The sequence below is a fragment of the Shewanella sp. 10N.286.54.B9 genome (assembly GCF_041468565.1).
In the GTDB taxonomy this organism is placed as follows: Bacteria; Pseudomonadota; Gammaproteobacteria; order Enterobacterales; family Shewanellaceae; genus Shewanella.
On record NZ_JBFRIY010000070.1, the window covers coordinates 31,606 to 82,017 of the forward strand.

Below are 50,412 nucleotides of genomic sequence, written 5' to 3' on the forward strand. Positions count from 1 at the left end.
AGAAGTAGAAGTAGAAGTAGTTTAGTTATTCAAGGGAGTGAATTTATGTTAAGAATGAAAACAGAGTGCGAGTGCTGCAAAACCAAGCTAGCGAGAAAAGAGGTCGCTTATATCTGCTCTTTCGAGTGCACCTATTGCAAAAGCTGCAGTGAAAAAATGCATTTCACCTGTAACAACTGCCAAGGTGCGTTAGTACTTAGGCCGCCTAGATTAATCGAGCCATTTAAGATCCCAGCAGCGGAGCTAAAGAATACCCTCTTTAGTTAATTTAAACGGTCAAATTAATGAAAGGTCAGCAAATGCTGGCCTTTATTGTGTTTAAGAGGATTTAATCAGCATGGGAGTTATCGGCTAAAACATATTTACTTGCGACTTTTACTGAGGTTCTAGAGTCATCTTCTTTAGCCTTCTTACCAATTCAAATATCCCCCAACTTCCCAAGCCAAGTAGGCTAATCTGTATTGCGTTAATAGCACTGAAACTAAAATCCTCTGAGTACGCAGCCAAACCGATAAGGTAGCCTGCCTGAAAAATCCCCACTGTGGCAAGAGTGATGTAAATTACCAATAAAAAGGGCTTCGATAATCTAGAACGATAAAACATAAAGACTCCTGTCTAAATTCTGTTTAGCTTGAAAGTTACTCGCAAGAGAGGGCTATAGGCACAATAAAGCACAGAAATATTTAGCCTTCAAAAGACTTAGCAAGCTTGGCTCGCCACATGCTATACCCAAATAAAATGCCGGCGATTGGAAAAATGATCAATGAGGATATAAGCCCATCAAAAAACGACATGTCTCCCATAATCATCTGAATTAACTGCACGATCACTGCGGTGGAAACTCCCCAACCGAGCACGCCAACCAGCAACACAAATCGAAGCATATCGTATTTTCCTGCACTCAAACTCATCATTCCTCCTTGATGATTGCTCACAAAAAGGGAGCAACTAACTAAAAATAACACCATTCAACGCTTACACTATAGTTATTCTTTCCCCAGTTCAGTTTGCATCTCTTCACTGGTTAACACCCCACCGCCTAATGCACGGTACAGAGTAATCATTGACAACAGTCGGTCACGTTTTACTAGGCTTAATGTCAGTTCAGCACTAAACAAACTACGCTGAGCATCCATCAAATCTAATGAACTAGAGACACCATTGCGGTATCGCAACATCGCTAAGCGAGTATATTCTGTTGATGCCTCAACCAACTCTTGCTGTGCTTCAATGGCTAACTCTGAACGCCTGAAACTATTCATCGCATCATTAACTTCAAAATAAGCGGCAAGCACAGTCCCCCTATAATTGAGCATCGCCTGCTTAGCCTCTTCTTGCGCAATATCGTACTGTGCTGAAATCTTACCAGAGTTAAATATTGGCGCGGTAATACCTCCAAGTAACGACCAAGTCACCCCTTCACTATCAAAGATATCACTCAAACTTTCAGACTCAGTTCCATAACTACCACTGATGGTAAATTTTGGGAAAAAAGCGGTTTTAGCGACTCCAACATTGGCATTGGCTGCAATAAGCGCTTGCTCTGCCGTTTTTACATCAGGACGTTGCGACAACATCTGTGAGGGAATGCCAACCGCAAAAGTATCTGGAAACAACGCGCCCTCCGCTTTTAACTGCGCTTCAGATTTAGGCGTTAACGGATACTTGAACTCCCCCAATAAAATCCGTAACTGGTTGGCCTTTTCACTGCGCTCATAGTCAAGATCAGGCAAAGTGACTTTGGCACTTTGATATTCCACCTCAGCTTGCCTGACTTGTAAGCCAGATATCACTCCATTTTGCTTACGTAGCCTTGCAAGATCGCGCTCCTTTTTACGCAGCTCAGCGGTATTAAGCGAAATCTGGTAACGTTGCTCGATATCAAGCCATTCATAATAACGACTAGCAACATCACTGATTAGGCTGATAGTGGCGAGGTTGAGTGCTTCCTGCGAGGAGATAAAATTAGCAAATTCAGCTTCGCTGCGGCGACGGTTAGCGCCCCATAAATCAAGCTCCCATGAAACCGTGCCTGCCACATAAAAAGTATCTTCTTCAACAGGATCGGTACTGGTTAATGCACTATCGAGTGCGCGCTCTGCGCTGGCATTTAGTCCAACCACAGGATATAGCTGAGCATCCGTGACCGTGACGTTTGCTCTTGCAGCTAACAATCGTGAGCGAACACCTTCTAAATCAAGGTTTTGATCGAGAGCGTGTTCTATCAGAACCTGTAATTCAGGATCGAGGTAAAACTCACGCCAATGCTTAAGTCCGACATTTTGCCCCTCAGATTGTTGCAATTCATCAAGGTATTGCTGCGGAACATCAAGTTCAGGCCTTTGATAATCAGGCCCCATGGCACAACCAGTAACGAGTATCAGGCCAAAAGCCACGCTAACAGACAGCGTTTTAGCAGCAAATGTTTTCTTAGGTATGCTCTTAAGCATGAGTCGATACCTCCGTTTTATCGCTGATTTTACTGCGAACCCAACCTGCGGTCGTCACGAAAAACAGCGGCACTAGCACGATGCCAATGGTGGTGGCGAAGATCATCCCGCATAAAATTGGAATCGAGATACTTTGCCTACTTACAGCGCCGGGGCCAACAGAAAGCACCAACGGCAATACACCTAAAATAAATGCCAGCGAGGTCATTAGAATTGGCCTAAAGCGCATATTGGCAGCTTCCAGCGCAGAGTCTAAGCGGCTTTTACCCTCTTGATGCAACTGGTTGGCAAACTCTACAATCAAAATTGAGTTCTTAGCCGCCATACCAATAAGTGCAATAAAGGCAACCTGAAAAAAGAGGTTACTTTCCATACCGCTGATAAGTGTACCTAATGAGGCACCTAGCATCGCTATAGGTGCTATGAGGAGGACTGCTATTGGCAACGTCCAACTCTCGTATAATGCGGCCAAAAATAGAAACACAAACAGCATAGCCAGTGTCACAGCAATACTCGTCTGGTTAGCAGATTGCACCTCTTGGTAGGTGATCCCCGTCCACTCGTAGCTAAACTCAGCAGGAAGCATAGGCTTAGCGACTCGCTCGATAGCTTTGATAACATCCCCTGAAGCATAACCTTTTGCTGGCGATGCATTAATCGATGCACTAGTGAACATATTATAATGAGTGACTGCAGCAGGCCCGACGGAATAGTCATACTTAGCTAACACACCGATAGGCACCATAGCTCCGGATGCAGAGCGAACATGGTAGTCCTCAATCTGATCAGGGTATTGGCGGAACTGCTCCTCCGCTTGTACTTTAACCCGGTAGACTCGACCGAAGAGGTTAAAATCGTTCACCGTCGATGAATCAGTAAACGTTTTAATCGTGCCATAAATATCAGACACCTTTACTCCAATGGCCATCGCTTTAGCTTCATCAACACTCAAATGCAGTTGTGGAATAGCCGTTTGCAAAGACAGTCCTGCAGTCGCAATTTCTGGCTGTAACTTAAGCGTCTCCACCAGCTCATCAGCGGTTTCAATCAAGCCTTTAAAATTACTACCAGAGGTATCTTGTAGCTCCATCTCGACCCCAGAACCGTTACCTAAACCCGGTACCGCCGAAGGTAGGTATATCTTAAATTCTGCCTCAAGCACATCGTGCAACTCGTGCTTAATCTCATCCATCACATTTTGTACTGTCGCGTCACTTTCAGAGCGCACAGACCAAGGTTTGAGGATCACCTCAAATTGTCCATTAGCTTGGTTAGAACCTGAACGTCTATTTTCACCAGCCAAAGTAAAGGAGTATGCAATCGCGGGGTGGGCCAGCACTATCGCCTCGGCTTTTTTGAGTACATCTTGCGAGCGGTTAACCGTCGCACCATTTGGCAATGACATATCGATAAAGAATCGACCTTGGTCTTCATCAGGCATAAAACTTGATGGTAACGAGCTCATAATCAAATAAACTCCTCCCACCATTAATGCAAACAGCAAGTAACTGCGTTTGGCATGTTTGTTGGTCAGCATCACTAAACCGACATACTTAGTAGTCGCGGTATCTAAATGGTCATTCATCCATTTGAAAAAACCTGAAGTCGCTTTGTCGCCTGGCTTAAGCAATAAGGCGCACAGTGCAGGCGAAAGCGTCAGTGCCACTACTGTCGAAATCAATACCGCAACGGTAATGGCTACCGCAAACTCACGATACATAATACCGGTGATACCAGATAGGAAAGACACCGGTACAAATACCGCGGCAAGTACTAAACTGGTTGCAACAAGCGCTCCAGACAGCTCCTTCATCGCCACTTTAGTCGCCTCTGCTGGGCTTAATCCTTTTTCATGCATTAGCCGCTCTACATTTTCTACCACCACAATCGCGTCATCGACAACGATACCAATGGCTAACACCAATGCTAATAAACTCACCGTATTAATGGTAAAACCAAAAGCGAGCATAGCCGCTAACGTTCCAATTAATGAAACAGGTACAGCAATGGCAGGAATAAGCGTTGCACGAAGGTTTTGTAGAAACAGAAAAACCACCAGAATCACTAGTATCAGTGCTTCGACGAGTGTTTTAACCACCTCTTCAATAGAATTTTCGATAAATACAGAAGCATCAAAGAAGACTTCCCAATTCATCCCTTGCGGAAATTTCTGCGACAGTTTAGCCATCTCTGCTTTGACTTTTTTGGTCACTTCAAGCGCGTTGGCACCTGGCAGTAGGTACACCTGCAAAATAGTGGCATTATTACCATTGAGCTGAGATTGCAGCGTATAAGACGATGATCCTAACTCGATATTGGCGATATCTCGCAGGCGTATAATCGAGCCATCTGAATTTGCCCGCACAATAATTTCATTAAACTGTGGCACACTGCTCATACGTCCTGCTGCAGTGATTGGCAGTGTCATACTTATGGTTTCAGCATTGGGCTGAGAGCCAATACTGCCTGCCGGAGACTCTTTGTTTTGCGCTTTAATGGCATCTATAACATCTGAGGTCGTTAACCCATAGCCCGTCATCGTGTCGGGATTAAGCCATACTCGCATGGAGTAGCTGCGCGCCCCCGTATTACGGACGCGGCCAACACCAGGTATACGCTTTAGTGCTGACTCAATGTTAATGGTGGCGTAGTTACTCAGATAGATCTCATCATAACGTTCATCTTCAGAAGTTAGTGCCAGTTTAAGTAGTTCTACCGATGCCTCTTTTGAGACTGAAACTCCCTCTGTTTGCACATCGATCGGTAAGCTGCCCGTTGCCTGCTGAGTAGAGTTTTGTGCATCCACTGCGGCAAGATCAGGATTGGTGCCGACATCAAAGGTAATGGTGACATTGGAACTACCAGAGTTGGTACTTTTGGAGCTCATGTAGATCATATTTGGCAGGCCATTAAGCTCTTGCTCTAATGGCGTAGCAACCGACTCCGCGGCAGTCGTAGAGGTAGCGCCTGGATACGATGCAGATATTTTCACCTGCGGCGGGGTAATATAGGGATATTGATCTATCGGCAACTGAAACATCGCAATCAACCCCAACAGCACAATGACTATCGAGATGACACTGGCAAAAACCGGGCGGTTAACAAAGTACTGTGCCATTAGTTACCCTCCTGTTCCTGCTCAAGCTCTTGCTGTTTTAATGCTTGCTCTTTCTGTTTGGTATCCTCTTTTTTATAGTACTGCTCAGGCGTGAGTGGTTCGGCAAGTTGACCGTGACGCACTCGGTGCATGCCCTCTACAATCACCTGCTCTCCGGCTTTTAAGCCGCTTTGCACCACAAGCCCCATCTCTATTTGATGCTTAACCACAATGAAGCGACGCTCGACTTTATTATTTGGCAGCACCACCATCACATAAACGCCGCCCTGCTCAACTTGAGTGGCCTTGTTTGGAATGACTATCGCGTCATCTACTTCACTGAGCTTTATGCGGACATTAGTATATTGCCCTGGCAGCAGCTCTTTATCAGGGTTAGGCAACTCTGCTCTAACTTGAAAAGTCCCGGTTTCAGGGTTCACTGAAGGGTCAGTGAAAGCAACATCACCTAAGTAACGATATTCACTATTATCAGGCAAAGTAATAGTGACAAAACCTTCAACTGCTTTACCCTCTGAGTCCGCTGCTTTTTGCTCTTTATAACTGGTCATGCGGCGACGGGCATTAAGGTAATCTAACGCCGACATATTGAAAGTGACATAGATAGGGTCAACTTGCTTAACGCGAGTTAATAGTGACTGACCACTACTGCCAACCAGCGCGCCGATATCCACTTCTGAGCGACTCACTAAGCCACTAATCGGCGATTTAATCTCGGTATAGCTAAGCTCTAGCTTTGCCTCTTCAAGCTCAGCTTTACTGGCTGCTACACTCGATTTGGCTTGAGAGAGTATCGACAATGCATTATCAAAATCTAACTGACTGGCAGCGTCTTGCTCGTACAACGGCTTTAACCGCTCCACATCTCGCTGGGCTTTTTCGAGCGCCGATTGCTGCGACTCAACATTAGCGCTTAAGCGATTAACGACAGCGACGTAAGGACGATTATCGATACGATATAGTGGCGCCCCCGCTTTAACAGCACTGCCCTCAATAAAGCTTTTATTTTCAACAAAACCATCAACCCGTGCTCTGACCTCAACATCCAGTGAGGCTTTAGTTACCCCAACATAGTTGCCATATAAAGGCACCGTCGCGGTGGAAACCTTCTCAACAACAACTAACTTTGGCGTGATTTTTACCGCTTCTTTCTCGCACGCAGTGATCAGTGCCAACGATGAAAATATCAGTGCGAATTTAAATGCAGTGCAATTAAGATAATTTGGCATAGGTTCGTCCCGGAATCAGCTAATCATGCTGTAAAAGCACGCTGTAAAATCAAGTAAATCTAATTGAATTTGAAACAGTTATTGTTTTAAATTTGTAGCCTCAGTTTAGGTTCTTTAAGTGGGCCACGGCAATAGCAAAGGTGATTTAAATCACCTTTAAGGGCAAAAAAGCCTGTTCGCTATTGGTGTAGTATTAATAAGCGGTACTAACGCTAGCAGCTCGTTAGCTCTAATTGGTCACCCAGAAAGTTTCATTTAGCGCTGAAGTCGCTACTTAGGTAACCACAATCTGACACATAACCCTTTATCATCGCGGTTTTGTAAACTGATGTGCCCATCATGTGCCTCTACAATCTCACGACATAGCGGCAAACCAAGCCCTGTTCCCGATTGTTTAGTTGAGTAAAACGGCAACAACGCTTGTCGGAGGACTTCAGTAGGCATGCCTGAACCTTGATCGTTAACTTCAATGTAAACGCCCTCTGTACCATCCGACAAACTGGCGTCGACAATCGATAAGCTAATAGTCTCTGGTGCTGCACCAGATTCATGTGCATTTTTCAGAAGGTTAAGTAACACCTGTTCCATCTGGATCAAGTCAAATTCTACCGTGGAGTTTGGCAACTCATTTTCAAGGAGGAACCGATAGTGTTGCTGCAGTTGCTCAGTTAATTTATGCCAATCTACCTGGCTCTTTTTGGGCACTGGCAGTTTAGCGAACCGCGCGTAATCGAAGATAAACTGACTAAGGTGACTGGTTCTATCTTCAATAGTATCGAAGATAAGCTTTAGCTTAGGGTTATCAAGATCTTTGGTGATCATTCGCCCAGAGTTGACCATAGAAGCGATTGGCGCGACTGAATTGTTCAGTTCGTGGCTAATAATGCGGATCACCTTCTTCCACACTGCCACCTCTTGACGATTGAGCTCTCGCGTCATCTGCTTGAGTAAAATAAGGTGGTGGAATTGACCGTTTAACAGAAATTGTCCCCGAGATAGATGCCACGTTTCGGGCTCTCCATCGCCTTTTGATTCACTGTCTTTAGCACTCAACGAGAACAAGCCATCTTTAGGGTTTTCCAGTGCAGTTCTCAGTTCATCGGCAACCTGCTCAATGAGTACGTTAAGCTCAATTCCCTCTATTCTTAGCCCTTGGTTAAACAGGTGTCTTGCTGCATCATTAGCGTAAATAACCCGTTGCTCATCATCTAGCAACAACATCACATTGGGTGAGCTTTGAATCACCTTATCGAGTAGTAGCTCACGTTGATAAATATATTGACGCTCTTGCCTCAATGCTTCGGCTGATTCATTGAACAAAACAGCTAATGCTTGTAGTTGCTTATCTCCGCCTACGGGCAAACTGACACTAAAATCATTATCTTTAAAATTGAGCAAGCCCACTTCAAGTGCCATTAAGCTAGTTGCTAGATTGCGGGTTAATAGGTAACTCACCGTAATAGCGAAACTGATAGACAACCCAAAAATGATCAACAGCAGCAAACTAAATTGCCTAACAACCGTTTGTGAAACAGCGGGCTCTGCAAACCATAGCAATAAGCTCAACGACAACATTAGCCCTACAGCCGTTGCCAGAGCGCTACCAATAATCAATTTTGCACGTAGAGAAACCCCGCTCATACGGCTACTGGGTTTATTTTTCGATGCCATATTTTTCCATACGTCGATAGAGTGCTTGTCGGCTTAACCCCAGTGATTTTGCAACTCTTGAAATCACCCCTTTATGTTCGTCTAGCGCAGTTTGAATATTAGCTTTCTCATCAATTAACGAGTTAACAGTTTGATAGCTTGTCTCAACCTGCGTGGCTTGGGACTTGCTCAGCACGTTAACGGAACGAGTCTGTTGAACCGTTTGTGAGCTAGCAGTAACATCTAGGTCAATCAGGCCAAAATCATCAGCGCTCAAGGTACTACTCTGGGCTAGAATCACCGCACGTTTACAGGCGTTTTCAAGCTCACGTACATTACCCGGCCAATGATGTGCCTCTAGTGTTTGCTGTGTATGTTTACTCAATGAGAATTCAGCGCCGACAAAGTAATTGACCAGGGGGATAACATCATCTTTTCGCTCACTAAGCGCAGGCAACGCCAGTTCAATAACATTAAGCCGATAAAACAGATCCTCTCGAAAGCGGCCAGCTTGAATGTCGTTAATCAGCTCGGCATTCGTTGCGCTTATTACCCTAACCTTTACCTTACGAGTTTGATGACTACCAAGACGCTCAAACTCACCGGTTTGCAACACCCGCAGTAGTTTTACTTGTCCTGATAATGGCAGATTACCAATTTCATCTAAAAACAAGGTGCCGCCATCTGCGGCCTCAAAGCGACCAATACGTGTTTTAGTTGCGCCGGTAAACGCCCCCGCTTCTGCACCAAATAACTCTGCTTCTAATAACTCCATCGGCAATGCGCCAATATTGACCTTAATAAAGGGTTTATGTTTTAGATTAGAGTTAACGTGAATAATATCTGCTAACTTATCTTTGCCAGCACCATTAGGACCCGTCACCAACACTGATACATCACTGCGGGCAATTTGCAACGCTAAATCCACACAACGCTGCATGGCGCCACTGTTAAATACAATGCCGCAAAGATCAGCATCTTTTATCGCCGCCATGCGCTGGTTATCGACTCGTGCAAGTTTTGCATTGGCTTTGGTTAAGGTGTGTAGTGAGATTAAATTACCGATACTGGTTAGTAGCTTAGCATCATCCCAAGGCTTGCCCATGTAATCGGCTGCGCCCTCTTTAACCAATTCTACCGCCACCTCAAGTTGAGTCCATGCGGTGAGTAATACTATCGGTAGTTGTGGCTGTAGCGCTCTTAACGCATAAAACAGTGATACGCCTTCTTCACCGGAAGTCGTATCCTTTGTGAAATTCATATCTTGAACAACAAGAGCAATATCATGCAGTTGCACTAGCTCTAATGCCACTTCAGGTGACAAGCAGGTGAGCGTTTGATAGCCATGCAACTCCAGCATCAGCGATAAAGCGTTGCATACAGCTTGGTTATCATCAACGATGAGAATCGTATCCATAGTCTCTTTTTATAATATGTGGGTTATTTGAGGCTTGCCTAAAACTAACCCAAAGCGAAACAGAGATAAAGCGATTAACTTTTCAATCAATAGTTTATCTTAGATCACTTAAATAATTACAACGGCTTGAGGTCACAATCAAGCCGTTACAAACCATACATTAGCGATAAGTACTAGACACTTCGTGTGGCTATTGCTGGAGATATTTTGGCAGCTTTGCGGGCTGGTAAAATCACTGCAATGGTCGTTAGCACTAAAAGACCTGCAACCGTAATAATGGGATAGATGAGTTCAAGCTTTGGCAAACTATAAAGGGTCATCAACTGCTGCCCAAGTTGGATGGCGATCAAACAACCTAAACCACCACCAATAAGACATAACAGATAGTTTTCTACTAAAAAGAAGCTAATAATATCGCGCTTTTTAGCCCCTAATGCTCGGCGGGTGCCGATCTGCTTTGTACGGCGTTCAATATTGAACATCACCATACCTGCAAGCCCTAGCGAAGTGATTAGCAGCAATAACACCACCATTAACGACAGTACTGACGCCATCAGCTCGTGGTTACGGTATACACTCACACGATGTTCGCTAATTGTTTTGAACCCCCTTACTACGCGGTTAGGGTGCTCTTTATGTAGCGCTGCAGGAATTGCCTCTTTAAGCGCCACAATTGCGCTCTCATCCGCTCTAACCAAGATACGGTTGAATGATGATGCTAATTCTACATTAAGGATAATGCTGAGATTTAGGTTGCCATTATCGACCCACGCCCCTTGCAGGCGCTCAACCACACCGACAATTTTCATCGGTTGATTGCCAATATCTCCGCGATACATCACTTTGCCCAGTGCAGATTCATCGCCAAAGGTTTCTTTGGCAAATTCAGCAGACACAATCGCTAAACTAGCAAGCTCAGGCCCACCGGCATTAACTTCATCGGGGTAGAAGTTACGCCCCTCAATTAAGTTGAGCCCCAGAGTTGGGATCATCTGCTCATCGCCATAATAGATCGCAGCGTTTGGACCATCTTTACGATCTTCTTCACTAGTGCCATGGGAAAAATTTGATGACCAGCCACCGCCACTTAGGGGCGTCATACTCGTCAGCGTTGCGGCCTTGACACCATCAAGCTGACGAATAATGTCAAGATCGCGCAGGGGCTGAGTTTCTGAATCGATGCCTTCATCGAAGTTGTAAACACTAAAGTCAAACACCTCTGATTCCGCAATACCAGATTCACGGCTCATCAAACCAATGCGTTCACTAATGATAAAACTCGCGTTTGCGACAATTGCCACCGACAGAATAATTTGGAGCAAAAGTAACAATGGACCACTCTTATTACGCATCAACATACTTATGATGGGTTTAATTTGAAACATGATAAATTCCTTTTGGTTACTGGCTCTTGAGGTAAACGCTTGGGTTAGTGCTACAAATGCGCCAAGCAGGATAGATACCAGCGATAATCGCCGCAGACACTGCTATAACAGGGGCGATAAACCACATACTCTGATCTAACTGAGATAAAGAGGACTCTAATTCGAAACGCGACGCTAGAAAGTTCAAGGTTACCCATGCCCACAATAACCCTAGCGCGCCACCACAAAAACCAATCAAGCCCACTTCAACCAAATGCTGAGAGAAGATCTGCATTCTACTCGCCCCAATGGCTCGCCTTACGCCCACTTCTGGTGCTCGCTTTAAGAATTTAGCCAATAGCAAACCGAGCATATTCACCAAACACACCACTAAGAACAGCACACTTAAACCCACCAGCACTTTGTTATCTTCAGGAACAACGTTATTAACCGCCAACCAGGTCGCAACATCAGAAACCTCCCCTCTAGCTTCTGGGTGCTTAAAGCGTCCTAATTGCTGTTGTTGCTCAACATAGTTACCCAACCACTGCTTGTATTCACGCTGCATTGCCGATGTGGTTAACTCAGTCCAATACTGTACCCAGTGCATTTCTGAATTGAGTCGGTCTTGGTAGGTTCGGATATCTTCATGACGCCAGCTATTGTTATTACCCCAGCTCTCAAATTCTTCAATCGGGGCCAGTGATAACGGTACATAGATTTGCTCTGAATCATTAAAAGCGCCATTGTTAACATCGTAGTACTTCGGACTTGGATTCCAGCTTTTAATCACCCCCACCACTTGGTATGGTTTACGGTTGAGTATGAGTGTTTTACCGACACTATTGCCGCCGCCAAATGCTTTATTATTAATCTCTTCGTTAATCACCACTTTATAGCCGCCGTCACGGTCAACCTGCTCACTCCAGGCGTGACCATATAAAAACGGCACATCAAAGATGGCAAAAAAGTCACTATCTGTTACCCGAACACCTTCTAAGACTGGCGAAAAGTTAACATCGTCGGTTTGTACCGCAAGGCCAGTGCGAAACATCGCGGTCTGTCTTGCTGGTACGTCACTCTTACGCAAGTTCATCGCATCTTGATAGGTAATTTGTTCGTTAATATTTTCCCAAGTATCATTGTCTTGGCTCATTAACTGTACCGCAAACAGCGTAGATGAACGTTCGCCAGCAGGGTTAATTGAGGCCATTTTATAGATATTAAGCGTGGTTATTGTAATGCCGATACCAATCGAGATAGCCAATACCATCAACAGCGACAGAAAAGGGGTTTTCTTAATGCTGCGCCAAGCGAGATCTAAGTAGTAAAAAAACATCATTATCTTCTCCTACCCTTAGGCAACTGATGAGGCGACAGAAACAACATCGGCAGTTGTTTTTTGTTGAGCATAATTCCCTTCAGAAGCACTGCCCTGATACATGGTAAAATCACAAACTTGGCCGTCGACAATTTGAATATTACGTTGCGCTCGACGGGCAAGCTCGGCGTCATGGGTTACCATAATAATGGTGGTACCAGCCTTATTAATATCCTCTAGCAGCTCCATCACTTGGCGCGCCATCAAGCTATCAAGGTTACCTGTAGGCTCATCCGCCAATAAGAAACGAGGTTCACCCGCAAGCGCTCTAGCAATCGCCACGCGCTGCTGCTGACCACCTGACAATTGTGTCGGTAGATGCTTCATTCTTGCCGCCAATCCGACCTGCTCAAGCGCACGTTCGACTCGTATTTTACGTTCTTTGGCATTGAAGCCTCGATAGCGCAGTGGTACTTCTACGTTCTCAGCTAAGTTAAGATCAGGGATTAAATTAAAGCCCTGAAAAATAAAGCCAATTTTTTCATTTCGAATTGCAGCGCTTTTGTTATCACTCAAATTTGAGATGTTAACCCCATCAAGGAAAAAGTCGCCATGAGTGAACCCTTCCAATAAGCCAGCAATATTTAAAAACGTTGTTTTACCTGAGCCAGATGGTCCCGTTACTGCGACGAACTCGCCCTCTTCAACATCTAAGTTAAAGTCGCGTAAAGCGTGAGTTTCTACTAAGTCCGTTTTAAATACCTTGCTGATGTTCTTCATTGATAACATGGTTGCTATTCCTTTAATTAAATGGGTTTACTTAACCTCTTTAGCAGTCAAGAGGTTACTTAAGCAATTGTTCTACTGTGCTATTTATTACTGTCTTTATGAGCTGTTGGATGTTGTCGCTCGTATCGATCGCAACATCAGAAATAGCCGGTAAGTTCGATGTGGCATCATTGGTCAGCTCAATTAAATCAAGACCAATAAACATCCACTCCCCCGCACTGTCGGTTGAGACTTGGACTGCCGCCACTAGCATGAATAACGCCAGCGCAGTCACTAGTTGTGGGCTTTTAAATTTATTCATTTTAAACTCCATTGCTTGTGCTTTGACGACTAACGTACAAGGACTTGAGCTGATTTCTTAAATGGTTCTACACTTGAGGTTACCCATACATCACCGACCTGACCGCCTTGAATCACCTCGATGTGGCTCATACTACGAGCGCCAAGCTGGATAGGTGTTTGAGTCGCAATATCACCGTCCATGGCATACACCTCTTGCCCGCCGCCACTGGTGACAAATGCACCGCGTTTAACCATCAACACATTAGGGCGATGCTCTAGCAATACTCTGGCTGATAAACGTTGATTTTGACGCAGATGCAAACTCTCACTCTGTTCAAAGCGCACTCTTGCGGTCACTTCGCGGTTACGTACTTCGGGTGAGATCGATGCAAGCTCGCCCATCAAGGTGATAGCGCCAAAGCTCAGCTCTACCGCCATTCCAAGGCCTAATTCATCGGCATATGATTCTGGTACGGCGAGTTCTGCCTCAAAAGCACTTAAATCAACTACGGTTAAAATCGGCTGGCTCTGGCCAATACGGGCTTTTTGCTCAGTTAACCAGTTACCGATAATGCCGCCCACTGGGGCGATGATATTGAGTGCTGCGACTTGACGTTCAAGCTCCTTAACCACCAGTGCCTGACGGTCAACCTCTAACGCTGTATTTTTAAGCTCAAAGGTTAAGGTGTCTTTCATTAGCAATGCTTCTTGTCCTGCATGAGCAAACAACAACTTAGCTTTGTGCAGATCATCCTTGCTCTTTTCAAAATCGATTTTGCTAATCAACTTTGACTTAATCAGTTGGTCACCACGGCGGCTTTCGCGATCTGCTGCTTCTAAATCGACTTTCGCCATATCCAAGGTTTGCTGTGCTTTTAGCTGTTGTCTACGGGCATCTAGGCGAGCACGTTCAAGAGAACTTTTCATGCCCTCAAGCACCGCCTCTTGCTGCTTTAGGCTGTTAGTCAATTTATGACTTTCTATGCTGGCAACAACATCGCCGAGTTCAACACGGTCGCCAGGCTTAGCAATCAGTGTCACACTGCCCTGTTCAGGGCTATAAAGCACCGGCGCATTGGCAGCAACGATCTTACCGGTAGTTGGGATATCACGAATAAGCGTACCGCGCTCTAATGTGGCAAAGCGCAACTCAGAGCGTTTAATTGAAGTTGCAACGGAGTCGCTACCTATGCTTGACCAAACTAGGCCTGAAACCAATAACGCCGCAATACCTAATATCAAAGGGCGTTTAACTTTGCTCACTTTGCTTGGTTGCTTAATGGTGTCTTGTGCGCTGGTATCCTGAATCATCTGCAATCCCTACTGTGTCCGCTGACTGTAAAACCTGTTTCAATGGTCTTATTAATACAATCAACGTGCCAACAATAAAAAAACAAACAATAACAGTAACTAAATGAAAATTAGGTAGTAATGAATAGTAAGAAGTGTCCGCGGACAGCCACTAAAAGTGTCCGCTCATCAATTTAGCTGTCCGATATGGGGAAAGTGTCCGCTAGACAGAAGGTGCTAGGCTTGAATATTGAGGTGCTAGGTTTGAGAATGAGCGCTGCTAGGGGGTTGTACGATAAAAAGCAGGTTTGAGGTTCTTGGCTCTGCTTGCCTAAAACCTGCACTCCCTAGAACCTAGTCCCTTCTTTAAAATGCTTGGCAAAACACAGTAAAGCTGGCGATGATGGCAACAAACCACGATAAACTCCGCAGCGTACCTTTGTCTTTTAAATAGAGTATTTGGTATGCCATGCGGGCAACAACATGCACAATAGCTGCGACCTCTACCACCGCATTAACATTATTGGTTGCCATCACAGTGAGTGCAGCGATACCGAAAATAAGCAGGGACTCAAAAGCATTCTGGTGACCTGCAACGGCTCTTGCGCCATAACCTGTCAGCTTTGACTGCTGCTCTCGCGGGTGACTGTTGTCATAACCTCCAAGTTTTGCCATAGCCACAGCCACTGGGCCTTTTGCAAGATAAGGGAGCAACATGGCTATGAGTAAACAGGTTAGTAAAGTGGTCATTCGATTTCCTTGATAATCAATTATTATTCTAGTTTTTAACGATAAAACAACAATGACCATAGCACAGATGAGCTTAGAAAAAGAGACCAAAGACCAAGCCAGTCGATACCAACAGATGGAAACACTAAATAGTCCCAGTTAGGCAGATATTCACACCTGTACTAACGTAAGTAGCAACTGTTGCAACGATGACCCAAGCACGCAAACAAATCCAGATCGACGTCAACAAAAGTCATTAACTTTATTGACATTTATACCGTAAAAACAATAATAGACACCATAGATAGAGCAACAATTAATACGCTTAGAAACGTGTTTGAGGTCGCTGAATTAGGTTCCCTCACGGACAAAACAGTATATAAAGGATTATAAATGCAGCACTGTACTAGCCCGCTTTTTATTAATGATAACTTCTGCCCTGATTGTGGCGACAAAATTGACAATCAGCTCGCCATCACCCCCGTAGCGCAGTACATCCCCGATATACTTGATGAGCTTAAAAAGTACTGCCCTGAGGCGAGTGTTTATACAGGCTGGGTAGAGAAAACCCATCACTATAAGCGCGTCCATCGCAGCGGCGGTAGAGACAGTGAAACCTTGTACTACTCTTACTGGTTTTTAACCCTCAATAATGAACAAGGCATCGAGAAAACCATTAGCGTTAGCTCTGAAGATAGTTCACTCGATAGCGTCTCCAAGGGCGATGTCATCACCTTTTTAGAACCGACTGGCTATTACTTAAATTACCAGCTTGCCGACAAGAGTGACCGCCAAGTCGTGACTCACAATGAAGCTGCAACTGGAGTCGTTTTCCACCGCGACTCCGGTCAAGAGTCGATTCTGACCCCAGCCTATGAAGTTGAAGACTTTTCTAAATTCGGTACCTTTTTCAGCACACTTTTCTTCGCAGCATTGGTATCCCTCCCCGGATTTTTTGCAGAGTTCTACACACTTGAAGTCGCTGGTTTTATGACCGCAGCAATTACCGTCATAGGCTCAGTTTTTCGTATTAATAGTAAAACCAATAAATTTGAAAACGATAGTGCCAGATTACTTGAAATAAAACGCACAGTTAAACGGATTTTAGGGGTTTCAATTAACCAAATGGGTTATGACAAACGCGGCCGTGAAGCTAATAATAGCGATGTTTACTGCATCAGTTGTGAGCAGTTAATCGATAGCGCTTACCACTATTGCCACTGTTGCGGCCAGCCTCAAAGCATTACAGAGGTAGCCCAGCCGAGCTTGATTACTGACGGTGAAAGCCCAGAAATAACTGAGCAGCGCTCAATACCATCGCACGCACTCGCAGCTGGCACCGGCAACGTTACGCCTATCACTCAGGCTAGCGACAAGCGAATGACACGCCGAGATAAAATTCTACAAGTCTGTGCCCCATACATAAGCTTTGACAGCCACGCGTTTGAAAATAAGCATATTTTTGCCAAAAATTACCCATGCACGATTGCAACCTCATCTTCTATCGTGCGGGTAACCGATAAAGAAGTCGAAACCAGTGTTAGTGATAGTACCAATACCTACACCAGTACCACACGCACCGACTACACCAACCGCTATGGTTCTACTGTGCGTTCGGAATATAAAACCGAAACATCGAGCCACAGACAGAGAAACTCTAATCTGTATGGCGAGCTCACCATTGAAACGCCTGAGGGCAAAGTGCAAACCTACAAAGCAGCAAGGTCACTACTGTCCACTGCCGACGTTGGCGATTGGATAATGTTAGGGAGTAGTCGCCTAGAAGGAAAAGAACAGCAACTAGATTATGATGAGTTTTACTACAACGTCAGTAAAGACAATCTTATCCAGCCTGAGTCAGTCACTCAATGGAGCCGAGTTTCGGCTAAAAGCCAAACCTTGGTATTTCTGATGCTTGCTCTGGCCATTGGCTGTAGCGTTTATTTTAGTGAGCTAGTGAATTTGGCCGCCCGTTTCGTCCCCCATGACATACTGAGAAGCATTATTGGTTTTGCTGATGAACTATCCCTACCTGCTTACCTGCTACCAATGGGTGTATTTACTGTTTTCTTGGTATTTGTACTACTACTGAGTAGACGCTTTAGTAAGCATACCAAACGGAATCAAGCTCAAGCCTTGGCTTCGCTACAAGCAAAGCTAGCAAAATGTAAACAAGAAAGAGAAACATTTTTAAAGCTATAGCTAGCTGTCATCCCCTATAAAAATAGCGCCTATAGGCGCTATTTTTATAATCATTATTTAAATCACACTAACCTAGCGAGCTTTATCTAATGCCTCACATAAGGCTTCAACACCGAGCAAGGCTCTCGGCGCTGCACGGTGCAACAAGTCAGCATTCAACTGGTAAATATGCTGCTGTTTTACGGCAGGAATTTCAGGCCACTGCTTCCAATCAATTCCTTGAATATTGCCTTCATCTTGGCTCTGTAAAATAACTTCAGGCATCTTAAGTAAAACTGTTTCTAAGCTAACTTGAGGGTATTCATTGGCTGAGTCTACAAATACATTATTACCGTGACAAACTGCGATTATCTGCTGAATCCAACTCCCCTCAGCAACCGTCATCAAAGGAGTAGACCACAGCTGATAAAAGACTTCCACCTCAGGCTTGGCCAAGTTTACTTGCTGTAAACGCGTTAACTCTTGTCGATATGCCTGAGCTGCTGCAGCTGCTTGTGCTTGATTGCCAGTGAGCTCACCAAGCGCTTCAAGTTCATCTGCAACCGCTTGCAGTGTTTTTGGCGTGCTATCAAATACTTCAAAGCCCAGATCCTTAATTCGTTGGATATCTTCTGCTTTATTGCCGCCGCCCCAAACCACCACTAAGTCGGGATTAAGCTCAAGCACTCGCTCAATTTGAATACCGTGATAACCACCAATACGCGGGATCTGCAATGCAGCGTCAGGGTAATCGGCATGATCGGTTGTGGCTACAATAGACTCACCTGCACCGATGGCATAGAGCATCTCAACCGCATGCGGTGACAACGCAATGATCCGCTTTGCAGGTTCAGCAGCAAAAGATGCTGCAGAGATAAATAGGCTCAACGCCACAAGTGATTTACACAAGATATTCATAAAATCCTTTTTTATTAGATTCGAGGTATAGAGGTTCTAGGTTCTAGGTTCTAGGTTCTAGGTTCTAGGTTCTAGGTTCTAGGTTCTAGGTTCTAGGTTCTAGGTTCTAGGTCAGTATAATCTAGAGGCACTAATAGTTTTACAGGCACAAGCAACACGACATATAGCAACTCATTATAAGCTACTGAAGGCTCTCATGATTAAGTGACACACCAACATTTAGCGATATTTCATCGCATCGAACAGTAATGCGAACAAATGCAATTTCAAACTGTTCGCTTTTGTAGCTAAGCCGTCAAGCTTTCTCAGAAACAACACCATAAGCATACGGCTCTTTATTACAAGCCGCTGAAGGCTCTCATGATTAAGTAACACACCAACATTTAGCGATATTTCATCGCATCGAACAGTAATGCGAACAAATGTAATTTCAAACTGTTCGCTTTTGTAACTAAGCCTTCAAGCAAATGTAATTTCAAACTGATTGCTTTTGTAGCTAAGCCGTCGAGCTTTCTCAGCCCATGAGCATACGAGTAGTATGTGATTGGGTGAGAAAGCGCAGACAATAACGCTACAGAAGCTAGCAGGCAGAAATTTAGTAGTCAAAGCCAGGTTGGGCTTTTACCCCTGCCTCAAACGCATGCTTTATCGGCTGCACTTCGCTGACAGTATCGGCTATCTCTACAATCGCTCGATGACACGCTCGCCCAGTTACAATCACGTGTTGCATTTTCGGGCGATTCTGTAGCGCCTTAATTACCCGTTCGACCTCTAAATAGTGGTAGCTCACCATGTAGGTCAACTCATCTAGCATGACTAAATCGATACTTTCGTCTTGCAACAATTTCTCGGTAGCATCCCAGGCTTTTACAGCGGCTGCGGTATCTTTTTCGCGGTCTTGGGTTTCCCAAGTAAAACCGGTGCCCATTACATGAAAAGCCACACCTGCGCCTTCAAGCAAGGTACGTTCACCGCACTCCCAGTTGCCTTTAATAAACTGCACTACGGCAGCCTTTTTACCGTGGCCTACGGCGCGTGCTACCGTACCAAAACCAGAAGTTGACTTACCTTTGCCATTACCCGTTAACACCAGCAGAATGCCTTTCTCTTCAGTGGCTCGAGCAATTTTGGCATCTACACCCTCTTTGACTCGCTGTTGACGCGCTTTATGACGCTCTGCTTTTATCTCGTCTGCTGATTTGCTTTCGTCATTGTCAGCTTGCTTTGAATCGCTCATTACATATCCTTGTGCGTAGGGTTACTTGTGCATTTATATTCGCACATCATTTAAATCGATTTTTTCCATATCTCAGTCAACGCGTCAACATCTAAGTGTTGCTCAAGCACGTCAGCTAAGCGTTCCAGCTGCTGCTCTGTTATTTGGTCGACATCAATACTATTAGCATCTTGCATTCCCGCCCATTGCAGCAACAATTGGCAGGCCTGCGGTGAGTCAAACAGGCCATGCATGTAAGTACCCAAAATTTGATTGTCGGCAGATAACATACCTTCACTCTGCCAGCGCTTTACTGCTGCAGACTCGCTTTGCTGATTATCTTTCGCCCGTCGTGTTAGCGTTAATGGCTGTTCCAATTTCATCAGCGAGTTAGAGCGACCACAGTGAATTTCGTAACCTTTAACCTCAGCTTGATCCCCTAACAGCGACAGTACGCCCTCTACTTGCAACAACACCTTGTCGCTTGTTAGTTCTGTGACCACAGGCAGTAAACCTAGCCCTTCACTGCTTCCTGCGTTATCTTCAATACCCTCAGGATCATCAATAAGGTGACCAAGCATTTGATATCCGCCGCAGATCCCGAGTACCTTGCCGCCGTAGCGCAGATGCTTTTCTATCTCTTTATCCCAGCCTTGCTGACGAATAAAATCGAGATCGGCGCGAACATTTTTACTACCTGGGATAATGATCAAATCCGCTGGCGGTAAACTAGAATGGCTCTGTTGGCCTTTGTCTTGCGCATGCTTGTGAGATTGAGTTTGCAATGAAACATAATCAAATTCGATCTGAGGATTGAGCCTTAGTGGGTCAAAATCGGTATGGTTACTAATACGAGGTAATACCAACACTAACACTTTGAGTTTGGTGTCAGTGCTTTTATCCGGCGCGGCGATCAGTGCATCCTCAGCATCCAGATGCAGATCGTGCAAGTAAGGTAAGACCCCTAATACCGGTTTTTGAGTATAGCTTTCTAACCAATCCAAGCCTGATTGCAATAAGCTGATATCACCACGAAAACGGTTAATCACAAAGCCTTTTACTCGGGCCTGCTCTGACTCTGACAGTAGCGCTAATGTACCGACTAGATGCGCGAACACGCCGCCTTTGTCGATATCAGCAATAAGAATCACCGGACAATCTACCTCTTCGGCAAAGCCCATATTAGCAATATCACCCTCACGCAGGTTTATCTCTGCAGGGCTGCCCGCACCTTCAACAAACAGCATTTGATATTCACCGGTTAATCGCCCGAAAGACTCCTTAACCGCTGCCATGGCTTTAACGCGATAACCTTGGGCATTTTTACCAAAGTAATCTTCAGCTTCCATCTTCATCAACGCTTTACCGTGGACGATAACTTGCGAGCCGGTATCTGAGCTGGGTTTTAATAAGATCGGATTGAAGTCGATTTGCGGCTCTAGGTGGCAAGCAACCGCCTGCAGTGCTTGAGCACGGCCAATCTCGCCTCCATCAATGGTGACAGCACTATTGAGCGCCATATTTTGTGGTTTAAAGGGTGCCACTTTATAACCTTGACGGACAAATAAGCGGCACAAACCTGCAACCAAGGTACTCTTACCTGCATCCGAGGTTGTACCTTGTACCATCAATACCTTAGCTTGCTTGTTATCATTTTTATGTTTGCTTTCTAAAGTCGACAAAACGATTCTCCTAACCTTTTAGTCGCAAAGGTAAGCCCGCCGTAACCAGAGTCACTCTGTCAGCAATCGCAGCAATATCTTGATGTAGCCAACCCGCTTCATCGACAAAGCGGCGGCTTATCTCCCCCATAGGCACAACGCCGCAGCCGACCTCATTACTGACCAAAATGAGCTCACCAGGTAACTCGGCGATAGTCTGCAAAAACTCGACTTTCGTCGCTTGCCAATTATCAGTTGCTTGCAGTAAATGGTTGGTTAACCACAATGTTAAGCAGTCGACAAGTACCAGACTATTTTGTTGTACATGACTTTTTAATGCCGCTGATAATGCCAATGGAGACTCTATAGTGCGCCAATCAATGGCTTCTGTTTGCCGTTTAGATTGATGCTGTTCGATACGTGCTGCCATCTCAGTGTCTAATGCCTCAGCTGTAGCGAAGTAAAGACAATCTACCTGACGGCTTCCTTTTTTGTTTTTATTGTCAGACACACGCTGCATCACTTGTGATTCAGCAAAACTGCTCTTACCGCTACGCGCGCCGCCGAGTACTAAATGGATCACCAAGACGCTCCTACAATAAGCAGTAACAAGTAACAAATGACTTCCGCAATTTGCTGAGTCGCCCCGAGCGTGTCACCGGTGTAACCGCCAATTTGTTTGTTAAACCACCGCGCCAATCCAATCCGTACGATTAATAGACCTGAGATAAGCATTAAAGCTTGCACAATGGATATTAGCAATAACGAAATTACTGCTGTCGCCAGCAAAATCGACAGTTCGTTGATCCCTTGCTGCATTGCCAAAGGCTTACTTTTGCTGCTGGCGTCATCGGAAACGTACTGCTCAGAAAAGATAAAACTCGATGCAACGACTCGGCTTAATGTATGGCCAAGAATGAGCGCGAGACTAACGCTACTCGGATCAAAAAGCGCCAGTTCGCTGAGCAATTGCCATTTGAGTAGTAAACACAATAGCAACGCCAACGCGCCATAGCTGCCGAGCCGCGAGTCTTTCATGATGCTAAGCTTGGCTTCAATCGTCCAGCCACCGCCTAAACCGTCGGCAGTATCAGCCAAACCATCTTCATGGAATCCGCCCGTTAATAACACGCTAGCAATCATGGCGAAGATAATTGCAACACTTGGTGACACCCAAGACAACATCAAGCTATAAACTAACGCGCTGAGCACTCCAATAAGCGTGCCCACCAAACCAAAATAGCGGCTAGCCTGATTAAGTTTATCAGCATCAACGTCAATCCATTTTGGCATGGGGATCCGAGTAAAGAACCCCATTGCGATAAAAAACAGATTGAGTTGCTGTCGCCATATTTGCATAAAAACATCCCTGAAAATAATTGAAAATAGCTGAGATCCGGTTAAAAACGGGAACAGCAGAGACGGGTAATAAAGGATTAACAGCCCAATAAACAAAGACGGACGCTCATCAAGCTTACGGAAAACAAGCACCGTCTCAGCTTGAACCGTCTTAGCTTGAACCGTCTTAGCTCGTACCGTCTCAGCTCGAATCGTCTCAGCTTGAACCGTATTAGCTTGAACCGTCTCAGCTTGAACCGTCTTAGCTTGAACCGTCTTAGCTCGAACCGTCTCAGCTTGAACCGTCTTAGCTCGTACCGTCTCAGCTCGAACCGTCTTAGCTTGAACCGTCTCAGCTTTTAAACATTAAATCTCTATCCCTGCGTCTTTAAAACTAGCCATCTCATTGTAGAAATTTGCCGCCGCTTGAATTAACGGGAACGCTAGCGCTGCGCCCGTGCCTTCACCGAGTTTCAAACCTAGATTGAGTAACGGCTTGGCTTGCATAAATTCAAGCATTAAGTAATGGCCTTTCTCATCAGACTGGTGTGAAAAGATCATATAGTCTCGACAATCAACATTAATATTTATCGCCACTAACGCCGCAGCCGAAGCAATAAAACCATCAATAACCACTAACATGCCGCGCTCTGCAGCTGCGAGAATAGCGCCTGTCATCTGCACAATTTCAAAGCCGCCAATGCAAGCCAATACCTGCATAGGGTCATCAAGTTCGCTGTGGTGCAGTAACATAGCTTGCTCAACTAACATCTGCTTACGCTTAAATGTGGCGGCATCGATCCCGGTACCGCGCCCCACACAATCGCTCGCGGGGATCCCGGTTAACACTGACATAATCGCAGCGGCTGCAGAGGTATTGCCTATGCCCATTTCGCCAAGCGCTATCAGGTTACAACCATTTTGGTGATGCAGTTGAACGCGAGCAGTAGCCATATCAAACCCCTGCTTAACTGCCCCAAGTGTCATCGCTGCGCGCTTATGAATCGGGCCTGTGCCCGCCCCTAAACGCTGATCAATAACACCACTCTCACTTTCAAAGGGTTGCAATACACCACAATCTATCACTTCAAGCTCTAAACCGACTTGACGTGTAAACACGTTAATTGCAGCCCCGCCCGCCATGAAATTCCTGACCATTTGTGCTGTCACTTCACTCGGTGCTATTGATACTCCGGAGTCCGCTATACCATGATCAGCAGCAAAGACCATCATTTTAGGGTTGTTGATCTGTGGACTCTCTTTACCAAGCACTTTTGCAATTTGCAGGGCCAGTGCTTCTAGATCGCCAAGCGCACCTAATGGTTTAGTTTTGGTGTCAATTTTCTGTTGAATTGTTTCATCAAACTCTGAACTCAATGGCTTTATATTAAACATCTAACCTTTTGCTCCCAACATCCCAAAAGGGATAATTTAAACTGCAGCCACGTTAAGTGCGTTTTGCACTGCGGCTGCCTAAAATAAACAAGAAAAATATACTTCCCATCACCGCGGTGATAATTCCCACAGGCAGCTCTTGATAGCTCAATAATGTACGTGCCAATACATCAACCCAAACCATAAATAACCCGCCTATCGCAGCAGTTAGCAGCAACGGATAGCGGCCAGGAAAGAGTAAGCGCACTGTGTGCGGTACCATTAAACCGATAAAACCTATGCCACCGCAATTGGCGACTAATATCGCAGTGATAAGCGAGCACAGTAACAACATAGATAACCGTAAACGTCCAACGTTTATCCCTAAAGTGTGCGCAGTCTCATCGCCGGCTCGCATCGCTATGATCTGCCTCTTAGATAGCAGAATAATTAGCGTACAAATCGACACAATAATCGCTGGTAGAATTAACCCTGTCCAACTGGCTTTTGCAAAGCTACCTAGGCTCCAAAAAAGCACTGAAGCGGCAGCTTGAGGGCTCGAAAAATACAGCAATAAACTGGCCATTGCGCCAAACATAAATGAGATAGCGACACCAGATAGCAGCATCCGCTCTACCTGAGTCGACAAGTTTCGGCCACATAAACCAAGCACCATTAATACTGATAAGCTGGCACCGATAAATGCACCAAGTGGTAAGCTTAACCACAATATACTTTGGCTAAATAGCGTTAAAACCACCACCGCGCCAAAGGACGCACCCGAGGATATGCCAAATAGGTAAGGGTCCGCCAACGGATTACGAGTCACAGTTTGCAGTACGCTTCCAGCTATCGATAAGCCCGCTCCAGCAATAAATGCAAGCATCACTCGCGGTAACCTTAGCTCCCAAATAATGCGTTCAGTCACACCTTGGTTGTCACCTAGGCCAAAAAATTTGTGACTAAATACCTGTAACACATCACTCGCTGAGATACTCGCCGCACCAAAACTGGTTGCGGCAAATGGTGTAAGAATAGCTATAAGTAATAGCGTAAGTAGCAAGAGCAATTGATAAGACTGTTGCCATTTAGCCTGAGTAATAGCAGACAATGAATTAGACATCCTTGCCACCCTCTTCTAATCCATGATGCGATTTACTGCGCGGTTCATAACCATAGAAATAACTGATAAGCGGGTTACCGTGCTGCGGGTGAGGTTTAACTTCACAACAGACATCAAACACTTCGCCGATACGTTGCTCGGTTAACACTGCTTTGGGAGTGCCTTTTGCTACACCGCACCCTTTATCAAGGAGTAATAACTCGTCGCACAAAGCGCTGGCAAGATTAAGATCATGAATTGAGGTGATGACCGTAATGTTAAGCGTGTGCAGTAACTCTAGGGTTTGAATTTGGTAGCGGATATCGAGATGATTTGTCGGCTCATCCAAAATCAACAGCTGTGGCCGCTGCACAATCGCACGAGCGATGAGCGCACGCTGTTTCTCGCCACCCGATAAGCTTTCATAAGCTTGGTTAGCTTTATCAGCTAAGCCCACTTTAATTAGAGCCTGAGCCACAACCTCTCGATCATCAGCATTGGTGAATTCAAATGCGCCTTTATGGGGCGTCAATCCAAGGCTGACAAGCTGAGTTGTGGTCATCTCAAAATGATGTGGTGTATCTTGCAGTACTACGGCAATCTGCTTGGCAAATGCCTTTGCAGATAGTGCTGTTATTGGCTGACCAAATAGGTTGATTTCGCCACTTGTAGGCTTGATAAAGCGATATAGACAGCGCAGTAAACTGGATTTACCCGCGCCATTGGGGCCGATTATTCCCAGCATCTGCCCTTTAGCTAAGCTAAATTCGATATCTGATAATATGGACTGGCCATTTAATTTCCAGCCTAAGCCGCTAACAGTAAGGACTGTTTCTGATGCCTGATTAGACATTCAATAAACTGCAAAGCATGTGCTAATAAACTCCCTTGAGACACCCGCTCAAGTTATTCAGTATGGTTCAGTTAGGCTGGTATCTGACTTGGGGCGAAAATTATTTCACACCCATACAGTTGCGGGTACAGTCCGGACTCATTAGCCGTATTCGGCCACCGGTTCCCAATTTGTGCGATTAGGCACCTAACTCAAATAAAAATCGTGTTGTTTACCTCATTGTTGAGGTAATAATGTGGCAGTTTATCACGCAATGCCAATAAGGCATTGCACTTGATCAACTACTCGCTACTCCAGTCCCCAATTAAGGCTTAGGTATTGCTGGTCACCGTCGTCTAATACATCGATAACCACCGTCGCAGCATAGGGCAACTTTAAAGCACTGTAGATCCCTGCGCACTGTTTTAGTCCGAGTGATTTAGCCATTAAATGCCGAATAACCCCGCCATGGGTTAATAGTAAAATAACCTTACCTTTATGCTGCTCAAGTAGAGCGTCCCAAGCCTTATCGACTCTAGACTCAAAAGCTTGCATCGTTTCGCCGTTTGGTGGGGAATTGGCCCATGGGTTTGCCCAGTAAGCATCTAGCCGTTCAGCAAATAGCTGATAAAGCTCAGTGAAAAGCTGCCCATCCCAATCGCCAAAATTAAGTTCCATAAAGCCAGGCTGTTCAACAAAATTAATATTGTGCTGTATAGCAAAAGCGTGAGCTGGCTCTGAGCAGCGCAATAATGGCGAACTCACCACTAGATCCGCCATGCTGTTTTTAGCCAAATGACAGGTTTTACTATTTTTAAGAGTCGAAAAAGCCACATTTAGCTGCTCTTTTCCAGCTAAACTCAGCACAACATCCGTATGACCACGTAAAACATTGCCACCTTCACAGGCACCATGACGCAGTAAAATTATCTTGGTTTTTTTCACCAAACAATCCAACTAATTATATTAATCATATACTTACAAGTAAACCTTCACATTTTCGTCATGAAAAAGTATCAGGTTTTAGGGCTTGCACTTTCGCTAATGACTCACGTATTATGGCCGTCTATACGTATAAATGTCCAAACAAAAATAGCTTTATCTAGTAATGCTAGCTTTTAGTTGATAAGAATGGACAAGGTAACTGAATTTATATTTTGCGACTCTGTATTTGGTAGGAATTTTTTATGGCAACACATACCCTGAGCCCAGTCCCGCACACCCAAGATACTGCCGACAAGGTTTTAGCAGTACTGACTAAAAAGTTAGAGGAAGGGATCCTACTACTTGATGGTGCGATGGGCACCATGATCCAAGATCGCAAATTTGAAGAGCAACAATTCCGCGGTGAGCAGTTCAAAAACTGGCATTGTGATGTAAAGGGTAACAACGACATGTTGGTGCTCACTCAGCCAGAAGCGATCAAGCAGATCCATAAAGATTACCTGCTGGCTGGCTCCGATATCATTGAAACCAACACCTTCAATGCAACTCGCATCGCGATGGCCGATTACGACATGGAGGAGCACTCAGCTGCAATTAATCTTGCTGGTGCCCGTCTTGCTCGACAAGCCGCCAATGAAGTTGAAGCAGAAACGGGCCGTCATTGCTATGTCGCTGGCGTCCTTGGTCCAACCAACCGTACTTGCTCCATCAGCCCTGATGTTAACGACCCTGGGTTTCGTAACGTCAGTTTCGATGAGCTTGTCGAAGCTTATATTGAGTCGATTAATGCGCTTATTGCCGGCGGCAGCGATATCATTATGGTTGAGACCATCTTTGATACCCTCAATGCAAAAGCGGCACTATTTGCCATTGAAACCGTCTACGACACTCAAGGTTTCCGCCTGCCCATTATGATCTCAGGCACCATTACCGATGCCTCAGGCCGAACACTTACCGGGCAAACGACTGAAGCCTTTTACAACTCACTGCGCCATGTAAAGCCATTAACCATTGGGCTTAACTGTGCATTAGGGCCAAAAGAGCTGCGCCCATATGTAGAAGAGTTATCAAAAATATCCGAGTGTTTTGTCTCGGCGCACCCTAACGCTGGTCTACCCAATGAATTTGGTGGTTACGACGAAACACCTGAACAAATGGCAGAAATCATCGAAGAGTGGGCCGAGGAAGGCTTTTTAAACGTGATTGGCGGCTGTTGTGGTACCACGCCAGCTCATATCCGCGTCATTCGCGAAGCCGTTATTAAGCATCCAGCACGAAAACTGCCCGATATTCCAGTAGCTTGCCGCCTATCAGGGCTCGAGCCGCTCACGATTGATGAAACCTCACTATTTTTAAACGTAGGTGAACGTACTAACGTTACTGGCTCGGCTAAGTTTTTACGCCTGATTAAAACCGGCGAATATGAAGAAGCGCTCAGTGTTGCCCGCGATCAAGTTGAAAACGGCGCGCAGATCATCGATATCAACATGGATGAAGGCATGCTCGATGGCGCTGAAACCATGCACAAGTTTCTTAACCTTATAGCCTCTGAGCCAGATATTTCACGTGTACCGATTATGATCGACTCCTCTAAGTGGGAGGTGATTGAGGCGGGCCTAAAATGTATTCAAGGTAAGGGCATCGTTAACTCTATTTCGCTTAAAGAGGGCGAAGAGAAGTTTATTGAGCAAGCCACATTGGTGAAACGCTATGGTGCGGCTGCCATTGTGATGGCATTCGATGAAGTCGGCCAAGCCGATACTAAAGCACGTAAAGTAGAGATCTGTACTCGCGCATACAATGTGTTGGTTGATAAAGTGGGCTTCCCGCCAGAAGACATTATCTTTGACCCGAATATTTTCGCCATTGCTACTGGTATTGAAGAACACGACAACTACGCGGTCGATTTTATAGAAGCCACCGCAGAGATAAAGCGTACCCTGCCCCATGCCATGATTTCAGGCGGTGTCTCCAACGTGTCATTCTCGTTCCGTGGTAATAACCCGGTACGTGAAGCGATTCATGCGGTATTCCTGTACCACGCCATTCAAGCTGGTATGGATATGGGTATTGTTAACGCTGGGCAACTGGCGATATACGATGATATTGATCCTGAGCTTAAAGCGCGGGTCGAAGCCATTGTGCAGAACTTGCCATGCACCGTTAACGACTCAAGTAATACTGAATTGCTACTCGAAGTGGCAGAAAAATTCCGTGGCGATGGCAGTCAGGCCGCCAAGAAAGAAGATTTAGAGTGGCGCACAAAACCGGTCAATGAGCGCTTAGCTCATGCATTAGTAAAAGGCATTACGGATTTTATTGATGAAGATACTGAAGAGGCACGTAGCCAAGCCAGTCGCCCGCTAGATGTAATTGAAGGGCCATTAATGGATGGCATGAACATCGTAGGTGACCTATTTGGCTCAGGCAAAATGTTCCTGCCACAAGTAGTTAAATCGGCACGAGTGATGAAAAAAGCTGTTGCTTACCTCAACCCTTATATTGAACTTGAAAAAGTTGCTGGCCAGTCCAACGGAAAAATCTTAATGGTGACGGTTAAAGGCGACGTCCATGATATCGGCAAAAATATTGTTGGTGTCGTGCTGGCCTGTAATGGTTACGAAGTGATTGATTTAGGCGTGATGGTGCCGGTTGAGAAGATCATCGAGGTGGCTAAAGCCGAAAACGTCGACATCATTGGTATGTCAGGCCTCATCACTCCAAGTCTGGATGAAATGGTACATAACGTTAAGTCCTTCCATAAAGCAGGCTTAACTATTCCGTCGATTATTGGCGGCGCTACCTGCTCAAAAATCCATACCGCGGTTAAGATCGCGCCGCACTCACCTGAAGGTGCGATCTATATCGCCGATGCTTCTCGCGCTGTGCCTATGGTGTCAAAGCTGATTAATAACGAGACACGCCAAGCCACTATCGATGAAGCTTACGCCGAATATGATGTGATGCGCGAAAAGCGTCTGTCGCAGACTAAGCGCAAGATCATCACCTCTATTGCAGCTGCACGTGAAAATCGTTGCCAGCATGACTGGCAAAACTACACCCCATTCGTGCCTAATCAGCTTGGGCGCCAGGTATTTGATGACTACCCGCTAGAAGATTTAGTTGAACGTATCGATTGGACCCCCTTCTTTAGAAGCTGGGAGTTACACGGGCATTTCCCACGTATTCTAGAAGATGAAGTGGTCGGTGAAGAAGCACGTAAACTGTTTGCCGATGGTAAAGCGATGCTGGAAAAAATCATCAGTGAAAAGTGGCTAACAGCCAAAGGCGTTATCGGACTGTTCCCAGCCAATACTGTTAACCACGATGATATCGAGCTTTACACCGATGAAACTCGCAGCGAGCTTGAGATGACCACTCATCACCTGCGGATGCAGATAGAACGTGTGGGGAACGATAACTTCTGTTTAGCCGATTTTGTTGCACCAAAAGACTCGGGAGTTGCCGATTACATGGGCGGCTTTGCGGTTACTGCAGGCCACGGTATTGACGAGCACGTAGCACGCTTTGAAGCCGATCATGATGACTACAGCGCCATTATGCTTAAATGTTTGGCCGACCGTTTAGCCGAGGCGTTCGCCGAGCGTATGCATGAGCGAGTGCGCAAAGAGTTTTGGGGTTATGCAAGCGATGAAACACTTGATAACGAAGCGCTTATTCGTGAAAAATACAAAGGTATTCGCCCAGCTCCCGGTTACCCTGCCTGCCCAGATCACACCGAGAAAGGTTTGCTGTGGGATTTATTAAAGCCAGATGAAACTATCGGCCTTAATATCACCGAAAGCTATGCTATGCTCCCAACCGCAGCGGTATCAGGTTGGTATTTTGCTCACCCTAAATCACGCTACTTTGGCGTGACCAATATTGGTCGCGATCAGGTTGAAGACTATGCCGCGCGTAAGGGCATGAGTATCGAAAAGACTGAGCGCTGGCTAATGCCTGTTTTGGATTATGATCCAGAGTAAAGTACCACGTTAAGTGGGGGAGTGCTTCCCCCACAAATTTCACTTACAACTCTCTTTTTTTAGCCATATTGCTAACAAGGTGACTGGCAAGCGCAGCGCAAATCTCTTGTTTTTGATATGCTTCAGCCCAGTAGAACTCACCACATGGGTTAATTTCTAAGAACTTTAGTTCACCATTAGGCGTCAAAATATAGTCTGCAGCGCCATAATTCAGCCCTAAACTCTTAGTAAGCTTAATCAGCTTGTGAGCCTCTTGCTCCGGTAAATCATAAGCAAACCAAGCAGCTAATGTTGTTGCGCCCTTCCTTCGCCAGTCGTAGTTTTCAGTTTGAAACTCATTACTGTTGATAGCGATGCAAAAAACCTTGTCCCCAACCACTGTTGCCCGCAGTTCTAACTCCTTCGGCAGAGATTGCTGAAATTGCATTGGGCAGAAACGTAAATCCTCAAGTCTATCTAAGTCACTTTCTTTTACTGGATTTGTAAAGACTACATTTTCCTTTCCATCCTCATAAATAGCAAAAGCTGTCTGCATTTTGGTAATAATATTGCCATTATGTTTATTATAAAAATTAAGTGCTGCTTGAGGATCATTAGTGGTGAGAGTATCTGGGATATCTATGCCTTGTTCATCGGCCTTAATGAGTTGCAGTTCTTTAGATGATGCTTTTCGAATACTCCAATAATCATCAATCTTAAACACATTCAAAGCGTCAAAATAGCCTAGAACAGTACGTTTAGATTCTTCAAAGCAAGCATTTCTGGTTTGCCTGTCGATATCTTTAGGTAAATCCCGAGCAATATGAAATCGGCGATACCAGATTGCACCAATATCCGATAATAGATATTGCTCACCCGTTTCCAAGGTCAATACTTGCTCTTTATCTAAGCCTTGATAGGAGGCAATGCTAACCTTAGTCGGAAACAGATCTGTATTAAATCTGGCGACTCTCACCCCATAGCCTAAAAGGTGCTTAGCAACCGTCTCGACTGATTGATTATCGTTAGAATGTGTAATGATTAACACAACGTTATTACTCATGAGATAGCCCTGTATTTACGTTATTCTTGATGCATCGCGCTATAGATTGCGCTATAGGAAGGTCTAATTCCTTTTGCAGCATTCCCCATTCACCGCATGGATTAACCTCCAAAAATACATAATCCCCATTCGTCGCTCTGATAATGTCCAATGCCCCAAAATTTAAACTAAGACGCGCCATTAAAAGCCTGATCTGCTGACAAACAGTGTCTGGCAGTTGATAAGGCTTCCAACATAAGTGCGGATGCTCTGTACTACGCCAATCCAAACTTTGTTTGCTTACCGCTGTTTTAGATGAGATTTTCCCGGTAAAAAATTCACCAGCTACAAAAACGACTCGCAGTTCATAAGCCTTTTCTATCTCCTGTTGAAACTGCATCGGGCAATATTTCAAACTGTCTAATTTGGATAAATGTTCTCTGTTTACTTTTGAGGTATAAACGAAAGCCTTGGGATTGTGCATGAAAGTGGTTAAAGGTGTCAGCATCTTGGTAATAAGATGACCATTTTCATTATCAAAAAACTGCCTTACTGCGTCAGGGGAATTGCTTAGTAACGAGTTCGGAATTGTCAGCCCACACTTTTTAGCAAGAATCAGTTGCAGTTGCTTATTTTCTGCACGTTGGATGTCAAAAGGAAAGTCAAACCAGAATATCGATTCCAATGCATACAACACCGCATTTTTTGCCGCCGTTGACTCTTTGGTAGCTTGGCTTAACGTTTCACCCGTCAGGGCAGAGTTCAAATTAGAGTGTTGATTTTTTCTAAACCAAACTGCGACGAAGTCAGATAAATAGTGACGAACGCCATCAATTTCAATCGTACCATTAATCCCCTGATTAGTTTGCATCGCTGAAATTTGAATATTCAATGGAAACTGGTCTGTATTCATCCTGACCATCTTCAAACCTAAGGCGGCTAAACTAGCATCCACCAATTCAGTAACGTAATAATCTTGGCTATGGGTTAAGCATAGAACTTTATGGCTCACTTATAACCTCTTCTGGCAGTTAAAAAAGTGCTGAAACAGCACTTTTTTTGATATTACATACTTTCTAATTCGCCACCTTCATCACCATCAGAGGGATGCTTCATCGTATGCTCTAATTCATCCTTTCTTTTATCTGTGATAACGCAACCACCATCACCCGCGACGATACCCCCTGTGACTTTTTTAAGATCTTGCTCTTCTAAAAAATTACTAAAAAATGGCTTATTCATTTATTTCCCTTAATTAAAAATTAAATTGATAGGTTTACGAATAGCTGTGAATGACAATAGTGACTCAGTTTATAACTCAGCCATATTAAAGTGACTTTAATAATGTCAAACATAACTATTCGGTATTATGCTATCGCAGAAAAGAAGCATTTAATCGCAAAATATTTTCAGAGCATCTAAAGAAAAGTCACTATTTAGCATGACCAATAGCAACACATAAACCGATGTACTGAAAGAGCAATACTTTAAATCAAGCTTTCATAAGGACAATGATAAAACTCTAAATAAAAGTCATCATTATTCCCCCTAAATATAAAAAAGATTCAAAAGTGGACAGGCCTTACAACTGACTCTGTTTGAAAAATAGCCAGCCCGTCAATTGTAATCACCTTTAATTCGACAATGCCTTAACAAGAAACTCTCGAAGTGCAACCAAATTACTGTCGTAACTTTTTCGATGTGCGACCACCATATTCAATGGCGAGTTTTCTTTCTTATATTTAGGAAGTAGAGAAATTAACCGTCCTTCTGCAATATCTTGCTGCACGTCTAAACCTGTTTTGTAGGTGTTCCCCACCCCTTTAAGTGCTAACAAACGTAGATAATCTCCATTATCTGACACATGACTACCACTTACTTTCACCGAAACCGTGCTTAAATCTTTATAAAATCGCCAATGACTAGACAGAGTGTCATCACCAGAAAAATGTAAACAATTATGATTTACCAGCTCTTCTGGCTTAGTCGGGGTACCAAACTGCTGTAAATATTCAGGAGAAGCACACAGTTCTCGCGTGGCATTACGAATAATAGGCAGGCACACCAATGCTGAATCTTCCGGCTCGCCATAACGTATTGAAGCATCTAAATTCTGCGAGTAAAAATCGGCATATTTATCACTCACTTTGACGGTTAACTTGATACCTGGATACTGGTTTTGAAACTCGATGAAGTGACTTAGCAAAGTATTCCGCCCGAGGTCAGAAGGCACGGATAGTATGATATTTCCCTTTAGCTCTTCACCTGAAATCGCTTGCCTGCCAACATCTAAACTCTCTAATGCTGTGCGTGCATAAGGTAAAAAATCTGCACCGCTTTGGGTGAGTGTTAAGCTACGAGTAGAACGCTGCAGTAAGCGGCTATTCAACTCCGATTCCAGCCTTTTTAATGCCGCACTTGTCGCTGCCGGTGTAATAGATAGCTCTCTAGCGACAGCTGAGAGATTCTTAAGTTCACAAGCAAGAACAAATACCTTAACGTCAAAAAATTTCATCGTTATTTTCAATTTTTTTTTGAAAGAACTTCTAATTTATATGCTATTCAGTGAAAAAGCGAACTCATCTATGCTGCTAAAAACTAACCCAAGGAGAGCATATTATGTCGTCATTTAAATCAATTAAACGTTTTGCAGCTGCCATCACAGCGTCACTCATTTTTAGCCTACCGGTGCATGCTAGCAGCTTCGATAAAATCCCTTTTGACAAACCAACCTTCGATCAACTTCAAGCGAAAGGCGAGACCATTTTGGTTGATATCTATGCCACTTGGTGCCCGACATGTAAAAAACAACAACAGGTACTGAATGATTATTTTACTGCTCATCCACAGAGCAACATTAAGGTGCTTGTGGTTGATTTTGATGATCAAAAGGAGTGGGTTAAATACTTTAAAGCCCCGCGTCAATCGAGCTTATATCTCTTTAAAGGCAAGGACCAAGTTTGGTTTAGTGTGGCCGAAACTCGCGAACAAAAAATCTTCTCAGCCCTCAATTCAGTGAGTATGTAATATGGACACCTTTGCCATACCTTTGGCTTTTTTAGCAGGTGTACTTAGCCTGCTATCGCCTTGCGTATTACCCATGATTCCTGTGGTGGCAAGCTCTGCAGTGCAAAGCTCCCGCAAAGGGATTGTCATGCTCGCATTGGGCTTAAGCTTATCGTTTGCCCTGGCTGGCACAGTATTAACCTTTGCGTTAATTAGCCTCGGCTTGTCACCTGAGCTACTGCGTTACTTTTCCGCCACGCTACTATTAGCCATTGCGTTAACGATTCTAATTCCCAAAGCGGGTGAGTGGTTAACCTTGAAACTATCTTTATTAACCAGCAAGTTACCAGACCACCATATCAGTGGTAATGGCGTCATGACACAGTTTGCGGTTGGTGCTTCTTTAGGGCTTGTATGGCTGCCATGTGTAGGCCCTACGTTGGGCGCCGCTATCGCTTTAGCATCTACAGGTCAAAGCATGGGCAGTGCTTTTGTGGTGATGTTAGCGTTTGGCGTCGGTACAGCAATCCCCTTAATTGGTTTCAGCCTTTTGATGAAGAACTCCGTAGGAAAGTGGTTAACTGGTGGAGCTATAGCCAAAAAAATTATGGGCTTATCTTTAATCATTTTATCGCTAACAATATTCACAGGTTTCGACCGAACACTAGAAGCGCTCGCGTTAGAAATTATGCCGGAATGGCTTTACAACATTTAATAGAGATCATGATGAAATTTAACCTTATCGCCATTATATTGATTGGAGTATCCCTTATGTCAGCTACAGCCAGTGCTGCCGATAGCATCAATAAACCACAACCAGAGCTACCTAAAGTCATCTTCTTTGATGTAAACGAAACTTTGTTAGATCTCGGTAACGTGGCAGAGTCAGTCACTAAAGCGCTAAATGGCCGCGATGATTTAGTTACAAGTTGGTTTACCACTATGTTGCATTACTCTTTAGTCAGTAATGCTATTAACGATTATCACCACTTTAGCGACATTGGTATTGCAGCGCTGCAACTTGTGGCCCAACAACAGCATATTCCGCTGACACAAGCGGAGGCTAAACAAGCAATTCAGGTTCCTTTTGGAGACTTACAACCTCATAAAGATGTTATCCAAGCGCTCAAACAGTTCCAGGCGATGGGAATAAAATTAGTCACGCTGACCAATTCGTCTGACAGTGGAATTCAAAGCCAACTGAAAAATGCCAGATTGACACAATATTTCGATGACTCATTGACCGTGCAGAGCTTACAGATCTTTAAACCTGATTTAAGAGTGTACCAGTGGGCACTCGCAGAGATGGATATTGATGCAGAGCAATCTATGTTGGTTGCAGCTCACGGCTGGGATATCGCGGGTGCAGCTAAAGCTGGCATGCAAACCGCGTTTATTCAACGACCCGGTAAGTATCAATTCGAGTTGTTTGATAAGGCTGATTATGTGGCGAGTGATTTAATCGAGCTTGTTGAACAATTATCAGCTGCAAAGCAGCCATAAAACTAGCTGTAAAACTATTTTTAAACATGGCTTTAAAGCATAGCTTCAGCTCTGTTAAAGCGACTTTGACAGAGCTGAAAGCAATACTCTCTAATCTCAGACATTCATTACCACTTCAAAACTTAGCTTTGGGGCGGTAGCTTTGATAACCCGCGACTTTAAGGTAGCGGAGAAATTTAGGACACGCTAAGTGATTACTCGCCTTACAGGCTGCCGCATGTCTTAAACCATCGCGCATAGCCATCATTTTTGAAATCTGTTCGTCAAGTAAGTCCGCTTTCTCAATTAGTCGACCACGATCGATAACTAAACCATCTTCAGTGAACATGGCGCCAATATCATCCAGCGATAAACCAACATTGCGACCCAACGCAATCAGCGCCAGCTTCTGAATAACATCATCGGCAAAGTCACGCCGCAAACCATTACGCCCGATAGCGCGAATAAGCCCTTTCTCTTCATAATAGCGAATGGTTGAGACTGGAAGTTTAGCTATCTTGGAAACTTTTCCTATATCCATAAATCTCTCTTGACCTCAAGTCGACTTGAACTAGTAGCATGTCATTAACACCTCACCGCTAACCAACAAAGCTAATGGAGACAAGCTCATGTGGGATCAACGCTATAGCAACTCGGAGTATGCCTACGGCACGCAAGTAAACGACTTTTTAAAAGATAATTACCATGTTATACCACAAGGAAAAATATTGAGCTTAGGTGAAGGAGAAGGACGTAATGCTGTTTTCCTAGCAAAAGCTGGCTTTAGCGTCACCGCGGTCGATTCATCAATCGTCGGCTTAATCAAAGCAAAACAATTAGCAAAATTGAATAATGTCTCTATCGAAACTATCCATGCCGATCTAGCTGATTATGATCTCGGTGAAAATCAATGGGACGGCATTATTTCGATTTTCTGCCCATTGCCCTCCTCCATAAGACAAAGGCTGTACTCAAAGTTGCATCGTTCACTTAAAAGAGGCGGCAGTTTTTTAGTTGAGGCTTATACACCCGCGCAAATTCAACGTAACACTGGTGGTGGTAAAAATGCCGACGTGTTGCAAACTAAGCAAACATTAAGCAGCGAAATCACACAACTCTCGATGGTATATCTACAAGAACAACAAAGAGAGGTTCATGAAGGGGTTTATCACACAGGGTTAGGTGCTGTCGTTCAAGCAATTGCAACCAGAACTCGTTAGCAGTGCGATGCATTGCATCGTTACTGCTGCCACTAACCTTCAATATTAATGGCACTCAGTACCTACTACGCCTGATGAATCAGATGAATTATACTCATTGACGAGCCTATAAAGCGTAATCGCCTTTATGTTTACCACATAGTCGTAGGATTCCTATGTGACAAACGTTAAATCAGGAAATTAATAAGGATATTAATATTGTGGAAAGTTTACAAAAAGAGCTGCAATTGAGTGGCTATAAAACGGAATTAAAAAAAGGCGAGCTAAAAGTTAAGCTCGGCGGACTCACTAACTCCGCATCAATCAAATGGGACATAGCCTTAAACCGATTTAGGCTGTCAGACAAAGATACTTATCAAAGTATTACAATCGCTTACTTTGTTGCTAATGGAATATATTTGCTGCAAACACAACACCATTTTATGGGTGCACTGCTTATCTCAATAGCAGTGATTCAACTGGTCACTTTGATCATTTCGCAAATCAAATCTGTACCGTTACGCACCACTTTAGAGTCATATAATGCCAAGCAAAGAGCCAGATAAAATAGGCTCAGCTAATGCCATACTTTTGGGCTATTGTGATGATTGTAATTTAGCAATAACTTAAGCAACGCCAATATAGGCTATTCACATTCAAAGGACTTGATATGAAATTTAACAAGATAGCAAAAGTGGTTTTAACTGGGCTGGGTCTAACTATCGCAGCATCAGCCTACGCAGTAACTTGCCAACAATGTGCCAATCGATTTGACGACTGCTTGATGGAAGAGAACGGCGCAAGACAATGTCTAATCGAATTTAGACGATGTGTTAGCGCTTCAGGCACCAATTGCCAAATGAACTAATGCTAGACCGTTAATACACTACATGAGCTGATGATTAAAAAAATCAGCTCATGATTATCTATCTTGCTACTTACTCACATCCCATAAAACACCATAAACAATTGCAATCGTTCTAACGGGAATCATGTTTGGGCTGTTCCAAAATATGAGTCATCAAATACTTAGCATCTTTCCATACACCACCTAAGGTTGCAGAGCCGCGGGTATATAACCAAGGCAAGCCAATGAAATAGAGCCCATCGACGTCCTTACTCACGCCGCGATAGTTACTCGGGTAGTTCATTTCATCAAAAGAGATATCTTCAATCCAAAAGAAATTAGGTTTAAAGCCTGTCGCCCAAATGACATTCTTAATGCTACTCACGCTGCCTTTTTGAAACTTGATACTGGTTTCATCTGCGGACAAGGTTCTGCCCATATGGATCACATTGTCTTTTGCTAGCAAGGACTTCACATCAGTACCAATAACCGGCTGTACACCGTTGCTTAACCACTTACCTATTTTGCTAAAACGAGAAACCGATAAAAAGCCAATTTTAGTGAACCACCACCAAAGTGTTTTACCTAGGAATGATTGTGGAATAGCAGCGATTTTATCAGTACCAGAAAAGTGCACTTTGCGCCCAGTTTCGGCAATCTCCGATAAGATTTGCACCCCAGAATCACCCGCTCCAACCACCAAGCAATCACCATCTTGCAACTGCTGTGGACTCTTGTAGTTTTCACTATGCAGTTGGGTGATATCCGAGGCTATATCAACATGGCACGCTGGTGTATAAGGCGTATGAAAAGGCCCTGTAGCAATAATCAGCTGCTTAGCTTGATAACTTGCGCTATCACTGTTGATTTCAAAAATGCCATCGACTTTCTTTACCGAATTAATTTTTTGATTAAACTTAATTGGCATCGAAAATTTCTCGACATAGTTTTTCAAGTAATCAGCAACTTCATATTTATTAGGGTAGTAGCCCTTAGGGAATGGAAATGGCATTCCTGGAAGGTGATTGTATTCGGCAGGAGTGAAAAGCTTTAGTGAATCCCAACGTTTTAGCCAAGGTGCGCCAATATGTTCGTTGGCATCTAAAATGAGGTAATCTTTGTTGTTTTTAGATAGGTTGTAAGCCATAGATAGCCCAGACTGACCTGCGCCAATAATGATAAATTCTTTCATGGTTCCCAAATGCGTGCATATTGTTTTTATTATGGGCGCTATTCTAACAGAATATGACAGCTGAACCTGACCTCGGCTGAAAATGAAGTATAGGTAGCAGTGTAAACACTAAAAAATACCAACTAGTATTCAATACCTTAAGCACTAAAAGAGTTAAGCGTTATTTTTACCCAACTGCTATTTTACAGCCTCCATTTTACCCTCAACCATTCGCTGCTGAATAGCATTGCCGATATATTGATGGGTATTTAATAAAATAGAAAAGTGATTTTCATTTGCTAACTTTTTCAGTGTATTTCCAGCAAGCTTTGGCCGATTAGCCTCAGCAAAAGCGATTACCTTATTCGCATCAAACGCTTCATCCTTATCACCAATCCATAAGTCGTAATTTTGCAGTTGTTGCAGCTGTTCATCTGGCGCTTCAGGAGTCAGTGCATTAGACATATTAACCGTATTGAAAGATACAATTTTAGGATTATTATCCAGCACTTGCTGTGGAAAATGATATTGCACTGCTTTTGAATGACCCATTAATAAGCCACCACTCATAGCATTGACTACAAACGGGTAAACACTGACAGAGCTAAAAGAATACGGCTTAGGTTCATCATGTTCAGTCTCTGAGCGAAACCCAAAATAAGGGGCAATAAAAAAGTAACCCGCAGTGCTCTTTTGTTGATCCCAACTAGAGTAGTTAAGGATTAGTCCAGCACCTGAAGAGTGCCCAGCCAAATAAAGCGGTAAGCTTGGGTAGCGTTTACGTGCGTGTTCAATGACGCTATTAATATCTTGCCACACCAGCTCTATTTCAGGAGCATCACCTCTAGGGCCTGATGATGAACCGTGGCCTCGAATATCAGGAGTCAATACCGCAATGTTATAACCATCACGCAGCCCCACACCAACATGTGGGTAGATTAGACCACTATGAGCGCCGGCCCCATGATAAAAGACCACTATAGCTTTGGGCTTTTTTGGAATATAACTGCGTAACGCAAGAGTTTCGCCATCACTGGCTGCGATAAACTCAAGTGGAGGAACGGTGGTAACGGGGGCTTTTTTTATTTCACTAAGAGAGAAAAATTCGCTGGGTTTGATATCGACCACGGCAGCACCATTAGCGTTAACGCTAAAAGTGAGCAGCGAAAAACTGGTTACTAATACAGTCAGTAATATATTCACTATTATTTTCACTTTACTCTCCCTATAAAGTTTAACCAATACAGTCAAGACCTAATAATACTCATGTTCATATTTGCGATTGACTAAATCCATCGGTTCACACCATAGCACGTATAAATGGGTATATATAACTATAGATTAGCGACCGTAAATATATTGGCATTTATATCAAACTCACCGAGACCATCTCAAAGTTACTTCAAGCATTTAGATATCAACAACAAATACATTAGCAAGCCTGAATTTGAAAATGAAAACCATTCTAAATAAAGAGAAACGGTCAACGAATTACAATAAAAACAAAATCATTTCAACTTTAGTCTTTATAGCCCTCGTTACCCTTTGTAAACACACTAATTTTGTCGCTGCGCTTCGAAAGCGTTCTTTTGCAACTAAAATGTATCTACTTGTAACGCATTATGTGTGAAGCCGATCACGACCATTAATATTGAAGCCGATACAATTCAACACAGTTAATTAAAAGTTACTATAAAGTATCTAATTAACTATTTCGTAATTTACTTAACGACTAAGGTGTCTTATTAAAGAAATAATAGAGTGAAACATTCTATTTACTCTCATCTATTTACAGATAGATTATATAGATTTTAAAAACACGACTCTATTTTAGCTTTAATAGATAATTAGGATTATCCATTAATCTTAATATTTAAGACCATACAAATTAGCCTTAGTCATATTGGTGCAAATAATGCGCTATTTAAAATAATACGGGGTTGAATATGAGAAAAACTACTCGCAGTGTATTGTGCTTAGCAGTACTAGCGGCTTTGGCTGGCTGTTCGGATGATGAAACAATTATTAATACCGATAGCGGCTATGCTCCTGTTGTTACGCAGGGAAAAACACTAACCAATACACCAGACATCATTGTTAAGAGTCAGAATGAAGTCGACGAAGTCACCATAACTATTGGCGCAACGTCAGATCTTCACGGTCGAATTTTCGGCTATGATTATGCGCTAGATGCAGTAGATTCAGATGCCGGTTTAACACGCATTTCGACGTTGCTTGAAACAGCAAAAGCTGACAACCCAAATATGATCTTGATTGATATCGGTGATACCGTTCAAGGTAACTCAGCACAACTGTTCAATGACGATCCAACTCACCCTGTGGTTGCAACGTTAAATTCTCTTGATTATGACCTTTGGGTTCCAGGTAACCATGAATTTAACTTCGAGCGTAGCTTCATCGATCGTAACTTAAATCATTTCAATGGTGCTGTTGTATCTAACAATATCAAATGGGAAGACAACGATGCCAACTACATCCGTGCTTTCCAAATTTTCGAAGTCGATGGTGCCAAAGTCGCAATCGTGGGTGTGAGCCCATCAAACGTGCCTAACTGGGAAGCCTCTGCGCCGGGCCATTTTGCAGGTCTTAAGTTTGATGAAGAACTTGCATCAACGCGTGCAGCAGTTGATGAATTAATCGAGAAATTTAGCCCTGATGTCATCATCGGCGCTTTCCATATCGGACGTAGCTCAGAAGGCGGCGCTGGTGTACATAAAATAGCTGCGGAAATGGCCGATAAGTTTGACGTGATTTTAGCAGGACATGAACACGCAACTTATATTGAAAGTATCCAAAAAGCTGCTGAGGGCGAAGACATCACCTCTACAGACATCTCAATTGAGGGTGCTGACACCACTGAAGATAAAACCTTGTCTGGCACTTATAACGAAAGCAATCGTGCTCAGAGCGTTAAAATCATTGAACCTGGCAAGTGGGGCTGGGCGCTAGCTAAAGCCGATATAAAGCTTAAGAAAAGCGATGGCAAGTGGGAAATGGTCGATACCACTCTTAGCAATATCACCTCAAAAAATATCGAAGAAAGCCAAATTACCACTGCACAGTTCCAGTATGTTCATGACATCTCCAAAGAGGATGCTCAATTGGTTCTAGGCCACGTCGGTGGCGACTTTACCCCTGGTACTGGCGCTGACGAAGCGGTACATGAAGATTACGACCATGAAGCAGGCCGCCTGTATTCAACCATTCATACTGCTAAAGTAATGGATACTGCGTTAATGGATTTCATTAACCAGATCCAGCTAGAGAAATCTGGAGCCGTTGTCTCTGCCGCGTCTTTGTTCTCAGATAGCTCCAACCTCATCGACGGTCAAGAGTACGCTAAGAAAGACTCAACTAACCTGTATAAGTATGACAATACCCTTATCGGTATTAACATGACTGGCGCCAATCTTAAGCGTTATATGGAGTGGTCTTACACTTACTTTAATACCTACAAAGACGGTGACATTACCGTATCGTTCCGCAAAGGTGCTAAAGCTTATATGTACGATCAGTTCGACGGAAAAATTGACTTCGTAGTTGATTTAACCGGTGATTCTTTCGCAATGGATGACAACTATAGCGTCACCAATGAAGGTAACCGCATCGAAATCATCGAAATAGATGGTAAACCATTCGATGCAACGGCGACCTACAAGGTTGCGCTAAACAGCTACCGCTGGGGTTCAAACATTAAGAAGTTTGGCTGGGCAACAGGTGAAGATGTTTTCTATGACTCAGTGAATGAACCTGTTTACGCTATCCGCGATATGTTGACTGAGTATGTGGCAGACAACAAAGGCGTAAATGCCAGTGATTTCACTAACCCTAACTGGGAAATTAAGCAGTACCAAGATAACGGTGCTATTACCCTACTTCGCACCGATAATGGTTCAGGTCAGGCTCTATGGAATAGACTGATTAACAAAGAAATTTGTGTCAACATTGATCCAGACAACCCTAAATATCCAGGTATTTTGGATGCGATCAATGTCAATGACGTGAACTCATACACGGTCAATCCAACCCAAGATTATGCCGGTTGTGTTACTGAGTAAATCGCAGTAAAAAAGGTCTGTTCGCAGGCCTGTTCTGTTTAAGTTAATGGCGAATTTCTACCGACAAATTCGCCGTTAACTTCACAATATTAGCGCCAACTAGTGACTAATAACCTATGCTAAAAAACTATCGATTCACCCTATTTATTGCTTTGGTTTCAACACTTATCTTTTATGTTTCTCCAAGCTTAAGCGACAGTTTAAAACCAAAGACACCGCTACAACAGCAGTTCGTCGAGGCTCGTGTAGTCTCAGTTATCTCTAATAATCTTGCACCAGATCCCCGTGTCCCCTCTATATTAACGGGCTTACAGGTTATAACCGCAGAGATCTTACAAGGCGATGAAACAGGTAACATCGTCGAAGTGCAAAATCCTCTCAGCCGACAACATAATGTGCTTGTGGCTGAAGGAGACATCTTTATCATGATGATTAGAGAGACGCCAAACGGTGCAGTATATTGGGCCTATAATCACAAACGCTCAACTGCTATCTACTGGATGTGCTTTGCCTTTCTATTATTGTTGCTGTCATTTGGCAAGAAAGAGGGATTAAATTCAGTCATCTCACTCTATTTTACTGCCGCGCTTATTGTTGGGGTGTTAATCCCAGCAATCTTTGCTGGTTGGAATCCAGTTGTCATTACCATCATGCTGATGGGACTGAAAATCGTCGTCAATTTCATATTAGTCTCCGGCTATAACCGCAAAAGCTTTTGCGCCATGGGTGGCACCTTACTCGGGGTCATTGCAGCGGGCATTATGGCGCAGGTGTTTGGTGAGTTTGCCAACCTTTCTGGGATCTACTTAGATAAAAGCGAGGATGTGATCTACCTTGCGACCCAGCCTATTCAGATCCGCTGGTTAATGTTTGTTGCCATCATGATTTCAGCATTGGGCGCAGTCATGGATGTCGCGATCTCCATTGCATCAGCCTATAACGAGTTAAAGATCACCGATCCAAAACTCAGCCCCAAACAGCTAATACAAGCCAGTATGAATATCGGACGAGATATCATGGGCACCATGACTAACACTCTCATTCTTGCCTTTGCCGGTAGCTCATTAACCACCATTATGATGGTTTGGGGTTTAGATATGCCGCTCACGCAATTCATCAATACCCCGGTTATCGCCTTAAGCATTATTCATGCGCTAGCTGGCAGTGTTGGTATCGTCTTAACCATTCCTCTAACAGCTTGGTTAGCAAGGTATATGCTCAACGATACGATCCAAACAAGCGAAATAAACCAACCATTAGCAGCACCAGCACCAGCACCAGCACCAGCAAACCAGTCTACAGCAACGTTAACTCCAGAGACCCAGTGTTGAGCTAAATGGAATCGCAAAACTGGCCTCATGTAGCAAAGACATATTGCGATATGGGGTCAGGCTAACAGCTGACTTTTCTCATTAATCGTCAAGTAGATCCGTTACAGCATCAGCCAACCAGCTTAGTGCCGGCCCTTTGGCTTTTTGCTTAGCAATCACGCGATCAATGGGCACACGCCATGGTTTATGATCAAAGCTAAGTTGCAAGCGTACCATCTCACCTTGACGCTCATATTGCTCTGCCATATAAGCCGGAATATATCCCCAACCTAATCCTTGCTTAACCAAGGCGTTGATTGCATTAAAACTGCTGCCCCACCAGATATGTGAAGAGACATTTGGGCTGTGGGCTAACGCTTGCCCATCAAGGCTTCGGATCAGCAATTGGCGGTGGGGGATCAGATCCGCAACGGTTACCATCTTAAGCTCAGCCAAAGGATGTCCAGGGCTCACCACACCATTAAATGGCATGTTTCCAACATAACAAACATCGACTTTCTGCGGGAATTCGCTACTGGCAAACATTAAGCCCAAATCCACTTTCCCGCCATCAACCAAGCTTAATACATCTGGAGTCGCTACTGCATACAGCTCAAGATTGGTACCAGGAAAATGCTCTGCAAAAGGATCTAAAATACGTGCCATCATCGGCAGCAACGCATCATCGATTGCTAGCTTAATCTCAGTTTCATGGGAAAGATTAAGCGCATTCGTCACTGAGTCTAACTCATAGGTTTGCCGTAAAATGGCCTGAGCAAAAGGCAGCAACCTTTCCCCATGTGGCGTTAAAGAGGGCTTGCGGCTAGTGCGGTCAAACAGGTTTGTGTTGAGCTCTATTTCTAGGTTGGCTATGCCTTGGCTCACCGCTGACTGCACCTTACCGAGCCGCCTAGCACAAGCCGAAAATGAACCCGATTCGGCAGTTTCAACAAACATTCTTAACTGTTCCAAGTTATACATATCACTTTTCCTGATAGTAACTAACTAGATTCTTTCTCTAATATTGATGATTATAGTCAGCAACAACGACTACACAACTTTAATTGAGGCCAACCATGAATGTTAAAGAGCGAATTTTACACAGCGTATTGTTTGAAGCGATTGCCTTGGTTTTCGTTATCACTGCGGCGCTAGTCTTTACCGATACAGAAGCAAAATCAGCCACGGGCCTGGCTGTCGGCTTGTCGTTAATCGCCATGGTATGGAACTACATCTATAACTTAGGCTTTGACCGTATCTTTGGTCAAAACCGCATTCAGCGCTCTATAAAGATGCGCTTAGGCCATGGGCTAGGATTTGAGCTTGGCATGATTGTCGCCACACTCCCTTTGATGATGTGGGTGCTACAGCTAGATTTTTGGACAGTGTTTATTATGGACATCGGCGTAGTCATATTCTTTCTCGTCTACGCGATTATCTATAACTGGGCTTACGATGTGATCCGTGAACGCTTCTTTTCATGCGCTGTTAATGCTGCGCAATCTGCCAGTTGAGCGAAGAGAAACTACCCTGGCCTAAAAGTTAATTCGGCGAAATTATCGGGCTCTGTAAGCGAATCGATTCATTTCATTATGATGTCAAAACCAGAGTTGCTATCAGAGTGTAACTTTAACTTTCATTGTAGTAACATTCTCAGTTAGAGGACGACCTCTGCCAGTAGTGCAATATACTGATTTCATCCGGGGACGGCCCCATCTGAATTAATTCCAGATAGGAGCCAATGTGAGAAAACTAACTTACTTCCCCGTTATTCTTAGCCTATTTTTAGGCTTTATCCCGTGCATTACCGCCGCCCAAAGCCATTATGGCACCCACGGCATGATCCTTTTCGGTGGTAAAGATGCATTATTTGCATCCCATCTACCTATGTATCATCCACCTCATAACGTGCAAATGATCATTCAGTTTCATTTTAAGGATCTAGAAACTGACAACATCGTTAAACAGCAGTTGGAACAGTTAGCGCTAACCCCTTCACAATTATGGACTATTGTCCCCGAACCCTTTGATTTAATGCGGTTACAGTCAGCAAAAAGTAAACAATCTTCACCGCTAACAGAGTTTAGAGTTGACGTTGTAAAGGGGCACTTTGAACGTGGCGGAAGCAGTCAGTTTAATGGGCAGAGTATCGTCATTGAAAAAGTTCTCTTCTTCAAAATATTAGATATGGAGAAGGGTTTAACAAAAGCAGAGAATACACAATACATCAGTGTCTCAGCGAACCAAAATAGCGCTAACCAATTTCTTATTAAGCAGCTTGGGAAACGCCCAGAGGCAGATCACCTCGTTAGAGTCGTTAATCATGCGCTACCCGTAATGGTGACTGTAAAGCAAGCAACGAGTGTCAGCCCATCTATTTCCGCATTAGCTTCAGCTCTATCTACCGATAGCGAAAACCTGATTGAGATCTACCTCGAAACAAAGGAGCTTGAATAATGCCGCCATTAACGCTCGCTGTTATCCAGCATCACACTGCTGAGGATATTGGCAGAATATCGCGGTGGGCCGACGGTCACCAACATCAATTACAGACATTTTATGCTCCCGAAAATAGACTACCTAATTTGGATATATTTGATGGTCTGATTATCTTGGGTGGCCCGATGAATGTCGCAGATAATCCAATATGGATGCAACGAGAACGAGAGGTTATAACTTGTGCTATCAACAGGAATATGCCGGTGTTAGCGATTTGTCTCGGTGCACAGCTACTTGCATCAAGTTTAGGCGCAAAGATCTATCCTTTATCCTCTGCAGAGCTAGGTTGGAAACCTATTCACTTCAAAACTGCCAAATTTCCCTCCATGATAGTTCCTCAATGGCACGAGCAAGGCTTTATCTTCGATAAGCAAAAAAGCACATCTTTAAGTATAGATATAGAAGCATGCTCTAGCCTATGCAAACAGCAAATATTCCGCCACCAACGTCAGCTTGGGATGCAGTTTCACCCAGAATGGGATGAACCGCAAATACAGAAGTTACGCGCTGCATTCTCAACGGAATGCCCGTTTCATGATATCAACAACAGCCAAAGACAAAATATACTGGAACAATGGCTATTTAAAGAACTAGATCAACTATTTGGTGAGATTAGCTAAAGTGACTATCTCTAGCTTACCAATCTTCAGCATCGAAACGCGCAGCTCTAGCTTCACTCAACGTGCAATCGGTGAGATGCATAAGCTCTGCAAGCGTGATATTAGTGTTCTCACTAATTAAGCGAGCCAACTTGACAGGTAAGGGTTCTAGTTTGTCTGCGTGGTTTAACAGGGCTGTTTCAAGCTTTTTAATTAGATAGTGCCACTCACCACTGGTTTGAGATTTTAACTGTTGTTTAAATGATTGAATATTTATCGCCTCACCGGTTACCGCCCAGTTACGCGAGCGCCGCACACGCTTTAGCTCACAACTATGTAGCCGAGCAATTTCTTTGGCCTGGTTAGCTAAATCTCTACCTATTCGATGAATAAGCGCAGGAAGTGAAATGGTGACGTTTTCAGTCATAAGCTAGTTTAAATAAATGGCTCTAGGGAGATTCTAGCTATAAGTGTACTGCGGCTATCCATTTTCTCAAAATAGTTAGGCAGGCTGAAATGCCGTCCAACAGCGATCCCCGTATGACCTGAAGATGCAGGATTGCGTGGGAGGCTTTGGGCCTGCCCACTTCGTTGTTGCACTCACTTAAAAGGGAGTCAGCATTTCTACGTTAATACGCCTAAAATTAAACTGTCACAATGCCTCAGAAACGAGCATATTTAAGTTTAACTGGTATATAGCTAGGCACAAATGTGTGTATGACTGCTGTTATATTTAATTATAAGCGGTTAAACACTCAACAATCAGATCGACAAACCCTGCTCGATCTAAATCACAAAGCACTTGAGTATTATGTGGCTTATCGGTGAGGTGGTAGCGATCGACAACGGTCATCCCTTGAGTATGCTCGCCTTTGGTTTCCACCCCAACCCAGCAGTCATAAGTGCTAAACAGCTCAGGTTTAAGTAAGAAAGCGATAGTACAAGGATCATGTAAAGGTGCCCCTTCAAAGCCCCATTTAGGATCGCGATGATAGATCATGAAAAAGTCCAGCAGCTCAGCAACACACTTGGCTACATGGTTAGGGATTTTTCTTATGCGCTCTATATCCTCATCCATAATTTGCGCTTGATGAGTCACATCCAAACCACACATAGTGATTGGGATCCCCGCTTTAAACACCATATCAGCCGCTTCTGGATCAACAAATATGTTGAACTCAGCCGCGGGCGTCCAGTTGCCAGCAGCAGCTGCGCCGCCCATCAACACAATGCGCTCAACCTTGCTATGTAGCTCTGGGTAGGTAGATAAAAACAATGCAATATTGGTCAGCGGTCCCGATGGCACCAACGTCACCGGCTCACTACTTGCGCGCACTTGCTGTGCTATTAACTCGATACCTGAACATGTTAATGGCTCAAAGTTCGGATCGGGTAGCTCAGGACCATCTAAACCGCTCTCACCATGCACATTATCGGCAATAATCAGTTCACGCGCTAACGGCTTAATGGCGCCACCAGCAACTGGAATGTCTTTGCGGCCTAACATAGTCAGCACTCGCAGCGCATTGTTTAAGGTTTTATCTGGAGTTTGGTTGCCTGCACTGGTGGTCACCGCTAGCGGGTTCAACTGCTTACTACTAAGAGCAAGAATAAGAGAAATTGCATCATCATGACCAGGATCGCAATCAAGAATAATCGGTCTTGGGGAATGAACGACATTAGACATGGGTAAACTCCATCACGGTTACTATTATAAGATTAGTATCCAACATCCTAGAGTCTCGCTATTAGAAAAACTGTGACCTAAAGGGAGCTTTTAAACTGAATGCGACCAGAGTGGTTCGTTTCAAATCAAGCATATCAATCACTAGGGGCTGTTGATCTTTCGAGCTTAGTTTTTGTTCGAATTCAATTATTTTAGTACAAGGCTTGAGCGATGATGCTTAGCTGGCTAAGCGAAAAGCTCGTAACGCAGTAATAAAAGAATTGAAACGAACCCAAAGGGCCGCGTTTCTTGGCTATTTTTACTGTGTTGTAGACTATTTGTGG

Annotated in this window: 45 protein-coding genes and 1 riboswitch; of the genes, 14 read left to right on the forward strand and 31 right to left on the reverse strand. The window is 44.1% G+C overall.

Annotation, left to right across the window (positions count from 1 at the left end; genetic code table 11):
- Positions 1–267, forward strand: a 267-nt coding sequence (locus AB4135_RS20410; protein WP_371995265.1) for a DUF1272 domain-containing protein, incomplete at its 5' end; no start/stop codon positions are given.
- A gap of 416 nt (positions 268–683) precedes the next feature.
- Here AB4135_RS20410 and AB4135_RS20415 read toward each other — a convergent pair.
- The 12 genes from AB4135_RS20415 to AB4135_RS20470 all read right to left on the reverse strand — a co-directional run bounded on the left by AB4135_RS20415 (position 684) and on the right by AB4135_RS20470 (position 15,657).
- A complete protein-coding gene (locus tag AB4135_RS20415) occupies positions 684–911 on the reverse strand; it encodes a hypothetical protein (protein WP_371995266.1) in 228 nt (75 codons plus the stop codon).
- 75 nt (positions 912–986) lie between these two features.
- Complete coding sequence (locus tag AB4135_RS20420; protein WP_371995267.1) at positions 987–2,450, reverse strand: efflux transporter outer membrane subunit; 1,464 nt, start codon at positions 2,448–2,450, stop codon at positions 987–989.
- Entirely contained in the window at positions 2,443–5,568 is a 3,126-nt protein-coding gene (locus tag AB4135_RS20425; protein WP_371995268.1) for an efflux RND transporter permease subunit, read from the reverse strand. Before AB4135_RS20425 ends, AB4135_RS20420 begins: the two co-directional genes overlap by 8 nt.
- Positions 5,568–6,794 carry an efflux RND transporter periplasmic adaptor subunit gene (locus AB4135_RS20430; protein WP_371995269.1) on the reverse strand — a complete coding sequence of 409 codons (1,227 nt, stop codon included), beginning with the start codon at positions 6,792–6,794 and terminating at the stop codon, positions 5,568–5,570. Before AB4135_RS20430 ends, AB4135_RS20425 begins: the two co-directional genes overlap by 1 nt.
- 270 nt (positions 6,795–7,064) lie before the next feature.
- Positions 7,065–8,465, reverse strand: coding sequence for a PAS domain-containing sensor histidine kinase (locus AB4135_RS20435; protein WP_371995270.1), 1,401 nt, complete (start codon positions 8,463–8,465; stop codon positions 7,065–7,067).
- Positions 8,449–9,861, reverse strand: a complete 1,413-nt coding sequence (locus AB4135_RS20440; protein WP_371995271.1) for a sigma-54-dependent transcriptional regulator — start codon at positions 9,859–9,861, stop codon at positions 8,449–8,451. The genes AB4135_RS20435 and AB4135_RS20440 overlap by 17 nt, the downstream gene beginning before the upstream one ends.
- A 173-nt stretch (positions 9,862–10,034) precedes the next feature.
- Complete coding sequence (locus AB4135_RS20445) at positions 10,035–11,246, reverse strand: ABC transporter permease (RefSeq protein WP_371995272.1); 1,212 nt, start codon at positions 11,244–11,246, stop codon at positions 10,035–10,037.
- Positions 11,247–11,262: 16 nt separating this feature from the next.
- The gene (locus tag AB4135_RS20450; protein WP_371995308.1) at positions 11,263–12,564 is read right to left on the reverse strand and encodes an ABC transporter permease; all 1,302 of its coding nucleotides are present in this window, start codon (positions 12,562–12,564) and stop codon (positions 11,263–11,265) included.
- A gap of 18 nt (positions 12,565–12,582) precedes the next feature.
- Complete coding sequence (locus tag AB4135_RS20455) at positions 12,583–13,335, reverse strand: ABC transporter ATP-binding protein (RefSeq protein ID WP_371995273.1); 753 nt, start codon at positions 13,333–13,335, stop codon at positions 12,583–12,585.
- Between the two features lie 55 nt (positions 13,336–13,390).
- The gene (locus AB4135_RS20460; protein WP_371995274.1) at positions 13,391–13,636 is read right to left on the reverse strand and encodes a hypothetical protein; all 246 of its coding nucleotides are present in this window, start codon (positions 13,634–13,636) and stop codon (positions 13,391–13,393) included.
- Between the two features lie 29 nt (positions 13,637–13,665).
- Positions 13,666–14,928, reverse strand: a complete 1,263-nt coding sequence (locus AB4135_RS20465; protein ID WP_371995275.1) for an efflux RND transporter periplasmic adaptor subunit — start codon at positions 14,926–14,928, stop codon at positions 13,666–13,668.
- 345 nt (positions 14,929–15,273) lie between these two features.
- Complete coding sequence (locus AB4135_RS20470) at positions 15,274–15,657, reverse strand: MAPEG family protein (protein WP_371995276.1); 384 nt, start codon at positions 15,655–15,657, stop codon at positions 15,274–15,276.
- Positions 15,658–16,029: 372 nt separating this feature from the next.
- Between AB4135_RS20470 and AB4135_RS20475 the strand changes: the two genes are divergently transcribed.
- Positions 16,030–17,838 (forward strand): hypothetical protein, encoded by a 1,809-nt coding sequence (locus AB4135_RS20475; protein ID WP_371995277.1) that lies wholly within the window; start codon positions 16,030–16,032, stop codon positions 17,836–17,838.
- A 72-nt stretch (positions 17,839–17,910) separates the two neighbouring features.
- Here AB4135_RS20475 and AB4135_RS20480 read toward each other — a convergent pair whose 3' ends face one another.
- From AB4135_RS20480 to AB4135_RS20520, 9 genes are all read right to left on the reverse strand, one after another.
- Positions 17,911–18,735, reverse strand: coding sequence for a cobalamin-binding protein (locus AB4135_RS20480; protein ID WP_371995278.1), 825 nt, complete (start codon positions 18,733–18,735; stop codon positions 17,911–17,913).
- A 595-nt stretch (positions 18,736–19,330) separates the two neighbouring features.
- Entirely contained in the window at positions 19,331–19,972 is a 642-nt protein-coding gene (gene cobO / locus AB4135_RS20485; protein WP_371995279.1) for a cob(I)yrinic acid a,c-diamide adenosyltransferase, read from the reverse strand.
- 50 nt (positions 19,973–20,022) lie between these two features.
- Positions 20,023–21,579: a cobyric acid synthase gene (locus tag AB4135_RS20490; RefSeq protein WP_371995309.1), complete on the reverse strand. Its 1,557-nt coding sequence runs from the start codon at positions 21,577–21,579 to the stop codon at positions 20,023–20,025.
- A gap of 64 nt (positions 21,580–21,643) precedes the next feature.
- Positions 21,644–22,195 (reverse strand): bifunctional adenosylcobinamide kinase/adenosylcobinamide-phosphate guanylyltransferase, encoded by a 552-nt coding sequence (gene cobU / locus AB4135_RS20495; protein ID WP_371995280.1) that lies wholly within the window; start codon positions 22,193–22,195, stop codon positions 21,644–21,646.
- The gene (locus AB4135_RS20500) at positions 22,192–22,971 is read right to left on the reverse strand and encodes an adenosylcobinamide-GDP ribazoletransferase (protein WP_371995281.1); all 780 of its coding nucleotides are present in this window, start codon (positions 22,969–22,971) and stop codon (positions 22,192–22,194) included. The genes cobU and AB4135_RS20500 overlap by 4 nt, the downstream gene beginning before the upstream one ends.
- A gap of 345 nt (positions 22,972–23,316) precedes the next feature.
- A complete protein-coding gene (gene cobT / locus AB4135_RS20505) occupies positions 23,317–24,345 on the reverse strand; it encodes a nicotinate-nucleotide--dimethylbenzimidazole phosphoribosyltransferase (RefSeq protein ID WP_371995282.1) in 1,029 nt (342 codons plus the stop codon).
- A 52-nt stretch (positions 24,346–24,397) separates the two neighbouring features.
- Positions 24,398–25,447, reverse strand: a complete 1,050-nt coding sequence (locus AB4135_RS20510) for a FecCD family ABC transporter permease (protein ID WP_371995283.1) — start codon at positions 25,445–25,447, stop codon at positions 24,398–24,400.
- Complete coding sequence (locus AB4135_RS20515) at positions 25,440–26,279, reverse strand: ABC transporter ATP-binding protein (protein WP_371995284.1); 840 nt, start codon at positions 26,277–26,279, stop codon at positions 25,440–25,442. The genes AB4135_RS20510 and AB4135_RS20515 overlap by 8 nt, the downstream gene beginning before the upstream one ends.
- A gap of 56 nt (positions 26,280–26,335) precedes the next feature.
- Positions 26,336–26,484, reverse strand: a riboswitch (cobalamin riboswitch).
- 83 nt (positions 26,485–26,567) lie between these two features.
- On the reverse strand, positions 26,568–27,203 hold the full coding sequence (locus tag AB4135_RS20520; RefSeq protein WP_371995285.1) for a histidine phosphatase family protein: 636 nt from the start codon (positions 27,201–27,203) through the stop codon (positions 26,568–26,570).
- Between the two features lie 242 nt (positions 27,204–27,445).
- On the opposite strand from AB4135_RS20520, the gene metH reads away from it, so the two are divergent.
- A complete protein-coding gene (metH, locus tag AB4135_RS20525) occupies positions 27,446–31,189 on the forward strand; it encodes a methionine synthase (RefSeq protein WP_371995286.1) in 3,744 nt (1,247 codons plus the stop codon).
- Between the two features lie 43 nt (positions 31,190–31,232).
- Here the strand turns inward: metH and AB4135_RS20530 are convergent, their stop codons facing one another.
- The 4 genes from AB4135_RS20530 to AB4135_RS20545 form a co-directional block, all read right to left on the reverse strand.
- Positions 31,233–32,231 (reverse strand): MvdC/MvdD family ATP grasp protein, encoded by a 999-nt coding sequence (locus AB4135_RS20530; RefSeq protein WP_371995287.1) that lies wholly within the window; start codon positions 32,229–32,231, stop codon positions 31,233–31,235.
- Positions 32,224–33,222, reverse strand: a complete 999-nt coding sequence (locus AB4135_RS20535; protein ID WP_371995288.1) for an MvdC/MvdD family ATP grasp protein — start codon at positions 33,220–33,222, stop codon at positions 32,224–32,226. The genes AB4135_RS20530 and AB4135_RS20535 overlap by 8 nt, the downstream gene beginning before the upstream one ends.
- Positions 33,223–33,275: 53 nt before the next feature.
- Entirely contained in the window at positions 33,276–33,452 is a 177-nt protein-coding gene (locus AB4135_RS20540) for a microviridin/marinostatin family tricyclic proteinase inhibitor (protein ID WP_371995289.1), read from the reverse strand.
- A gap of 391 nt (positions 33,453–33,843) precedes the next feature.
- On the reverse strand, positions 33,844–34,725 hold the full coding sequence (locus tag AB4135_RS20545) for a LysR family transcriptional regulator (protein ID WP_371995290.1): 882 nt from the start codon (positions 34,723–34,725) through the stop codon (positions 33,844–33,846).
- Positions 34,726–34,829: 104 nt separating this feature from the next.
- On the opposite strand from AB4135_RS20545, the gene AB4135_RS20550 reads away from it, so the two are divergent.
- Genes AB4135_RS20550 through AB4135_RS20560 form a run of 3 tightly spaced genes read left to right on the forward strand, consistent with a single transcriptional unit; the run spans position 34,830 to position 36,719 of the window.
- On the forward strand, positions 34,830–35,237 hold the full coding sequence (locus tag AB4135_RS20550; RefSeq protein ID WP_371995291.1) for a TlpA family protein disulfide reductase: 408 nt from the start codon (positions 34,830–34,832) through the stop codon (positions 35,235–35,237).
- Between the two features lies 1 nt (position 35,238).
- Positions 35,239–35,931 carry a cytochrome c biogenesis CcdA family protein gene (locus AB4135_RS20555; RefSeq protein WP_371995292.1) on the forward strand — a complete coding sequence of 231 codons (693 nt, stop codon included), beginning with the start codon at positions 35,239–35,241 and terminating at the stop codon, positions 35,929–35,931.
- A 56-nt stretch (positions 35,932–35,987) separates the two neighbouring features.
- Positions 35,988–36,719, forward strand: a complete 732-nt coding sequence (locus tag AB4135_RS20560; protein ID WP_371995293.1) for a haloacid dehalogenase type II — start codon at positions 35,988–35,990, stop codon at positions 36,717–36,719.
- A 115-nt stretch (positions 36,720–36,834) separates the two neighbouring features.
- Here AB4135_RS20560 and AB4135_RS20565 read toward each other — a convergent pair whose 3' ends face one another.
- Positions 36,835–37,239, reverse strand: coding sequence for a helix-turn-helix domain-containing protein (locus AB4135_RS20565; protein ID WP_371995294.1), 405 nt, complete (start codon positions 37,237–37,239; stop codon positions 36,835–36,837).
- A gap of 88 nt (positions 37,240–37,327) precedes the next feature.
- Between AB4135_RS20565 and AB4135_RS20570 the strand changes: the two genes are divergently transcribed.
- From AB4135_RS20570 to AB4135_RS20580, 3 genes are all read left to right on the forward strand, one after another.
- Positions 37,328–37,918: a class I SAM-dependent methyltransferase gene (locus tag AB4135_RS20570; RefSeq protein WP_371995295.1), complete on the forward strand. Its 591-nt coding sequence runs from the start codon at positions 37,328–37,330 to the stop codon at positions 37,916–37,918.
- Positions 37,919–38,118: 200 nt separating this feature from the next.
- On the forward strand, positions 38,119–38,463 hold the full coding sequence (locus AB4135_RS20575) for a hypothetical protein (RefSeq protein ID WP_371995296.1): 345 nt from the start codon (positions 38,119–38,121) through the stop codon (positions 38,461–38,463).
- Between the two features lie 104 nt (positions 38,464–38,567).
- On the forward strand, positions 38,568–38,765 hold the full coding sequence (locus tag AB4135_RS20580; RefSeq protein WP_371995297.1) for a hypothetical protein: 198 nt from the start codon (positions 38,568–38,570) through the stop codon (positions 38,763–38,765).
- A 112-nt stretch (positions 38,766–38,877) separates the two neighbouring features.
- Here the strand turns inward: AB4135_RS20580 and AB4135_RS20585 are convergent, their stop codons facing one another.
- Positions 38,878–39,936 (reverse strand): flavin-containing monooxygenase, encoded by a 1,059-nt coding sequence (locus AB4135_RS20585; protein WP_371995298.1) that lies wholly within the window; start codon positions 39,934–39,936, stop codon positions 38,878–38,880.
- A 177-nt stretch (positions 39,937–40,113) separates the two neighbouring features.
- A complete protein-coding gene (locus AB4135_RS20590) occupies positions 40,114–41,130 on the reverse strand; it encodes an alpha/beta hydrolase (RefSeq protein ID WP_371995299.1) in 1,017 nt (338 codons plus the stop codon).
- A 731-nt stretch (positions 41,131–41,861) separates the two neighbouring features.
- Between AB4135_RS20590 and AB4135_RS20595 the strand changes: the two genes are divergently transcribed.
- Both AB4135_RS20595 and AB4135_RS20600 read left to right on the forward strand, forming a co-directional pair.
- Positions 41,862–43,994 carry a bifunctional UDP-sugar hydrolase/5'-nucleotidase gene (locus AB4135_RS20595; RefSeq protein ID WP_371995300.1) on the forward strand — a complete coding sequence of 711 codons (2,133 nt, stop codon included), beginning with the start codon at positions 41,862–41,864 and terminating at the stop codon, positions 43,992–43,994.
- Between the two features lie 116 nt (positions 43,995–44,110).
- A complete protein-coding gene (locus AB4135_RS20600; RefSeq protein WP_371995301.1) occupies positions 44,111–45,325 on the forward strand; it encodes a YibE/F family protein in 1,215 nt (404 codons plus the stop codon).
- 81 nt (positions 45,326–45,406) lie between these two features.
- Here the strand turns inward: AB4135_RS20600 and AB4135_RS20605 are convergent, their stop codons facing one another.
- The gene (locus AB4135_RS20605; RefSeq protein ID WP_371995302.1) at positions 45,407–46,285 is read right to left on the reverse strand and encodes a LysR family transcriptional regulator; all 879 of its coding nucleotides are present in this window, start codon (positions 46,283–46,285) and stop codon (positions 45,407–45,409) included.
- 95 nt (positions 46,286–46,380) lie between these two features.
- Between AB4135_RS20605 and AB4135_RS20610 the strand changes: the two genes are divergently transcribed.
- From AB4135_RS20610 to AB4135_RS20620, 3 genes are all read left to right on the forward strand, one after another.
- Positions 46,381–46,818 carry a PACE efflux transporter gene (locus AB4135_RS20610; protein WP_371995303.1) on the forward strand — a complete coding sequence of 146 codons (438 nt, stop codon included), beginning with the start codon at positions 46,381–46,383 and terminating at the stop codon, positions 46,816–46,818.
- A 229-nt stretch (positions 46,819–47,047) separates the two neighbouring features.
- The gene (locus tag AB4135_RS20615) at positions 47,048–47,761 is read left to right on the forward strand and encodes a hypothetical protein (RefSeq protein ID WP_371995304.1); all 714 of its coding nucleotides are present in this window, start codon (positions 47,048–47,050) and stop codon (positions 47,759–47,761) included.
- The gene (locus tag AB4135_RS20620) at positions 47,761–48,423 is read left to right on the forward strand and encodes a type 1 glutamine amidotransferase (protein WP_371995305.1); all 663 of its coding nucleotides are present in this window, start codon (positions 47,761–47,763) and stop codon (positions 48,421–48,423) included. The genes AB4135_RS20615 and AB4135_RS20620 overlap by 1 nt, the downstream gene beginning before the upstream one ends.
- Positions 48,424–48,439: 16 nt before the next feature.
- On the opposite strand, the gene AB4135_RS20625 is transcribed toward AB4135_RS20620, so the two are convergent.
- Positions 48,440–48,829: a ribosome recycling factor family protein gene (locus AB4135_RS20625; protein WP_371995306.1), complete on the reverse strand. Its 390-nt coding sequence runs from the start codon at positions 48,827–48,829 to the stop codon at positions 48,440–48,442.
- Positions 48,830–49,135: 306 nt separating this feature from the next.
- The gene (rihA, locus tag AB4135_RS20630; RefSeq protein ID WP_371995307.1) at positions 49,136–50,089 is read right to left on the reverse strand and encodes a pyrimidine-specific ribonucleoside hydrolase RihA; all 954 of its coding nucleotides are present in this window, start codon (positions 50,087–50,089) and stop codon (positions 49,136–49,138) included.
- Positions 50,090–50,412 lie beyond the last annotated feature (323 nt).

What these genes read in the sequence shown, in the direction of transcription:
- AB4135_RS20415 (WP_371995266.1), bottom strand. Translation starts at nt 911, where the DNA reads ATGAGTTTGAGTGCAGGAAAATACGATATGCTTCGATTTGTGTTGCTG.
- AB4135_RS20420 (WP_371995267.1), bottom strand. Translation starts at nt 2,450, where the DNA reads ATGCTTAAGAGCATACCTAAGAAAACATTTGCTGCTAAAACGCTGTCT.
- AB4135_RS20425 (WP_371995268.1), bottom strand. Translation starts at nt 5,568, where the DNA reads ATGGCACAGTACTTTGTTAACCGCCCGGTTTTTGCCAGTGTCATCTCG.
- AB4135_RS20430 (WP_371995269.1), bottom strand. Translation starts at nt 6,794, where the DNA reads ATGCCAAATTATCTTAATTGCACTGCATTTAAATTCGCACTGATATTT.
- AB4135_RS20435 (WP_371995270.1), bottom strand. Translation starts at nt 8,465, where the DNA reads ATGGCATCGAAAAATAAACCCAGTAGCCGTATGAGCGGGGTTTCTCTA.
- AB4135_RS20440 (WP_371995271.1), bottom strand. Translation starts at nt 9,861, where the DNA reads ATGGATACGATTCTCATCGTTGATGATAACCAAGCTGTATGCAACGCT.
- AB4135_RS20445 (WP_371995272.1), bottom strand. Translation starts at nt 11,246, where the DNA reads ATGTTTCAAATTAAACCCATCATAAGTATGTTGATGCGTAATAAGAGT.
- AB4135_RS20450 (WP_371995308.1), bottom strand. Translation starts at nt 12,564, where the DNA reads ATGTTTTTTTACTACTTAGATCTCGCTTGGCGCAGCATTAAGAAAACC.
- AB4135_RS20455 (WP_371995273.1), bottom strand. Translation starts at nt 13,335, where the DNA reads ATGTTATCAATGAAGAACATCAGCAAGGTATTTAAAACGGACTTAGTA.
- AB4135_RS20460 (WP_371995274.1), bottom strand. Translation starts at nt 13,636, where the DNA reads ATGAATAAATTTAAAAGCCCACAACTAGTGACTGCGCTGGCGTTATTC.
- AB4135_RS20465 (WP_371995275.1), bottom strand. Translation starts at nt 14,928, where the DNA reads ATGATTCAGGATACCAGCGCACAAGACACCATTAAGCAACCAAGCAAA.
- AB4135_RS20470 (WP_371995276.1), bottom strand. Translation starts at nt 15,657, where the DNA reads ATGACCACTTTACTAACCTGTTTACTCATAGCCATGTTGCTCCCTTAT.
- AB4135_RS20475 (WP_371995277.1), top strand. Translation starts at nt 16,030, where the DNA reads ATGCAGCACTGTACTAGCCCGCTTTTTATTAATGATAACTTCTGCCCT.
- AB4135_RS20480 (WP_371995278.1), bottom strand. Translation starts at nt 18,735, where the DNA reads ATGAATATCTTGTGTAAATCACTTGTGGCGTTGAGCCTATTTATCTCT.
- cobO (WP_371995279.1), bottom strand. Translation starts at nt 19,972, where the DNA reads ATGAGCGATTCAAAGCAAGCTGACAATGACGAAAGCAAATCAGCAGAC.
- AB4135_RS20490 (WP_371995309.1), bottom strand. Translation starts at nt 21,579, where the DNA reads ATGGTACAAGGTACAACCTCGGATGCAGGTAAGAGTACCTTGGTTGCA.
- AB4135_RS20500 (WP_371995281.1), bottom strand. Translation starts at nt 22,971, where the DNA reads ATGCAAATATGGCGACAGCAACTCAATCTGTTTTTTATCGCAATGGGG.
- cobT (WP_371995282.1), bottom strand. Translation starts at nt 24,345, where the DNA reads ATGTTTAATATAAAGCCATTGAGTTCAGAGTTTGATGAAACAATTCAA.
- AB4135_RS20510 (WP_371995283.1), bottom strand. Translation starts at nt 25,447, where the DNA reads ATGTCTAATTCATTGTCTGCTATTACTCAGGCTAAATGGCAACAGTCT.
- AB4135_RS20515 (WP_371995284.1), bottom strand. Translation starts at nt 26,279, where the DNA reads ATGTCTAATCAGGCATCAGAAACAGTCCTTACTGTTAGCGGCTTAGGC.
- metH (WP_371995286.1), top strand. Translation starts at nt 27,446, where the DNA reads ATGGCAACACATACCCTGAGCCCAGTCCCGCACACCCAAGATACTGCC.
- AB4135_RS20530 (WP_371995287.1), bottom strand. Translation starts at nt 32,231, where the DNA reads ATGAGTAATAACGTTGTGTTAATCATTACACATTCTAACGATAATCAA.
- AB4135_RS20540 (WP_371995289.1), bottom strand. Translation starts at nt 33,452, where the DNA reads ATGAATAAGCCATTTTTTAGTAATTTTTTAGAAGAGCAAGATCTTAAA.
- AB4135_RS20545 (WP_371995290.1), bottom strand. Translation starts at nt 34,725, where the DNA reads ATGAAATTTTTTGACGTTAAGGTATTTGTTCTTGCTTGTGAACTTAAG.
- AB4135_RS20550 (WP_371995291.1), top strand. Translation starts at nt 34,830, where the DNA reads ATGTCGTCATTTAAATCAATTAAACGTTTTGCAGCTGCCATCACAGCG.
- AB4135_RS20555 (WP_371995292.1), top strand. Translation starts at nt 35,239, where the DNA reads ATGGACACCTTTGCCATACCTTTGGCTTTTTTAGCAGGTGTACTTAGC.
- AB4135_RS20560 (WP_371995293.1), top strand. Translation starts at nt 35,988, where the DNA reads ATGTCAGCTACAGCCAGTGCTGCCGATAGCATCAATAAACCACAACCA.
- AB4135_RS20565 (WP_371995294.1), bottom strand. Translation starts at nt 37,239, where the DNA reads ATGGATATAGGAAAAGTTTCCAAGATAGCTAAACTTCCAGTCTCAACC.
- AB4135_RS20570 (WP_371995295.1), top strand. Translation starts at nt 37,328, where the DNA reads ATGTGGGATCAACGCTATAGCAACTCGGAGTATGCCTACGGCACGCAA.
- AB4135_RS20580 (WP_371995297.1), top strand. Translation starts at nt 38,568, where the DNA reads ATGAAATTTAACAAGATAGCAAAAGTGGTTTTAACTGGGCTGGGTCTA.
- AB4135_RS20585 (WP_371995298.1), bottom strand. Translation starts at nt 39,936, where the DNA reads ATGAAAGAATTTATCATTATTGGCGCAGGTCAGTCTGGGCTATCTATG.
- AB4135_RS20595 (WP_371995300.1), top strand. Translation starts at nt 41,862, where the DNA reads ATGAGAAAAACTACTCGCAGTGTATTGTGCTTAGCAGTACTAGCGGCT.
- AB4135_RS20600 (WP_371995301.1), top strand. Translation starts at nt 44,111, where the DNA reads ATGCTAAAAAACTATCGATTCACCCTATTTATTGCTTTGGTTTCAACA.
- AB4135_RS20605 (WP_371995302.1), bottom strand. Translation starts at nt 46,285, where the DNA reads ATGTATAACTTGGAACAGTTAAGAATGTTTGTTGAAACTGCCGAATCG.
- AB4135_RS20610 (WP_371995303.1), top strand. Translation starts at nt 46,381, where the DNA reads ATGAATGTTAAAGAGCGAATTTTACACAGCGTATTGTTTGAAGCGATT.
- AB4135_RS20620 (WP_371995305.1), top strand. Translation starts at nt 47,761, where the DNA reads ATGCCGCCATTAACGCTCGCTGTTATCCAGCATCACACTGCTGAGGAT.
- AB4135_RS20625 (WP_371995306.1), bottom strand. Translation starts at nt 48,829, where the DNA reads ATGACTGAAAACGTCACCATTTCACTTCCTGCGCTTATTCATCGAATA.
- rihA (WP_371995307.1), bottom strand. Translation starts at nt 50,089, where the DNA reads ATGTCTAATGTCGTTCATTCCCCAAGACCGATTATTCTTGATTGCGAT.